Origin of the sequence: Pseudarthrobacter sp. lyk4-40-TYG-27, from assembly GCF_030209295.1 — a bacterium.
Taxonomy (GTDB): Bacteria; Actinomycetota; Actinomycetes; order Actinomycetales; family Micrococcaceae; genus Arthrobacter.
On record NZ_JARVSH010000004.1, the window covers coordinates 114,796 to 171,006 of the forward strand.

Consider the following 56,211-nt stretch of genomic DNA (forward strand, 5'->3'; position numbering starts at 1 on the left):
TGAAAGCTTCAATGAGCTCTTCGTTGCTGAGCTTCGCCATGGTTGGCGTCCTTCCTGTTGTGGTGTCCGAGCGGCGCTGAGCCGGGCCTGACACCGGAGTCTGGTGGGGTAAAGAGAATTAGTTCTCTTCGGCAGCGGCAGCTTCGGCGGGTGCCTCGGCTACTGCTTCAGCTGAAGAGTCAGCAGATTCTTCAGCGGCAGGCGCTTCGGCAGCTGCCGGTGCACCGTTCTCTTCTTCAAGCTTGAGGCGCAGTGCGTCGATGATGCGTGCAGCTGCGGCGGCGGGTGCCTTGAGGACGCCCGCAACCTTGGCGAGCTGCAGCTCACGGGACTCGAGGGCAGCCAGGGCTGCAACCTCGGTGGCGTCCAATGCCTTGCCCTCGAAGTAACCGGTCTTGATGACCAGCTGCTTGTTGGCCTTGGCAAAATCCGTCAGGCTCTTGGCAGCGGCAACTGCGTCACCCTTGATGAACGCGATTGCAGTGGGGCCGGCAAGCTGGCCGTCGAATGCTTCGACGCCGGCTTCCTTGGCTGCAATGGCGGTCAGGGTGTTCTTGACGACCGCGAACTTGGTGTCCTGGCCGAGAGAAACACGCAGCTGCTTGAGCTGTGCAACGGTGAGCCCGCGGTATTCGGTCAGGACAGCGGCGTTCGATTCCTTGAAATCGTTAGTGATCTCAGCTACTGCTGAAACCTTGGTAGGCGTTGCCATAACCCTCCTTCCGGGGATAGTGCCGGTATTCGACGGTCCCCGCTCAAGAGAGCTAAAACTAAAAACGCCCCGCGCAGATGCACGGGGCTTGGCTCAACACGGCTGAGCCGTGGAGCTTTGCTTCGTTCACCTGCGCCGGCCGCCCTGCGTTGAGGGTCCTTCGTCCGGAAACCTACTGTGGCCTCCGGCACACAACTGCAGAGTTGAGCAATGAACAGGAGAGTGGATTTCCAACAACCGACGGTCTTTGGTACTGCCAGCTTACGTGAGGGAGCACCGGTCCGCCAAATCGGGCGTCAGCTGGTGCTGGTCCGCATGGTGGGAAGTTCTTTTTGCCAGATACCCGTCACCCCTGCCGTCTGGAACCCAAGCTGCTTGTTGACCGTAAGCAGGTACCGGTTCTCGGGGGCATTCCAGGTGTAGATGATGCGGGCATCCGGGAACTGCTCGCTGAGCCGCTCCATGTTGGCCACTTTGATCAGCAGGCCCAGCTTGTTGCCGCGGTGCTCCTGCAGGACCAAGGTATCGTCCTGGAAAACGACGTCGGCGCGGTGGGCCAGCACGGTGATGGTGGTCAGTCCCACCAGCGATCCCGTGGCGATGTGCTCGACGGCGGTGACCACCGTCCGCCTTCCCTGCGCGATGGCGACGTCTTCGGCCTCACGCAGGATCCCGCCGTCGAACACCATGTCCTGCTCAACCGGCACGTCCAGGGAGGGGTCGACGTCGGCACCCGCCTGGTTCTCCAAGACCGCCACGGCCTCCAGCCACTGGTCCGGGCAGCGGTCCGTCCAATGGTGCAGCCGGTACCGGCCGCCATTGGCTTCCTCGGCCTCAGCCTGGAGGTCGGCCACCAGCTTCGTGTCGAGGGGAAGCAGGCAGGAACTGAACTGCTCAATGTGCTGGAGTGTGTACCCGGTCCGCTGCGCGAACTCCACCTCCCGGCTTTCCAAGGGAACGAACCCCTGGCCGGTGCCCGGGACCAACTGGGCCTGACCAAATTCGTGGAGTGATGCGCCGGGGTGGTTGGTGTCCACCAGGATCATGGTGCGTCCCTCGCCGCGAGCCAGCTGTTCGGCCGCCTCAAGCAGGCGCCGGCCCACGCCCTGGCGCTGGAACTCGGGCAGGATGTCCAGGGTGAGTTCGGCAAGGTCCAGGTGGTCCGTCAGCGGCAGCGCGATGTCCACAGTGCCCACGATGTCTCCGTCCACCTTGGCGACGAGGATCAGCTGCCGCTCATAGGGATCAGCGAACTCGAGCAGTTTTTCCAGCGGACCGTAGGCGAGATCGTCACTCCCCCAGGTCTGCATCCGCACCTTGCGCCCCACCTCGACGGCGGCCAGGAAGTCGGCTGCGTCCGGGGTGTCCAGGGAATCCGGAATCCACAGCTGTTCGATCTTTACGTCTATCGCCATTCGGGCATCATCCCAGCCGTTTCTGCCACTCACCTTCATAGCCGGCAGGCTTGAATCCAAGTGCGGTATTAATCGCCAGCATATGCTGGTTTTCGCTGGCATTCCATGTCAGGACCGAGCGCGCCGGAAGCCACTTTTCCTGCGCGCGGCGGAGGTTGGCCACCTTGACCAGCATGCCCAGCCGATGCCCGCGATGCTCTGCCGACACCAAGGTGTCTTGCTGGATCAGCGACTCCGGCACCTCGGGGCGCCAGGTGAGGACCGTGTACGCCACCAGCTCGCCAGTGGGCCGGTGCACGGCGGCCGCCACGGAAGACTGGACGCCACTGCGGACAAGGGCCGATTCGTCCCCCCGGACCCGGGCCGCATCCCAGTCCTCGCGTTCCCAGTCCATGCCCGCGGTAGGCGCATCCGTGCTCATCCGCTCCTTGAGCCGGGCAAAGGCGGCAACAAGCTCTTCCGGGCAACGATCATCCCAGGCCGTCAGCGTGTAGCACTCTGCACGCGCGATCCCTTCCGCTTCGAGCCGGGCCAGCCGGTCACCAGCCACGGGCAGGGCCAGCCGGCTGGAGCGTTCCACCTGTTCCAGCTGGTAGCCGGAGGACAGGGCAAAAGCGCTAGCGGGGTGGTCCAGTGGCAAGTGCCCGGCCCCGGACTTCGCGGCCAGCCTGCCGGCGCCATGTCCCGAAGCGTCCAGGGGTATTTCATGGAAGCCGCCAAGGGATGACCGACCCCGGGAGTGGGCCACGGCCTCGACATGGCCCAGCAGCGCACGCCCGATCCCCTGGCGGCGCCAGCGGGGAACCACCAGGACCTCAATGCCCGCCGTGGCCGTGTTGTCCCGCAGCGGGAAGGTGACCGAGCACAGGCCCACCGGTTCGCTGCCGATCCGGGCCAGGAAGAGCTGCCGTTCTTCATAGGGGTTGCCACGCCAGTACTCAAGCGCCTCCTTGTCGGTCAGGCAGCGCTCCAGGCTTCCCCACACAGCCATGTCCTCCGCTGCCCGCATGGACTGGCACTCCCGGAAGTCCACCAACGTACCGGAGGGACCTTGGCCGCTTCCGGCGGCAGGGATCGCGACGGCGGCAACCACCAGTACGTCACGTGCCTGCAGAGGCGGGACGCCAGCGGGGTCCGGATTATCCATGCAGCCAGCTTAGGCAAATACGCCGGACAACAAAGGAGCCCGCCCCGGCGCATGGCGCGTCGGGGCGGGCTCCTGATGCTCCGGGCTCAGCCCGGGGCAGGAACTTTCATCAAGGACTAGGCCTCGGTGAGCACCTTGGTGACGTTGGGGTCGACAGAGATGCCGGGACCGAACGTGGTGGCAACGGTGGCCTTCTGGATGTAGCGGCCCTTGGCAGCGGACGGCTTCAGGCGAAGGACCTCTTCCAGGGCTGCTGCGTAGTTCTCGGCCAGCTTGATGGCGTCGAACGACACCTTGCCGATGATGAAGTGCAGGTTGGAGTGCTTGTCGACGCGGAAGTCGATCTTTCCACCCTTGATGTCGTTGACGGCCTTGGTGACATCGGGGGTCACGGTGCCCGTCTTCGGGTTCGGCATCAGGTTACGCGGACCAAGGACCTTACCGAGGCGGCCAACCTTGCCCATGAGGTCAGGGGTGGCAACGGCTGCGTCGAAGTCGGTCCAGCCGGCGGCGATCTTTTCGATCAGGTCGTCGGAACCAACGAAGTCGGCGCCGGCTGCGATTGCTGCCTCAGCCTTGTCGCCCGTGGCGAAGACCAGGACGCGGGCGGTCTTACCGGTGCCGTGGGGCAGGTTGACCGTACCGCGGACCATCTGGTCAGCCTTGCGGGGGTCAACGCCCAGGCGGAAAGCCACCTCGACGGTTGCGTCGAACTTGGACGGGTTGGTGTCCTTGGCCAGCGTTACTGCCTCGAACGGTGCGTAGTGCTTCTCCGCGTCGATCTTGGCGGCTGCTGCCTCATATGCTTTGCTGCGCTTTGCCATGCTGCTTATTTCTCCTTGTGCAGTTGTGGTCTGCGGACCGCGCTGGGCCCTGCCACAGTCGGTGATCCGGTTCGTTATCCGGCCCGGATGACCGACATTTCAATGTGTTTGGTGCCGGTGTCCCGGCGGTGCCGCCCGTCGTCGTCAATTACCTTGACGCTGGACAGCGGGAAGGGTGGTTAGCCCTCGACGGTGATACCCATGGAGCGGGCGGTGCCGGCGATGATCTTGGCTGCGCCTTCGAGGCTGGTGGCGTTGAGGTCTTCCATCTTGGTGGAGGCGATCTCGTTGACCTGGGCCTGGGTCAGCTTGGCAACCTTGACGGTGTGCGGGGTGGATGAACCCTTGGCAACGCCTGCAGCCTTCTTGATGAGCTCTGCAGCCGGCGGGGTCTTGGTGATGAACGTGAAGGAACGGTCCTCGTAGACCGTGATTTCCACGGGGATGACGTTTCCGCGCTGGGCTTCCGTCGCAGCGTTGTACGCCTTGCAGAATTCCATGATGTTGACACCGTGCTGGCCAAGCGCGGGACCGATCGGCGGGGCCGGGTTGGCGGCACCTGCCTGGATCTGCAGCTTGATGAGGCCGGTGACCTTCTTCTTGGGAGCCAATGTAGGGTCCTTCTCTCAATAACGTCCTGGGGCACAGGAGCGTGCCTCAGGTTTGTGGCCGCCATGGCAAGGCGGCCGGCCGTTCCGGCGCCGCTAAGCGGGCGGTGCCGGAACGAATTCTCGGTTGGTCAGATCTTGGTGACCTGGTTGAACGCCAGGGTGACGGGCGTTTCGCGCTCGAAGATGGAGACCAGCACCACGAGGGTCTGGGACTCGGGCTTGATCTCGGAGATCGTGGCGGGAAGGGTCTCGAACGGGCCTTCCTTGACGATGACGGACTCGCCGACCTCGAAGTCGACGGCCACGGGAGCCTGGTTCTGCTTGTTGACCGGCTTGCCCTTCTCGGCCTGCTCTTCCTCGAAGACCGGGGCGAGCATGGAGAAGACCTCGTCCAGGCGCAGCGGAACCGGGTTGTGGGCGTTGCCCACGAAGCCGGTCACGCCGGGGGTGTGGCGGACGGCGCCCCAGGAGGCGTCGGTCAGGTCCATGCGGACCAGGACGTAGCCGGGGATGCGGACGCGGTTGATCACCTTGCGCTGGGCGTTCTTGATCTCCACGACTTCTTCCATGGGCACCTGGATTTCGAAGATGTAATCTTCCATGTCCAGGGTCTGGATGCGGGTTTCAAGGTTGGCCTTCACGCGGTTCTCGTAACCTGCGTAGGAGTGGATGACGTACCAGTCACCCTCCTGGCGGCGCAGTTTGGCCTTGAACTCCTCGGCGGGATCAGCGGCTGCGGCGGCCGCTGCGGCGGCGAGGGCGTCGGCGGACTCGTCGTCGCCGTCTTCCGTGGCGTCGGCTTCTTCACCGGCGGCACCGTCAGCATCGGAGCCGGCGTCGTCGGATTCGGGCGCGAAGGACTCAACCTCGGACTCTTCACCGGCTTCTGCCGCGACGTCCTGGGACTCTTCCAGCCCAGACTCGGTTACCTCGAGCTCCTGCTCAGACACTTGGTCTCCTGCTTCCTCATTGCCTAACATGCCTATTTAAATGGCTCAATTCCGCACACCGGCGCTTCCCTTCCGGTTTCCCGGACGAAACACGCGGCCTGCGGACCATCCAGCCTTAGCTGTCCGTCGAGCCGGTACCGCCGAAGATCCAGCTGACAGCGGTTCCGAAACCAATGTCCAGCAGGCTGACGATGACCATCATGATGGCCACGAACACCAGCACCACGAGCGTGTAGTTGATCAGTTCCTTGCGGGTGGGGGCCACAACCTTCTTGAGTTCGCCAATGATCTGGCGGACAAAGAGAGCAATGCGGGCGAAGAAGCTTGCCTTGGCTTCCTTCTTAGCTGGGCGGCCCTTGGAGCTGCTGGCAGCTGTTTCGGTCACCTGGTCCTCGCTCATCTTTGCAATGGTGGATTACCCGGCCCTGATCAGAACCATGGTTGCTGCGCCTGCCCCGGGCTTTCGCCCGGAGACAGCTTGCGCAGGGCAGACAGGACTCGAACCTGCAACCTGCGGTTTTGGAGACCGCTGCGCTACCAATTGCGCCACTACCCTATGGAGTGAATGCCACTCTTTGACGACCCAGGCACCAGTTTGAACTGGGGCGCACGCCATCATCCGTGTTTCAACACCGGTGAACCAGTCTACGCAAGAAGTCCGCGTAGGTAAAACCGGCCCGACCCGGCCCATCCGCCGGCCGGTCCGACTTGTGCAGCAGTCAGCAGTCACAAAACCAAACCGGCTCCCCGGAGGGTCCGCTGAACAGCTTAGAGTAGAACTCGTCGAAACCCACATTCCAGCCTTCCGGCTGCAAGCGAAGAACGGACCTGCCATGTCTGCCGCCCGCGTTTCCAAGCGCATATCCGCAATTGCCGAATCCGCAACCCTTGCCGTTGATGCCAAGGCGAAGGCGCTCAAGGCAGCAGGCCGTCCGGTTATTGGCTTCGGCGCGGGCGAACCCGACTTCCCCACCCCGGACTACATTGTCCAGGCCGCCATCGAAGCAGCCGGCCAGCCCAAGTACCACCGCTATTCCCCTGCGGGCGGCTTGCCGGAGCTGAAGAAGGCCATTGCCGAAAAGACCCTCCGGGACTCGGGCTATACCGTTGACCCCTCGCAGGTGCTGGTCACCAACGGCGGCAAGCAGGCTGTGTACAACACGTTCGCCACCTTGGTGGATCCGGGCGACGAAGTGATCGTGCCCACCCCGTTTTGGACCACCTACCCCGAGGCGATCCGCCTGGCCGGCGGCGTGCCCGTGGAAGTTTTCGCCGGCCCCGAGCAGGACTACCTGGTAACCGTGGAGCAGTTGGAAGCGGCTGTCACGGACAAGACGAAGATCCTCTTGTTCGTCTCGCCGTCGAACCCCACCGGCGCTGTCTACTCGCCGGAGCAGGTGGCTGAGATCGGCAAGTGGGCCGCAGCAAAGGGCCTCTGGGTTGTCACGGACGAGATCTACGAGCACCTCACCTACGACGGCGTCCCCTTCACCTCCATCGCCACTGCAGCCCCCGAACTTGGCGACAAGGTGGTCATCCTCAACGGCGTCGCCAAGACGTACGCGATGACCGGCTGGCGCGTGGGCTGGATGATCGGCCCCGCCGACGTCATCAAGGCCGCCACCAACCTGCAGTCGCACGCCACGTCCAACGTCTCCAACATCATGCAGATTGCGGCCCTCGCCGCCGTGTCCGGTCCGCTGACCGCGGTCGATGAGATGAAGGTGGCCTTCGACCGCCGCCGCAAGGCCATCGTCGCCGGCCTGAACGCCATTGACGGCGTGGAATGCCCGACGCCGAAGGGCGCCTTCTACGTCTACGCGGACGTCCGGGGGCTGCTGGGCAAGGAATTCCCCACCGCGTCAGGCACCGCCACGCCTCAGACGTCTGCCGAGCTGGCCGCCCTGATCCTGGATGAGGTAGAGGTGGCTGTGGTCCCCGGCGAGGCGTTCGGCCCGTCCGGATTCGTGCGCCTCTCCTACGCACTGGGCGATGACGACCTCGCCACCGGCGTCCAGCGCCTGCAGGACTTCCTGGGCAAGGCCCAGTAGACGCCCGCTCGCTTCCGGCCGGTTAAACAACGACCCCCGCTCACTTTCCTTGAGGAAGTGAGCGGGCGTCGTTGTTTAAGGCGTCAAAGGTGAGCGGGCGTCGGTGATTAAGGCGTCAAAGGTGAGCTGGCGTTGTTAGAGGAGGCGGCGCTCGGCGGCCCACTTGGTCAGCTCATGCCGGCTGGAAAGCTGCAGCTTCCGGAGCACCGCGGACACATGCGTTTCCACCGTCTTGATGCTGATGAAGAGTTCCTTGGCCACTTCCTTGTAGCTGTAGCCCCGGGCGATGAGCCGCATGACCTCCAGTTCGCGTGCCGAGAGCTTGTCCAGCTCGTCGTCGGCAATGTCCGCGGGAGCGGTTCCGAATGCGTCCAGGACGAACCCGGCCAGGCGCGGAGAGAACACGGCGTCGCCGCCGGCCACCCGGAACACGGCATCAGTGATCTCGGCGCCGGAAATTGTCTTGGTGACATAGCCCCTGGCCCCGGCGCGGATCACCGCCACCACGTCCTCCGCTGCGTCGGAAACGCTCAGGGCCAGGAAGCGGGTGGCGGAGAGGAGGGGTGCGGAGCCGGCGATGACTTCCCGGCCGCCGCCCCCCAGCCCACCGGGCAGGTGCACGTCCAAGAGGACGACGTCGGGCCGCTGCTCGGCGATCACGGCGATGGCCTGTTCCACGGTGGCGGCTTCCCCCACCACGTGGATGCTGGCGTCGAGGTCGGCCTTCAACCCGGAGCGGAAGATCGCGTGATCGTCCACGATCACCACCCGCACGGATTTGGCCGGCCGGGCGGCTGCGCCCCCTGTTCCCTGGATGGTGCTCATGGTTTCCCTTCCGCGTTCTCCGCTGCCGGCAGCCTCAGCCGAACCTCGGTGCCGTCATCCGTACTGAGGATGGCAGCCGAGCCGCCATGCCTTTTCATTCTGCCGATGATCGATTCCCGGACGCCAAGCCTGTCCGAGGGAACGTTCCCCAGCTCAAAACCGGGGCCCCTGTCCTTGATGAAGATCTCGGCTTGCCCGTCCGAAGCCTCAAGATAAACGGACACCGTTCCGCCGCCGTGCCGGGAGGCATTGAGCATCGCCTCACGGCTGGCCTGGACCAAGGCTTCGTGAGCCTCCGTCATGGCGGCGTCACCCACCGTGACCACCTCCACTGCGTTGCCGAGCAGGTCCTCCACCTCGGCGGCTGCGGCCTTGATCCGGTCCGACAATTGGCCGCTTTCCCGTCCGTGGTCCTGAAAGAGCCAGCCACGCAACTCACGCTCCTGCGCGCGGGCCAGGCGGACGACGTCGTGCTCGTTGCCCGCCCGCCGCTGGATCAAGGCGAGCGTCTGCAGCACTGAGTCGTGCAGGTGGGCCGCGATCTCCGCGCGTTCCGTTTCCCGGATGCGGCCCGCACGCTCGGCTTCGAGGTCCCGCCAGAATTTCAAGGCCCACGGCAGCAGGACCAGCACCACGCCGCCCAGGACCGCCACGGAAGCCAGCAGCGCAAGCCACGTCTGTTCCCAGGAACCCGAGCCGGACACCATCACCAGGACACCGGCAACCACCAGCGCCAGCCCCGCTGCGAGCCGGCCCCAGCCGCCGGCCTGGTCCGCCTTGGTCTTGTCCACCAGTCCCGCCCGGCGGGTCTCGTCCAGTTGCATCCAGGCGATCGAGGCGCCACCCAGGACAGCGGCGGCGGGGATGAGGGTGCCCAGGGACACATCAACACCCAGCAACTGGGCGATCATGATCCCGGCGACCAGCAGGAGCCCGCAGCCGAGCAGGATCTCCTTGCCGTAACGCATGCCCCGCACCCGGAACCAGGGAGCGCCGGGGGTTGCGCCCGTGCCGGCCGGGCCGGAGCCCGCGGCACCCGTGGGACTTCCGTCGTCGTCCGTTGTTGCGGCGGCGGGCCGGCTCACCGCCGGGGCAATGGGCGACGCCGGGCGGCGGGTATTGCGCCGGGCAGCCTCATCCGCGGTGGGAACCATGATCCAGAGCCACGCGTAAAACACCAGGCCGGCCCCGCCTGCGAAGGACGCGAGGACCATGCCCCAGCGGACGGTCTTCACGGGCCACCCGAGGTGCAGGGCCAGGCCGGAGCACACGCCGGCGATGACCCGGTCACTGCTCCGGGCCAGGGGCGGCCGCGCGGGGAGGGTTGTCATGGATCAATCCAAGCATGGATCAGGGTAGCCCGGACCGGGTTGTGCGCTTTCCCGGGGGTGGCTCAGGGACCGTTCAGGGTTTCCCCCAGTAGAGCGGCGACGGGCTTGGACGGGAGGATCGAAGTATGAACTCGCAGACCCCTTCCCCCGACGACGAACACCCAACCGGGCCGTTGCCCGGCTCCGGCAACCAGCGGCCCACCGAGCCGCTGCCGGCCTCCGACGCGATTCCTCCGGGCCCGGCGTCGGGCCCCGCCCAGGGCGGCCCCGGCGGTTCGCAGGATGGCCCCACCGCTCCCCCAGCTTCCGACCCGGCACAGGGCTATGCCTTCCACGCCGGCCCCACCCCGCCAGCAGCCTCAAGCGACTTCTTCGGCTGGATCCGCAGCCAGGGCATCTCCCGGGGCAGCGACCGCTGGATCGGCGGCGTCTGCAGCGGCATAGCCCACCGGCTCGGCGTGGACCCCATCATCATCCGCGGCGCCCTTATAGTCCTGACCCTCCTGGCAGGCATCGGCGTACTGCTCTACGGCCTGGCCTGGGCCTTCCTCCCGGAACCGGACGGCCGGATCCACGTCCAGGAAGCCGGCGCGGGCCGCTGGTCCAGTGGCATGACGGGCGCACTGATCGCCACCGTCCTCGGATTCACCGGCCTGGGCGGAGGGTTCTGGGGGTGGAGCCACAACGGCTTGAGCGGCCTCCTCTGGACCGTGTTCTGGGTGGCCGGCGCGATCTTCCTGATCTACCACCTCTCCCAGCGCAACAAAGCACGTCCCACCATGGCGGGCCATGCTCCGGCGGCTCCGGGTGCGCCATACACGGCGGGACGGCCAGGTTCCGAACACACGTCGTCCTTCTCCGCGGCCACCACGTCCGGCCCCGCCCAGGCGTTCCCTCCAGCGCCCGCCTATGGCGGCGGCACCGCCGGCGGGCCCGCAGGGAATGGCCCGGGAGCATTCGGAGGGACCGGCGGCCCGGGCGGTTCCGGCGGGGACGGATACCCGGCGCCGTGGGTTCCGCCGCGGCCGCCCAAGCCCCGGCCGGCCGGCCCGGGTGCCCCCGCCGTCGCCATCGCCACCGGCTCTGCCCTGCTGGTGGGCGGAGGCCTCAAGGCACTGGACGCCGGGCATGTCATCGACCTTGGCGGCTCCGGCAACGCGATTGTCTGGGCCAGCGCCGCGGCAGTCCTTGGCCTGGGCATCCTCGTGGCGGGACTGCGCGGCCGGACCTCGGGGATCCTGAGCCTGTTCGCCGTGATCGCCCTGGTTACCGGCGGCGTCTACAACGTGGCGAACGACGGCAGGATGCGTTTCCAGCAGGTGGACTGGAACCCCGCCAGCATCGAGGAGGCGCGCGGCGGCATCGACATCACCGCCGGACGGGGAACCGTGAACCTCACGGACCTGTCCCCCTTAGCCCCCCTGACCTCCGACGTCGTGGTTCCGCTCGATATCACGGCCAGCAACGTCACCGTGGTGATCCCGCAGAACGTGCCCGTGGATATCAAGGCGGACATGACCATGGGCAACCTGAACGAGGCCACAGGCCAGCGCGGCGGGACCACCACCCGCGAGAGCAGCTACAACGCGGACAAACCCGGCAACCACCTGGTGGTGCGGATCGATGGCACCTTCAGCAACGTCACAATCCAGGAAGGCAACTGACATGGACAGCAACATTCCGACGACGGCGGGCCACGAGCCTGCCGATGCGGCGCCGGCCAGGGTGGGAACCGTGGTGTGGGGCCTGATCGTCCTGGCTTTGGCCGCGCTGATCATCGTGGCGCAACTGGGCATCGTCACCCTCAACGGGACCTACGTCCTGATCGGCCTCATGATCGGCGCCGGAGTGGCCCTGGTGGCCGGCGGCCTGCTCTCTGCCCGCAAACGTGACAACGACCCACTGAAAAGGAAGTCTTGAACCATGGATAAGTTCTTCAGCATTGTCAGGGGCCTTGGCCTGAAGCGCGGCCCGCAGCGCTGGCTCGGCGGGGTGCTGGGCGGCATCGCGGCCAAGCTGAACGTGGACGTGGCCTACGTGCGCATCGCGTTCCTGCTGTTCTGCCTCCTCCCGGGACCCGCCGTCGTCTTCTACCTGCTGGCCTGGGTGGTGCTTCCGGACCAGCGCGACGAGATCCCGCTGCAAACCTTCCTGGAGCGCCGCTCGACCAACGGCCCACGGATGTAGCTACGGAAGGTGCCTCCCCCACTGGGGGACCAGGCCCCCGCCCTCGTGAACGGATCACGGATGCGGGGGCTTTTTCCTGCCCGCGGCCACCCGCCGGGAAAGCGCACCGCATGTAACCGGTTTGTGTCGTACCCCACACACCCCACTACACTTCTAGGTGAGCTCAGCGTGGCGCTCTGCCTGTAAACCTTCTCCCAGGATTTGAGCTGAACATGAAAATTGGAATCCTTACCAGTGGTGGCGACTGCCCCGGCTTGAACGCCGTGATCCGCGGCGCCGTGCTGAAGGGCATCGCCATCCACGGCCACGAATTCGTCGGATTCCTCGATGGCTGGCGCGGCGTGGTGGAGGGCGACATCATCGACATCCCCCGCACCATGGTCCGCGGCATCGCGAAACAGGGTGGCACCATCCTGGGCACCTCCCGCACCAACCCGTTCGAAAACGGCGGCGGCCCCGAGGCCATCAAGGCCCACATGGACCGGCTGGGCATCGACGCCATCATCGCGATCGGCGGTGAGGGAACGCTCGCCGCCGCCAAGCGCCTGACCGACGCCGGGCTGAAGATTGTCGGTGTCCCCAAGACCGTGGACAACGACCTCGACGCCACCGACTACACCTTCGGCTTCGATACCGCCGTCCAGATCGCCACCGAAGCGATTGACCGGCTCCGCACCACCGGCGAGTCCCACCACCGCTGCATGATCGCCGAAGTCATGGGCCGGCACGTGGGCTGGATCGCCCTGCACGCCGGCATGGCCGCGGGTGCGCACGCCATCCTCATCCCGGAGCAGAAAGTCAGCATCGAGCAGATCACCGAGTGGGTCAATGAAGCCCACGCCCGCGGCCGCGCGCCGCTGGTGGTGGTGGCTGAGGGCTTTGTCCCGGAGCACATGGAGAGCCCGCACTCCGAGCGCGGCCTGGACACGTTCGGCCGGCCCCGGCTGGGCGGCATCGCCGACCAGCTCGCGCCCGAGCTGGAGGCCCGGACCGGCATCGAAACCCGGGCAACCATCCTGGGCCACATCCAGCGCGGCGGCGTACCGTCCGCCTTCGACCGCGTCCTGGCCACCCGGCTGGGCATGGCCGCCATCGATTCCGTGGTGGAGGGGTACTGGGGCACCATGGTGGCGCTGAAGGGAACCGATATCCACCACGTCGCGTTCCAGGAAGCCCTCGGCCAGTTGAAGACCGTTCCGCAGAACCGGTACGACGAAGCGGCTGTCCTGTTCGGATAAGCCGCAAGGCCCCCCTAGGCTGGGACCATGACACTCGACCCCGGCTCTGCTGCCATCATCCAGTTGGCGTGGGCACGCCGGCTGGGCCTTGACGACGACGCGTTCGGGACCGGACTCGCCTCGGCCGAACGGATTGTGCGGGCCGACGAGTCAGTCCGGACCGTTGAGTTCGTGCGGCTTTTCGGAAGTTCGGTGCTGGTGGGGCCGCAGAGCGTGATCGACGCCGCCGCCGGCATCCCGGATGAGGAAATGGCCCAGCACGTGACCCTCCTGACCCTAACCAGGGACCGAGGCGGTCACGGCCTCGGTGCCGCGGCACTGTTCTTCGCGGACGACCTGCCCCTGCAGCAGCCCTCCGACGAGCTCACCGTGTCCCACGGCAACCCCGAGGCCATCGAGTTGGAGGGCCGCTGCCCGCCCGATGACGTCAACGAAGTTGGCCTCTCCGAGCTGGAAAACCGGTACACGATCGTCCACGAGCAGGATGGCCGGCGCGTGCCCTTGGCCTGCGGGGCCTACGGCGAGTGGGAAGGCCTGCTGGCGAACATGGGGGTCTTGGTCGACCCGGAGTGGCGCCGGCGCGGCCTTGGTTCCCTGGCGGGCTCCATCGCGGCCCACGAAGCACTCGCAGCGGGACTGACGCTGCAGTGGCGCGCGGACGTCAGCAACACGGGCTGCCTGGCGTTGGCCCGGAAGCTTGGCCTCTCAGCCGGCGGAATCCAGACCAGCGTCCACCTTCGCTGACGGCTGGCCTTGGGCCGGCGCTCCCCAACCCTGGACGGGCTGCGGCTTTGCGAAGAACAACGCTACGGCTGCCCCCACCAGGATCACCCCGGCGGGAAGCAGGATGGACTGGCCCATCGCCGTCGAAAATCCGCCGTGCAGGAATTCGGGCAGCGAGCCGCCCATCGCCAAGCCTTCGCCGGCGGATCCGCCGGGGCCTCCCGCAGGCAGTTCGGCCTCGAGCCGCGACTGGATGAGCACCGCGATGGCGGCACTGCCCAGGACTGCGCCGATCTGGCGGGTGGTGTTGTAAACGCCCGAACCCGCCCCGGCCTGCCGTGGCGGCAGGTTCCTGGTGGCCGTAGTGCTCAACGGAGCCCAGATGCCTGCGTTGGCGAAGCCCAGGACAGCGCTGGGCAGCAGGAACATCAGGATGGGTGTGTCCGGTTGCATCAGGGCTGAGTTCCAGAGCAGCGCCACAGCCATCAGCACGAGCCCGGTGGCGGTGATGTATTTGGGGTTGACGCGGTCCACCAGCTTGCCCACGACGGGCGCGAGTCCGCCGGATATCAGGGCCATGGGCACCATCATCAGGGCGGACTGGGTGGGAGTCAGGCCCCGGACCAGCTGGTAGTAGAAGATCAGCGGCAGGCTGAAGGCGGTCACGGTGAAGCCCACCGTGGTGATCCCGATGTTGGCGAGCGAAAAATTCCGGTCCTTGAACAGCGCCAAGGGAAGCAGCGGTTCACCCTTGTTGAAGCGCTGCCACGCCACGAAGGCCGCCAGCACCACGATGCCGGCGATGATCAGGCCCCATACGCTGATGGGTCCGGTGATGGTGCCCCAGTTGTAGGTCTCGCCTTCCTGGATGCCAAAAACCAGCAGGAACAGGCCGACGGCGCTGAGCAGGACCCCGGGGATATCGAACTTGTGCGGGTGCGTGCTCAGTGCCGGCACGTTGCGCCACGCCAGGATGAACCCGACCAAGCCAACCGGGACGTTGATGAAGAAGATCCATTCCCAGCCGAGCCCGTCCACCAGGACGCCGCCGAGGATGGGCCCGACGAGGGTCGCCATACCGGCGGTTGCGCCCCAGACTGCCATCGCGGAGCCGCGGCGGTCCGGCGGGAAGATCCGGGTGATGACAGCCATGGTCTGGGGAGTCATCATGGCGGCGCCGAGGCCTTGGAGCACGCGGGCCGCGATCAGGACCCGGACGTCGCCGGACAGGCCGCACCACAGCGAGGCCAGCGTAAAGACCACCAGGCCGGAGAGGTACAGCTTCTTGGGCCCGAACCTGTCGCCGAGGCGGCCGGTGATGAGCAGCGGGACAGCGTAGGCCAGCAGGTAGGCGCTGGTCACCCAGATGACCGAGTTGATGTCCGCGTCCAGGCCTTCCATGATCCGGGGGTTGGCCACGGACACGATGGTGGTGTCGATCAGGATCATGAAGAACCCGATCACCAGGGACCACAGGGCCGGCCAGGGCTTCGCTACGTTTTCCACTCGATCATCCTTTGAAATTTTGGTGTTGGTGCCGGGCGGACCCGGCGAAAGCGCTAGCCCAGCAGATCCAGGATCTCTGCGCGGGCGAACATTTGGGCAGCGGCCCGTGCCGACGGCGCTCCGGCATCCGGATCGGCTCCGGCGTCGAGCAGGACACGGGCCACGTCCGGGTAGCCCTTGAAGGCTGCCCCGGCAAGCGGGGTCTGGCCACGGTCGTTGGCAGTGTTGGCGTCGGCGCCGTGCTTAAGGAGCAACTCCACCGTATCGACGTGGCCGTGGTACGCGGCCAGCATCAGCAGGGAGTCTCCTGTGGCGTTGGTCATGGTTGCCGGCGCCCCGGCTTCAAGGTAGGCGCCAAGCAGGGCGTCGTTGCCGTCGCGGGCCGCCTGGAACAGCGAGTGCGCCAGCGCCACCGCGGCATCATTGTCCTCCGTGGCCTCCGGCGCAATACCCGGTGCGGTGTGGTCTGTCATCAGCGGGGCCCTCTCAGGAATCCGGTCTGCCGCCCAACAACCTGGCCGGCGTCCGGGGCGACAATGAGCTCCTGGACGGCCGGATACGGTTCATCGCCGTCCAGGACCGTCAGTATTTCATCCGGCGCCACGGAACGCTTTATGACCGCCAGCGCCACGGGACCCATCTCGTGGTGTTGCGCAACGGAGGTCACCGTGCCCACTTTTCGTTCCCCTGCCATGACCGGGCTGCCGGCCGCGGGCAGTGTGTGCTGCGAACCGTCCAACTGCAGGAACACCAGCCGCCGCGGCGGGTGGCCAAGGTTGTGCACGCGGGCGACGGTTTCCTGTCCCTTGTAGCAGCCCTTGGCCAAGTGCACCGCGGTGCGCAGGAGGTCGAGTTCGTGCGGGATGGTCTTGTCATCGGTTTCTGCGCCGATCCTGGGCCGCCAGGCAGCGACGCGGAGGGCTTCGGCCGCGAGCACTCCGGCCAGCGGGCGGCCGGAGACGGCGGCCTCGAGTTCCTCGGCGGGGATGAGGTATTCGAACCAGGGACGTTCAAGGCCCGGGTGGTTTTCCTCGGACACAGTGGCGTACGAGTACCCGCCCGCCGAGACATGCGGCCAGGGATCCTGCCAGGCAAGGCGTCCGGCCCATTCGGGAACCGCCGTGGTGCTGCCCACCACGGCCCAATCGGCGGAGACGTCGGCGATCTCCACCCGCAGCATGAACTTCATCCGGTTCAAGTACTCGGCCAGCGGTGCAGCCTCGGCGGCCTCCACGATCAGCCAGGTGGTCCCGCCGTCGTCAACAACCCTGGCATCAAAGTCGATGCGCCCCTGGACGCTGAGCAGCAACAGTTCGCTGGACTCACCCGGCGCCAGCGCTGCCACCTGCTGGGACGAGAGGGTGTTGAGCCAGCTCAACCGGTCCGGTCCGGTGACGGTGACCACACCGCGGTGTGACAGGTCGACGACGGCGGTTCCGGCAGCGAGTGCGCGCTGCTCGCGCAACGGCTCGCCGTAGTGGGCGGCGACACCGGCGTCGGGCCCGGCGGCCTCAACGGCGCCGGGACGCGACAACAAAGGGCTGGGCGTACTCATATTGGCGGCAACGTCCTTTAGCAGCGGGGTATTCCGGGTTGTGCAGGTTCAGCCAACGCTAGCGGTATTCCGGGTTCTCAAAATCGAACCGCGTACCGGCCTCCCATTCACCGGGCAGGTTGCCGTAGGCCGGGTAGCCTCCGGCATCCTTGAGGATCCTGGCCAGGTGCAGGAGGTTCCAGGTCATGAACGTCGTGTTCCGGTTGGTGAAGTCTGTCTCCGGGCCGCCGGAGCCCTCGTCCAGGTAGCTGGGGCCGGGCCCTACCGGCCCGATCCACCCGGCGTCGGCCTGCGGCGGGATGCTGAAGCCGATGTGTTGGAGGCTGTAGAGGACGTTCATGGCGCAGTGCTTGATGCCGTCCTCGTTTCCGGTGATGAGGCAGCCGCCGACCTTCGGGTAGAACGCCCACTGGCCCTGGCTGTTGAGCTGGCCGGAGTGGGCGTAGAGGCGCTCGATCAGCTTCTTGGTCTGGGACGAGTTGTCGCCCAGCCAGATGGGGCCGGCCACCACCACGATGTCCGCTTCCTGGACGGCGGGGTAAATCTCCGGCCATTCATCGGTGGCCCAGCCGTGCTCGGTCATGTCCGGGTAGACGCCCGTGGCGATGTCGTGATCGACAGTGCGGATGAGCCTGGTGCTGACGCCCTGCTTCTCCATGATCCGGCGGCTGATGGTAATCAGCCCTTCGGTGTTGGAGGTCTGGGGTGACTTCTTCAGGGTGCCGTTGAAGAAGACGGCCTTGAGGTCGCTGTAGCTGGTGGGCTTGCCTGCGTGTTCCGTTCCGTCTTCCATGGCGGGGCCTTTCCGGGTCAGGACACTCTTTTCAGGAATGCAGAGGCGTGGGCCTCCAGCCCTTTTCCGGCCTCTCCACCCGTTGCCACGTCCCACCGCCACAAAAGGTTCCCGTCCACCAGGCCGAAGATCCGGGTGGCGGCACTGTAGTCCTTGGAATGGCTGCCGCGCATCACCATGTCGGTGGTCAGCTGGATCTGCGGTCCCTTGATCTGGCCGTAGTACAGCTCCGTGATGCCGCCAGGGTGGGCGATGGATACGGAGATGTCGAAGCCGCCGTCCTTGTTGCGCAGCGCCTCCACCTCGTCGGCGCTTTTCAACACCGGAACGATGTCTGCCGGCACCAGCCCCGGGCCGCCGTCGGCGTCCAGCTGTTTGCGCTCCAGCGCCCAGAAGCCGGTCTCGACGGTGAGCGGCCGCAGCCGCGTGCCGTCGTCGTCGGTCAACCAGCTTTCGGCGCGGTACTGGAGGTACGGCAGCCCGTTGTGGGTGAAGGACACGTGCTGCAGGAAATGCTCGGAATCCTCGTCACCGCTGCCCAGCCGGCCGCGTCCTTCCCACTCACCTATGAGCCAGGATAGGGGGACGAGTTCGGGAGTCAGGTCTGTGGGAATCTCAATGGGCACTGTCTATTACCTCGAGATACGGCGGTGGGAAAGGATGTGGCTACTTCTGGCCTTTGAAGAGGCGGTAGACCACGAAACCGGCAAACCAGGCCATGGAAACGCTCGCGATACCGAGCAGGACGAGGAAGAAGATTTCAAATGCAAGTACGGACATGGTGCAATCCTAACCCGTTAGTAGATGAGTAGTTTGTCGATGAAGTACGCCAGGGATCCTACGGCTGAGACCGGGGCCAGGCCCATGCTCAAGGCTGCCGGCATATTCAACGGTGCGCCGCGCAGTGTCGCGAGCCTGCGGAAGCTGGCCAGGACCGCACCGACGATGACGCCGAAGACGGCCGCGGGCAGGACAGCAATGTCCGACAGGACCAGGCCGGCGAGCGGACCGGCCAGGCCGGCCAGCACAACGCCCAGGGGCGCGACGATGCTGTCCGGCCATTGGATGAGTCCGGCAAGGAGCGCTACGGCGGCGCTGATCGCGGCCACCAGGAGCATTTCGCGGACGCCGTTGAACCGGGCGCCGGCTATCCAGCCGGCGCCGAGGCAGGACAGGAGGACACCGACACAGCACCCGAGGGTGGATTCCAGCCGTTGCGCCTGGCCGGTGCCGCGGATGAGCTGCACCACGAAGACGGCCATCATGCCCAGGGCGACGAAGGCGGGCGTCCAGTCGAGGTAGCCGGGGGGCGGGGCCACGGAGGCGCAGACCGCGGCGGCGGCTCCCGGCAGGGCGATCACGGCGGCCAGGGTCTTCTTCGCCGGAATGCGGAGGAAGTGCGGCCACCCGATGCCCACGGCTGCGGCGATCAGGATGCCGACGGCGGCCAGGGCTTCCGGGGAGGAATAGACGCCGGCGATGATGGCAATGAGCCCGGCGATCCCGACGACCCCGATGGTCCAGGAGCCAAGTGACCGCACAGGTGACTGCAGTTCCGCCGTCATCCGGGGCCCGGCCTGTGCTTTGTCGGTGCACTCACTGCGCTGATTTCCCATCCTGGCGTCGGCTGGAAGGCTGGTCCGCCCCCTCGTGGCAGGGCTGGTCCGCCCTGCTCCAATCCTGCCCTATATGAACCGCTTATGTCGCAAAACGTACCTGTCCAGGGCCCCAATCTGTGGCTTGGAAGGGGGTGCCGGGTATACTCAAGGTTCAGCTACGCTCCCTGCTGAGGTGGCTGGCCGGCGGCGCGCTGACGGTCCACAAACCTCCCGCAGGAAGCCCGTACCGGCCGGTGAGAATCCGGTTCAGTCGCCCAAAGATGCGCGGACGGCCCTTGGAGGAACAATGTCGCACATCCTGTTACTGACGAACAGCACCGGTTCTTCGGTGGACATCCTGCCTGCCCTTGAGCTGCTGAACCACCGGGTCCATATCCTGCCCGCGGAACCCACTGCCCTGCTGGAGACTGACCCGTGCGACATCGTCCTGCTGGATGCGCGCAAAGACCTCGTGGGTGCCCGTTCCCTCACCCAGCTGCTGAAGGCCACCGGACTGAGCGCCCCCCTTGTCCTGATCCTCACCGAGGGCGGCATGGCGGCGGTTTCCTCGGCGTGGGCCGTTGACGACATCGTCCTCGATTCTGCCGGACCCGCCGAGGTGGAAGCCCGCATCCGGCTGTCCGTGGCGCGGGCCGTCCCGGAACAGGAGGACGCGCCCAGCGAGATCCGGGCCGCCGGTGTGATCATCGACGAAGCAAGCTACACGGCACGCGTCAACGGCGCACCCTTGAACCTGACCTTCAAGGAGTTCGAGCTCCTGAAGTACCTCGCGCAGCACCCCGGCCGCGTCTTCACCCGCCAGCAGCTGCTCACGGAAGTCTGGGGCTACGACTACTACGGCGGCACCCGCACCGTCGATGTCCACGTCCGCCGGCTTCGCGCCAAGCTTGGCGCGGACCACGAGAACCTGATCAGCACGGTCAGGAACGTGGGCTACCGCCTCACCCTGGTCAGGCAGCAGGAAGACGAACTTACCGAAGCCTGAGCCCTGCACGCCTTCGCCGTATAGCCTTGGCTCATGACTCCAGCGCATCCGCAGAAGTGGCCCGTCCATGTTGTCCGGGGCGGCGTTGACCAGCAGCTCCTGAAAGACTGCCGCGACCTCCTTGCGGCGGCCGAGGAATCGGACGGCAATCCCTCGATCTCCGAACAGACCCTGGTGACCATGCGCGCCGGCGACTCGCCGGAACACACCCTGCTGACGCTGGCCCTGTACGCGCCGGACGAGGACTCCGACCCCGCCACCGGCCAGGACCTGGCCGGGTTCGCCGTGGTGGTGGACGAGCCGGACGGCAACGGTGTCCTGGAGATCGCCGTGCACCCCTCCTACCGCAACCAGGGCGTGGCGGACCGGCTGGTGGGCGCGCTCAAGGAGGTGCGGGGCTTCGACGGGCTGAAAGCCTGGTCCCATGGAAACCATGAAGCAGCCGCGGACCTCGCGGCCCGGTACGGCTACGCGCCGGTGCGCGAATTGTGGAAGATGCGGATGACGACGGCCGGCGCCGAGCTGCCCGACGCCGGCCTGCCGGACGGTGTGGCCATCCGCGCCTTCGTGCCCGGCAAGGATGAGGAGGCCTGGCTGGCAGCGAACCGGGCGGCGTTCGCACACCACCCCGAGCAAGGAAACCTGACCCGCGCGGACCTGGACGCCCGGATGGATGAGGACTGGTTCGATCCGGCCGGGTTCTTCCTGGCCGAGGACCGTGAAGGGCGTTTGCTCGGCTACCACTGGACCAAGGTCCACCCGCGTCACGGAGAGCATCCGGCCATCGGTGAGGTGTACGTGGTTGGTGTTGCGCCGGAGGCGCAGGGCCTGGGCCTGGGCAAGGCCCTGACGATCGCCGGCATCAAGCACCTGCGCGACTCCGGCCTCAGCGGGGTCATGCTGTACGTGGATGCGGACAATACTGCGGCAGTTGCCCTGTACCGGCGGCTGGGGTTCACCCGGTGGGACATGGACGTCATGTACGGCCCGGCTGCAGGCTAGGTTACGGGCCCCGGAACAAAGCCCGGCGGTGCGTTAAACAGGGCCGTGGGGCCGGTGAATGCTTGTAAGGTTGGAATGGAGCCGCGCGGGGCGGAAGCGCCGGCACCACAGCGCCAGCCATAAGGAGAAGCCATGAACCCGGAACCCTCCGGAACAGCCACGTCCCAGGATGTTGCGTTGCCTGCCCGGGCGCGCTTCGGCTCCTCCGAGGTCCCTGCGGCACGGGCCACCCAGGACCGCATCGACATCCCGGAGTTCGCGCCCAACCTGCAGCCTGAGGGCGACATCCGGCCGGACCGATTCCTGGACCGCGAACTGAGCTGGCTCGCATTCAATTCCAGGGTGCTGGAGCTGGCCGAAGACCCCACCCTTCACCTCCTTGAACGCGTCAGCTTCCTGTCCATCTTCGCCTCCAACCTGGACGAATTTTTCATGGTCCGCGTGGCCGGCCTCAAGCGGCGCATCGCCACCGGCCTCGCCGTTCCGTCGCCCGCCGGACTCAGCCCGGTGGAGGTGCTGGAGCGGATCAGCGACGAAGCCCACCGGCTGCAGGAGCGGCACGCCCAGGTTTTCGCCGACCAGATCCGCCCGGCACTGGCGTACGAGCACATCCACGTCATGCAGTGGGGCGAGCTGGACGACGCCGCCCAGCAGCAACTCAGCGTGATGTTTGCCGAGAAGGTCTTCCCCATCCTCACGCCGCTGGCTGTGGACCCGGCGCACCCGTTCCCGTACATCTCCGGGCTGTCACTGAACCTTGCCGTCGTGGTCCGGAACCCGGTCAGCGACAAGGAGCTCTTCGCCCGCGTCAAAGTGCCTGACCAGCTTCCCCGCCTGATTTCCATCGACGGTCCGCGGGCCGGTGCGGTTCCCGGGCGGGTGGCACGGTTCATCGCCCTCGAGGAAGTCATTGCCGTCCACCTGGACAAGCTGTTCCCCGGCATGGAAGTGCTGGAGCACCACACCTTCCGCGTTACCCGCAACGAGGACGTGGAGGTGGAGGAGGACGACGCCGAGAACCTCCTGCAGGCGCTGGAGAAGGAACTGCTGCGCCGCCGCTTCGGCCCTCCGGTGCGGCTTGAGGTGACCACGGACATCAACCCGAACATCCGTGCACTCCTGATCCGCGAACTTGGGGTGGAGGAATCCGAGGTTTATTCCGTCCCCGCGCCGCTGGACATGCGTGGCCTGTCCGTCATTGCCGGAATCGACCGCGCCGACCTGCACTACCCCAAGCACATGCCGCACACGTCGCGGTACCTGAACGAGTCCGAAACCTCCAAGGCCGCCAACGTCTTTGCTGCCATGCGGCGCCGGGACATCCTGCTGCACCACCCGTACGATTCCTTCTCTACCTCGGTGCAGGCGTTCCTGGAGCAGGCGGCGTCGGATCCAAAGGTCCAGGCGATCAAGCAGACCCTTTACCGCACGTCCGGGGACTCCCCCATTGTTGATGCCCTGATCGACGCCGCGGAGGCAGGCAAGCAGGTCCTGGCGCTGGTGGAAATCAAGGCACGCTTCGATGAGCAGGCCAACATTTCCTGGGCCCGGAAGCTGGAGCAGGCAGGTGTCCATGTGGTGTACGGCATCGTCGGCCTGAAGACGCACTGCAAGCTTTCGCTGGTGGTGCGCCAGGAGGTTGACGGGCTGCGCCGCTACTGCCACATCGGTACCGGAAACTACCACCCCCGGACCGCCCGGTACTACGAGGACCTGGGCCTCCTGACCGCGAACGACCAGGTGGGCGAGGACCTTTCCAAGCTGTTCAACCAGCTCTCCGGCTACGCCCCCAAGTCCACCTTCAAGCGTCTGCTCGTGGCGCCCCGGTCCGTCCGCTCGGGACTCATAGACCGGATCGAGACGGAGATCCGCAATGCGCGGGCGGGCGTTCCCGGCCTGGTGCAGATCAAGGTGAACTCGATGGTGGACGAGGCCATCATCGATTCGCTGTACCGTGCTTCGCAGGCCGGCGTAAAAGTGGACGTCATCGTCCGCGGCATCTGCTCGCTGCGCCCGGGCGTCCCGGGCCTGAGCGAGAACATCACCGTGCGCTCCATCCTGGGCAGGTTCCTTGAGCACTCGCGGGTCTTCGCCTTTGCCAATGGCGGCGACCCCGTGGTGTACATCGGTTCGGCGGACATGATGCACCGGAACCTGGACCGCCGGGTGGAGGCACTGGTCCAGTTGAGCAGTGCGGACGACATCACCTATGTCCTTGACCTCCTGCAGCGCTACATGGACCCGGAAACGTCCAGCTGGCACTTGGACAACGAGGGCCGCTGGACCCGGCACCACCTTTCCGACGACGGCAAGCCGCTTGAGGATGTCCAGTCCTGGTTGCTGGCGTCCCGGCCGCGGCAGCGCAGCCTGAGCCGGCGCTAGGCAGCGCATTGTCGAGCGATGCACTCGTAGCCGACCAGACTGACCACCCGGGGGAACCCGTAGCCGTGACGGCTGCGGGTGCCATCCCGTGGCGGGTCAACAAAGACCGGCTGGAAGTCCTGTTGATCCACCGGCCGCGCTATGACGACTGGTCATGGCCCAAGGGAAAGATCGACGACGGCGAGACGGTCCCGGAATGCGCTGTCCGGGAGGTGCGCGAGGAGATCGGCCTCGACGCGCCGCTGGGAATTCCCTTGCCGCCCATCCACTACCACGTCGCCTCCGGCCTCAAGAAGGTCCACTACTGGGCGGTCAAGGTCAACGGAAATGGGCTAGTTCCGGACGGCAAGGAGGTGGACAGCGTGATGTGGTGCGGCCCCGACAAGGCAGCCCGCCTGCTGTCCAACCCGTCCGACGTCGTCCCTTTGGAGTACCTGCGGGACGCGCATGGCCGCGGCAGCCTGGACACGTGGCCCCTGGTGGTACTCCGCCATGCCAAGGCCAAACCCCGTTCGTCCTGGAGCAAGGCCGAGGGCGAGCGGCCGCTGGCTGCCACCGGGACCCGGCAGGCGCAGGCCGTGGGCAGGCTCCTGCAGGCATGGAAGCCGATGCGGGTGGTCACCAGCCCGTGGCTGCGCTGCGTTGCCACCGTTGCTCCGTACGCACGGGCCACCGGGGCGAAGGTGAAGCTCGCCGAAGGCCTCACCGAGCACAGGCACCAGCGGAGCCCGCGCAAAACGGCGGCCGTCATCGAATCGCTCTTCGACAAGCAGCGGCCGGTGGTTGCCTGCACCCACCGGCCGGCCCTGCCGACAGTCCTCAAGCAGCTTGGCGGCCACATGCCTTCGCACCTGGCGAAATTGCTGCCCGCGGACGAGCCCTTCCTCTCCCCCGGCGAGCTGGTGGTGTGCCATGTAACCCATGGCGGGAAGAAGCGGATCGTGGCTGTGGAACAGTTCAAGCCGTTCGACGATTAACCGGGCACCGGCTTGACCGAGGGCTCCAGTCCGTCTTGACTGGGGGACCACGCACTGTTCTGGGGGGGATAACGTGCACGCTGCCACCATCGCTGTTTTCGACGACGTTCCACCGCTGGCCCTGCTGTGGCCCCTTGTCCTGGCCGGTGGAGTGTACTGGCTCCTCTCCAGGGTCATCCGGGGAGCGAGGGAGGGCAGCCCCAGGGCGTCGGCGTCGCGCCACGCCTTCCTGGCGGGGCTGGTCGGGTGGCTTGCCAGTTCCTTGGTACCCGCCGCGAACGCAGGGATCATTCCCCTCCCCCACTCAGCGGCCATCCCGGCAGCCATCCTTCCTGCCCTTGCTTGGCCGGTCCTCGGTTGCTTGGCTGCGCATGTCCTTGGGCAACTGAGTTATCCCCGGCGGCAGTCGCCACCGGACACTCCATGCGGACCCCGGCGGCGGATCCGTGACATCGTTCCGCGCCGCCTTGGATGGACGGTGGCGGCCATTTTCGCGGGAGCCGCCGCGCTCATCGCGTGGATGTCCGCGCTGCCGGGTTTTCCTTCCCGCGCCTACGAGTCACGGCCCGACGGCCATGGGGGTTTCACCACTTTCGGTGGGGAAGGGCGCATCCCGGGCCAGGAGCTGGCACCGTACCTGGGCGGCGCCCTGATCGTCCTGGCGGCAGGGACGTTGTTCGTCCTGGCCTTGGCCGCCCGCCGGCCGCCTCTCACCGGCCTGACTCCGAGGGAGGATCACCTGCTGCGGGTAATCGCCGGCAACCGCCTCCTCCGGACGGTGGCAACTGTGGCGTCCGGGCTGGGGGCGATCGCCGGAAACCACGCAGCGCGTCCCGATCCGGCCACCGGAACCAACAGTTGGGCCAATCCTGCCGGTGCCCTGAACCTGGTGGTCCTGGTGGTGATGCTCCTCTGGCGCCCGCCTGCCCTCCCGGACCAACGGCCACCCCGCAAGTCCGCCCAGGTCACTGCCCGGCCCGAGACGATGCTGGCTGTATCAGTGGGACCGGCCATGGGGCTCGCGGCGTTCGTTTCCGTGCCGGTGGCTATTTTCGTCCCGTGGGCGGTGACAGGGCATGCCGACCTGGTGGCGGCCGTGTCAGCGGCTGCGGTGCTGGCCGTTGTTTCGCTCGGGGAATTGGTGATGCACCGCAATCACGGCTGGGCTGGCGCGCCCCGGCATTGGCCCCGGCAGCCCGTGCATCCCGCCTTGATGGTGGCTCTTGCGGCAGCGGCAGCTCTCCTGACGGCGGTGATCGCCTGTGTCGCAGGCCGGCAGGCTGAACTCGGGGTGCAGGCCGCGTGGGAGGTGACAGTATGGGCCAGCGCAGGCACAGCGCTCCTCTCTGCCGTCCCCCTCGCCCTCGCGAGGCGCCGCCGCAGTGTTGCGCCCGGGGTCCCGGGACTCGACGCAGCCCTCCGGGCCATCACGGTATACCGAGTGGCGCGGACGCTGACAGCCTTCTTCGCTGCCCAAGCGGGGGTGCTCCTGATGAGCGCGGGGCCCACCCTTGGGCGGCCGGCGGCTTCCGGTCCAGGCCCATGGGACGCGGTGTGGCAGGGGGCATCCGGCCTCGGCGCCTTGTTGACCGCCACCGCCGTACTGATCGCAGTGGCCCCGGTCTCCGTCATTGCCCGGGGCCCCGAAGCCAGCCTTTCGTTGGGACCACCCAGTAGACTTGGGGCGTGAGCATCCCTACGCCTTATGAAGACCTCCTGCGCGATGTCCTGGCCACCGGCACCCATAAATCAGACCGTACCGGCACCGGAACCACCAGCGTTTTCGGCCGCCAGATGCGCTTTGACCTCTCCAGGAGCTTCCCGCTGATCACCACCAAGCGGGTCCACTTCAAGTCCGTCGCCGTTGAACTCCTGTGGTTCCTGCGCGGCGAGACCAACATCAAGTGGATGACGGACCAAGGCGTCACCATCTGGAACGAATGGGCCGACGAAGACGGCGACCTGGGCCCGGTGTACGGCGTGCAGTGGCGTTCCTGGCCCACCCCCGACGGCGGCCACATCGACCAGATCGCCGAACTCATCGAGAACCTGAAATCGAACCCGGACTCCCGCCGGCACCTTGTGTCCGCCTGGAACGTCTCCGAGCTCAACGACATGGCGCTCCCGCCCTGCCATGCGTTCTTCCAGTTCTACGTGGCGAACGGCAAGCTCTCCTGCCAGCTCTACCAGCGCTCGGCTGACATGTTCCTGGGCGTGCCGTTCAACATCGCCTCCTACGCATTGCTCACCTGCATGATCGCCCAGCAGGTGGGGCTCGAACCCGGCGAGTTTGTCTGGACCGGAGGAGACGTCCACATCTACGAAAACCACATGGACCAGGTCCTCAAGCAGCTCGAACGCGAGCCCTACGAGTATCCACAGCTGACGATCACCCGGAAGCCCGCGTCGATCTTCGACTACACGCTGGAGGACTTCGACGTGGTGGGCTACCAGCACCACCCCACCATCAAGGCGCCGATCGCGGTATGAGCACCGAAAACTTCACCGATCCGCAGTCCTTCACGGAGGAACTGGCCGCCTCCGTCACCGGCGTGGGCCTGGTCTGGGCCCAGACCTCTGACGGGGTCATCGGGATGGACGGAGACATGCCCTGGCACCTGCCGGAGGACCTCAAGCACTTCAACCGGCTGACCACCGGGCACCCGGTCATCATGGGCCGCAAGACCTGGCTGTCCTTCCCGGACAAGTACCGTCCGCTGCCGGGGCGCACCAACATCGTCATCACCCGGCAGAAAAGCTGGGCCGGCACGCCGGAGGCGGAGGGCGCCGTGGTGGTTCCCTCCCTGGATGACGCGCTCCTTGAGTCGCAGTTCGTCGACGGCGGCGAGACAGTCTGGATCCTGGGCGGCGGCGATGTTTTCCGCCAGTCCACGGACCTCGCCAACGTCGCGGTGGTCACCACCATCGATGTGAAAGCCGACGGCGACACGTTCGCCCCGGAGCTTGGCCCCAGTTGGGAGGCCACGGCCTCCGTCCCGCCGGACGGCTGGCTGACTGCCGCCAACGGCACACGCTACCGATTCACCAAATGGTCACGGACCGAGGGCTAGGAACATGCTGAAGAAACCCGAAACCCTGTTCGTCCTGGGCTACATGCTGCTGCCCCTGCTGGCCTTGCTGTCCGCGATCGTGGGGCTGACCATGATCCTGGGCGGCAACAAGATCGCCGGGGCCATCGTGCTGGTGGTGGTCACTCAGGTGTTCACCTTCGGCGCGTTCTTTGCGCTGCGCGCCCGGAAAGCTGCCGTGCTGGAGCAGTCGGACCAAAGCTAGCGCTTACGGCGGCGGCATGGGGAGGCCACCCCATCGCGGGTAGCCCGGTCCTGGCCTAGGCTGGGTACGCGGCACTCTGGGGGCTGTCGAATAAAATATTGGGGGGAATCCTGGTGGCAGGAACTTTGTGGGGCGCCGACGTCGTGCAACTGCGGGCCCTTGCGCAGCATTTCAGCACGACGGCGGACGTGCTGCAGCAGTGACCTTCGACAGTGACCGTGAGCGTCGCAACGATGCCGTCCACGCCGAACATAAGGCCGCGCTTGCGCGGGGTGAAAAACGGGTGCTGCGGAACACCAGCACTGGCGAACTGCACAGTTACGCCGCAGACGAAATAGGGTTTTCCCCAGGCCGTGGCCACGTACAGGTCCAAACCTGGTGGGGTATGGGGATCCTGACCGGCGTCATGGTGCTCTTGACCCTCCTTTCCCTCGTCATACTGCTCAGGCCCCTGCCGGACGGCGGCCAGCCGTTCTGGGGCGCCCTGGTCCTCACTGCATTCGGCATTTTTGGAGCCTGGTATACCTTCGGCATGGCGAGGGACGAGTACCGGGCCAAGAAACTGCGGAAGGAAAGGCATGCGCCGGAACCCGGAGCAGGACCCCTCAGTGAATGAACCGCATGGCCGCACGAGGCGCCCGCCACCTCGACGGGGAGGGCCCGGCCGGCCGTGACGTAACCGACTGCGCCCGGCTGGTTCCGAAGTCTAAACTGGTCGAATGACTACAGCAGCTACCCCTTCCGTCGGCCTGGTCGGATGGCGCGGCATGGTCGGCTCCGTCCTTATGCAGCGCATGCAGGACGAGGGCGACTTCGCCAACATCAACCCGGTGTTCTTCTCCACCTCCAACGCCGGAGGTGCCGCGCCGTCGATTGCCGGAACAGCAGGAGGCAGCGCCGGCAAGCTCGAGAACGCTTTCGACGTCGACACGCTGGCCAAGCTGCCCATTATCGTCACCGCCCAGGGCGGCGACTACACCAAGCAGGTCCACGGCGAACTGCGCAGCCGCGGCTGGGACGGCCTTTGGATCGACGCCGCTTCCACCCTGCGCATGAGCGACGACTCCATCATCGTCCTGGACCCCATCAACCGCGACGTCATCGACAAGGGCCTGGTCAACGGCACCAAGGACTTCATTGGCGGCAACTGCACCGTGTCCTGCATGCTCATGGGCCTGGGCGGCCTGTTCAAGAACGGGCTGGTGGAGTGGGGCACCTCCATGACCTACCAGGCTGCCTCCGGCGGCGGAGCCCGGCACATGCGTGAATTGCTCAGCCAGTTCGGCACGCTCAACGCCGAGGTGAGCACGGAGCTGGACGACCCCGCATCGGCCATCCTGGACATCGACCGCAAGGTCCTCGCCCACCAGCGCACGGACATCGACGCCACCCAGTTCGGCGTCCCCCTGGCCGGCTCCCTGATCCCCTGGATCGATGCGGACCTGGGCAACGGGCAGTCCAAGGAAGAGTGGAAGGCCGGGGTTGAAACCAACAAGATCCTGGGCACCTCCGAAGAAAACCGGGTGATCATGGACGGTCTGTGCGTCCGTATCGGCGCCATGCGCTCCCACTCCCAGGCACTGACCCTCAAGCTCCGCGAGGACCTGTCCGTGGCCGAGATCGAGAAGCTGCTGGACGAGGACAACCAGTGGGCCAAGGTGGTTCCCAACACCAAGGAAGCCTCCATGGCGGAGCTGACCCCCGTTGCCGCCTCCGGCACCCTGGACATCCCGGTGGGCCGCATCCGCAAGATGGAAATGGGCCCGGAGTACATCAGCGCCTTCACTGTGGGCGACCAGCTGCTCTGGGGGGCTGCCGAGCCGCTGCGCCGCATGCTCAACATCGCCACCGGCAACCTGTAACAGCCGGCCCGGCCGCCACGGAGGCAGATCATGGCATTCCTGGTCCTCGCCTTGATCACCGTGGTTGCCATGGCCGGCCCGTTGCTGGCGCTGCCTGCCAGATGGCGGGTTCCAGTGGTGGCGGGCGAGCTGTTCGCCGGCGTCGCCATTGGACGGAGCGGGCTGAACCTCGTCGATGCCTCCGATCCCACGCTGCGGCTCCTGTCCGACGTCGGCTTTGCGCTGCTGATGTTTGTCGTCGGTACCCATGTGCCCGTCAGGGACGCCAGGATCCGGGCAGCCCTCGGCCACGGTGCGGTGCAGGCCGGGGTGGCTGCGGTCCTGGCTGCCGCCACCGGCGTTGCAGTTGCGGCGGCCTTCGGTACCGGCCATGCCCCGCTCTACGCGGTCCTGCTCGCTTCCTCCTCGGCGGCGATGGTCCTGCCGATCGTTGACTCCCTGGGCCTCAGCGGCCCTCCCGTGCTGGCCATGACGGCACAGGTGGCCATCGCCGATGTCGCCTGCATCGTTGCGCTCCCCCTTGCCCTGGACCCCGTGAACGCCGGCCGGGCCGCGGTAGGCTCCCTCGCCGTCGCGCTTTGCTCAGTGGTGCTGTTCCTGCTGCTGCGGCGCGCCGAGCAGTCAGGCGCCCGGGCCAGGCTGCATAAACTGTCGGAAAACCGGAGGTTCGCCCTGGAACTCCGGATCCAATTGGCAATCCTCTTCGCCCTGGCCGGACTGGCCGTGCTGAACAACGTATCCATCATGTTGGCCGGCTTCGCCTTCGGCCTGGTGGTAGCGGCCGTGGGTGAGCCCCGGCGCCTTGCCCACCAGTTGTTCGCGGTCAGCGACGGGTTCCTGGGCCCTGTCTTCTTTGTGTGCCTGGGCGCCTCACTGAACCTAAGCGAGCTGGCGGCGCACCCTGGCATGATCCTGCTGGGACTGTGCCTCGGTGGCGGATCACTGCTCATTCATGTGGTCCTCCGCCTGCTGGGCGTGCCGGCCATCCTCGGCGTGCTGTCCGCTGCCCAGCTTGGCATCCCGGTGGCCGCGGCCAGCATCGGAACCCGGACGGGGGTCCTGCTGCCCGGGGAGGGCGCCGCAGTGCTGCTCGGGGCCTTGGTCACGATCGCCGCGAGTGCCTTTGCAGGGCAGCGTGCCGCCCGGCGGTGGACGCCGCCGGCAGCTGCGAAGCCGCTTCCGACAACCTAGCGGGCCAGGAACTCCAGATACTCCCGCGCGGCCTTGGCAAGCGCTCTTTGGGCTGCCGGGCCGAACGCCGCGGCTGCGTCGAACATTTCGGGAACGACGACGGCGCTCCGGCCGGTGCCCCGGACCATCCAGGTGCCAGCCACCATTCCCGCGGCCACCAGGGTCTTCTTGAAGACGCCGTTGCCGCCCGGAACGATCAGGTCGAAGTGCTCCGGCGCCAGGACGGGCGTGCGGTCAGTGTAGCCGAGGACGAACTCGTCGAACCCGGGCAGCAGGTGCACGGAGCGGGCGCCCGGCAGGCCGGTATCGATGAGGGACGCTGTCTCGGGCGACATCCAGTATGTGGTCCCCTCCCATTCCAGCTGAGCGAGTTGCGCACTGACCTCCATGAGCGCGGACCTCACCTCGGTCAGCGGCAGCTGCGTCCACCAGGCGAAGTCCCGGAGCGTGGCCGGGCCGTGGCTGCGGAGGTAGCGCAGCAGGAATTCCGCCAGGGCCTCCTCCCGGTCCAGGCGGCGGGACGAGGGTATCCACTGGTCGTACGCGGCGATCAGCTGCTGGTTCCCGGCCAGGGGGCCCAGCACCAGCCAGCCGTGCCGGCAGAGCGAGCCCAGGAGGTGGACGCCCCGCTGCCCTTGGGTCGGCTGGCCGCCGGCGTCGAATTCCCGGAACAATTCCGGGCGGCTGATGGGGCCATCCGCCAGGATCCGGTCAAGGGCGATGTCCCGCGCCTTCTCAACGTCCGCCCACGCAATGTCCAGCTGGCGGTGCCGGGCAGCGATGCTCCGGGTGAGCCGATCGGCCGTTAGGTCGAGCATCCAGCGCAGGTCTTCGGGGGCCACCAGATGAAGCGTTCCGCGCATAGGCCAGGACCGCACCACCGCGCCGGTGTTGATGGCGGCACGCACGTCCGTGAGTCCGGCACCAGGCATCCGCACTCCCACCGCCCACAGGGCTGCGGGCAGGTCCTGCGCCTGCAAGGCAGTCATCCACCGGACCAGTTCCGGCACCGTGCCGCTTCCGCCCGCAAGCCGTTGCGACGCGAGCCGCAGCCTGCCTATCATCCTGCGGTCGCGCAGGGCACCTCGTGCAGCCATGGCCCCATCCTAGGCCGGGGCACGGCTGCCCGGAGCTACACCCGGTCCCTTAGAGTTCCAGTCCGATAAGCAGCGGCTCGGGGTGCAGCAGGATCCCAAAACGGCGTTCGACGCCGGTGCGCACCTCCCGCGCCACGGCCACCATGTCCGCCGCGCTGGCTGAGCCGCGGTTGGTGACGGCGAGCGTGTGCTTGGTGGACAGGGAGGCGCGGCCCGCGGATACGCTTCCCGGTTCCAGCCCGAACCCCTTGCCGAACCCGGCCTGGTCAATCAGCCACGCTGCCGAGAGTTTCACCAGTCCGTCCCCTCCTGCCGGATAGCGGGGAGCCGATTCGGGCAGCGTGTCGGCCACGTCCGCCGGGACGATGGGGTTGGTGAAGAACGACCCGGTGGAATAGGTATCCCTGTCGGAGGCGTCCCACACCATCCCCTTGGAGGCGCGCAGGCGGAGCACTTCCCGGCGGACGTCATTGGCGTAAGCGCGCTTGCCCACCTCGACGCCGAGGGAGCGGGCCAGCTCGGCGTACCGGATGGGCGCGCTCATGCGGCCCAGCGGCAGCTGGAATTCAACAGTAAGGACAACGTACCGGGGGGAACCGTCAACGGTGGTCCGCTTCAGGATGGAGTCACGGTAGCCGAATTCAAGTTCGGAATTGGTAAACGTCTGCACCGCGTTCCGTTCCCGGTCCCAGGTGCGGACGGCGGCGATGGTCTGGGATACCTCGGCACCGTACGCTCCCACATTTTGGACGGGCGTGGCCCCGGTGGAGCCAGGGATACCGGACAAGGCCTCTATCCCCGACCAGGCATGGCGAACGGCGTACTCCACCAACCGGTCCCAATTGTGGCCTGCCTGCACCACGACGGCCACGCCGCCGCACGAGTCCTCCGCATTCACGGTGAAGCCCTCCGAGGCGATCTTGACCACGGTCCCGGGGTACCCGTCGTCGGACACCAGGAGGTTGGAGCCGCCGCTGATGATCAGGACCTGCTCGCCGGCGGCATCCGCCGACCTGACGGCGTCGATAATCTCGCCCTCGGTCCGGGCCTCGATGAAGGTGCCGGCGGGGCCGCCGACGGCGGACGTGGTCAGCTGGGAAAGCTTGGTGGCAGTCACCCGTCAACAATACTAGGGAACGCCCAAGGAGCCCCGGCCAAGCGCCGCCTTGCAAGGAGTAACAGAATCAACAATTAACTAACAAGCTCAGTGTTGGATATTTACAAAGTTGTCATATATGCGTATTTTCGAGCCAGCGGATCACAGACCTGGGTCCGCTTTCCCCGATACCGCATAGGACAGCTATGACCATTACCAGGACTCTGGCCACGAGCCTCATGAGCCTATCGACAGCCGCAGTGTTCGCTTTCTCCTCGGCCGGCGGCGCAACAGCGGCACCCTCCGCCCCCGGGAACGACGCAGTTCCCGGGATCAGCAGCGCCAGGACAACCGGTGAGGCCGCCGACTACTGGACGCCGGAGCGGATGCGGGCAGCCGTCCCGGGCGATGCGCTCGCCAAGAAGGCACTCCAGCGGCAAAAGGGCAATGCTGCCCCGCTGGGGGAAACGCCCACTAATGGCACCGAAACCAAAATCAAGGGATCGGATCCAACGGTCCAGCCGATGGCGAACGCCAGCGAAAGCCCCGTCCCGCATATCGGCAAGGTGTTCTTCACCCTGGGCGGAACCGACTATGTGTGCTCGGCCAACTCGGTGGCCGCCGCGAACCGGAGCACTGTGTCCACTGCGGGCCACTGCATCAACGAGGGCCCCGGCGCCTTCGCCACCCGGTTCACGTTCGTCCCCGCCTACCTCAACGGATCAGCCCCGTACGGCAAGTGGACGGCCCGTGCCCTCTACGCCCCCACCCAGTGGAGCTCCTCGGGCAACATGCAGTACGACACCGGTTTCGCCGTCATGTCGCCGCTGAACGGCCGCAACCTCGCGGACGTCGTGGGCGCCTCCGGGGTCCGGTTCAATGCCGCCCGCGGCCTCGCCCACAAGGCATTCGGCTACCCGGCCGCACCTCCTTTCAACGGCGAATCCCTCAAGAGCTGCTCGGGGACGGCCACCAACGATCCCTATAACCCGCAGTTCAACACCCAAGGCATCCCCTGCAACATGACCGGCGGTTCGTCGGGCGGTCCCTGGTTCATTGGCACCTCCGCGGGCGGTTACCAGAACTCGGTCAACAGCTATGGCTACGGCAGCAACTCCACCACCATGTACGGCCCGTATTGGGGCTCGGTCATCCAGTCGGCCTACAACGCCGCCGCCGCTTCCTGACCCACACGTGCCAAAAAGGTTGAGGGAGGATGCCCGCGGGGCGTCCTCCCTCAACCGCGTTAAACAGCCGCACCCGTAAAAACGGCCAGGCTGGATGCCAGCGCCCGGTCAGGCCAGCTTGACCAGTGCCTGGGCCTTCATCAACACCTTCTGCCCCGCGGCCACAACCGTGAGGTCAATCCGTGCGGTGTTGGCCTCGGCATCGAGCTTTCCGATGATGCCGCTGACCTCCACGGTGGCGCCGGGTTCCGTGGTGCCTGTGGTATCGGCGACCAGGACGGGCTTGGTGAAGCGGGTCTGGAAATCGACGACGGCGGCAGGGTCGCCCGCCCAATCGGTGACCAGCTGGACGGCAGAGCCCATGGTGAACATGCCATGCGCAATGACACCGGGCAGTTCCACGCTGGTGGCAAAAGCCTCGTTCCAGTGGATGGGGTTGAAGTCCCCGGAGGCGCCGGCATATTTGACCAGGTCCGTGCGGGTCACCTCGACGGTGCGGTTGCCGATGTCCTGGCCGGGGCTGAGTTCAGTGAGGCTGGGGCGCATGGTTACTGTCCCTCTCCGCGGACCAGGATGGATGATGTGGTGGTGGTGACCTGCTCGCGGGAATCCCCGTCGCCGAGGGCAAAGATCTCTGAGCGGGTGGTGATCATGGCGCCGCCGCCCATGGCCCGGACACCGTCGACGTGCAGCTCCGCGACGAGGCGGTCTCCGGCCACGATGGCGCGGTGGTGGGTGAACCGCTGGTCGGCGTGGACCACGCGGGAGAAGTCGATTCCGGCTTCCGGATCCTCAATGAGCTGGGCATCGGCCCGCTGGGCGATGATGATGGCGAACGTGGGTGGGGCCACGAGATCGCGGTGGCCCAACGCCTTTGCTGCCTCAACGTCGAAGTGTGCAGCGTGCGTGGCCTTCACGGCGCGGGCGAACTCGCGGATTTTCTCCCGGCCAACGTCGTACACCTCTGCGGCAGGGTAGCTGCGGCCCTGCAGGTCCGGATTGATAGTCATGGATTCCAGCCTATCCTCAGCGCGTTGGCGGCAGGAAACGCGCGCCGAAACGCTACCGGCGGAGGTTCTTCCGGATGGACTGGCCGCGGACCACCATGCCGACGACGTGCAGCACCAGGCCCAGCCCGATCAGCGGCAGGGAAGCCATGGCCAGGCCCTGGTTGCCGCCGGTGTTGCCGATGAGGTTGAGGACAATGCCGACGGCAATCAGTCCCATCGCGCTGAAGACCAGGACTTTGTAGCGGGTTGGCGCGGTGGCCCAGAATTCGTTCAGCACCGTCCAAGTCTACCGAGCCCGGGGGCCCGGCAAACCCGGCGGGTCAGAACAGGGCTTCCTGAAGTGCCGGCACTGGTGAGGCGTACTCCCCCAGCACGATGGTCCTGGCGGCCAGTTGGGACAGGTTGACCACGAACCCGGCGTCCGTGCCGTCCAGCCGGGCCAGGGCGTTCGCTCCGCTCAGGGACGCGACGTCGAAGCCGTGGCACCCCCGGTCCAATGCGTGCGGGTACGCGTGGCGTGGCCCCGCCGCATGGAGGGCCCCGGCATGCACCGGCCGTACCCACTGCTCCGACACGGCATCGAAGCCCTCGACGGCGGTGCGGGCCAGCAGGGCCCGCACCTGACCCGCGGCGCGGGCGTTGACGGCCGTCAATTCGGCGGCCGGAAGGGGGTACAACAGGGCCTCGGCCTTGGCCGCGGACCGGACCTGCTGGGTCAGGCCGGCCTGCTCCGTCACCAGGTCCTCCAGGACACGCACCACCTTTCCGTCCCGTGCCCTGGCGACGTAAGTTGCCGCCGCGGCTCCCTGTTCGGCCAGCCGGTTCCACTTTCGCGGTCCGGAGGCCGTTCCCACCTTCGTGGTGCCGCCTGCGAAGCTGGCCACATACAGCCAGTGTTCCTGCATCAGGTAGTCCCGCAAGCCGGGCGTGACCCGGCCGCCACGATGGAAATCATGCATCAGCCGGGACTCGTCCAGCACGAAGCACCGCTCGCACTGTTTTCCGCGGGCTGCGGCCGCCGCCGAGGCGCAAGGGATGTGGTCCCGCCGCGTTGACGAGTGAACCACCGTATGCCCCAGGCAGGATTTCCCGGGACGGGCCACCTCGAAGCCCAGGCGTGCCCGCGGCGTGAGGCTGAGCTCCCGGAAGTCCCCGTCCGGTGACTGCAGGCGCAAAACCGGGCTGCCGGCGTCGTGCGCTGCTGTGGACGCCTGCGCCGCCGGGGAGGCGGGCACCCCATCCCAAAAGACCCCGTGGACCAGATAGGGGGTATCGGTCAACGGGGTCTGCTGCGGGAACGGGGCGGCGTTAAAGGGCCGGCTGGACCCCGAAGGCTACGGCGAGCTTCATGATCTTCTCGGCGCGGCCCAGGCGGGGCAGGTCGGAGCCGTCACGGATGACGCGGCCGTTGGCTTCGAAGTCGTTCATGAAGTCGGTGGCCCAGGCGACGTCGGACGGGGTGGGGCTGATGACCTCGTTGATCACCGGGGTCTGGTCGATCGCCAGGCAGAGCTTGCCGGTCATGCCCATCATCACCGTGATGCCGGTCTGTTCGCGCAGGATGGGGTGGTTGGTGCCCACGGTGGGGCCGTCAATGGGGCCCGGCAGGTTGCCCACCCGGCTGGCGACCACCAGCTTGGCGCGGGGGTAGGCCATGGCCTCCGGGGTGGCGGCCATGCCGGTATCGCGGCGGAAGTCGCCGGAACCGAACGCCAGCCGGAACGCGCCCTGTGCCTTGGCGATGTTGTTGGCTTCCTCGATGCCGACCGCGGATTCCACCAGCGGGATCACCGGGGTCTTGCCGTCCATGCGGTGGAAGCTCTCGGTCACCTGGTCAGCCGACTCGGTCTTGGCGAGCATGACCCCCAGCAGGCCCGGGGTGCCGCGCAGGCCCGCGAGGTCATCGGCCCAGAACGGGCTGGTGGCGTCGTTGATCCGGACCCAGGCCTGGCCGCCGGCGGTCAGCCAGTCCACCACATTGGCCCTGGCCTGGTCCTTCTGCGACGGGTCCACGGCATCTTCAATATCCAGGATGATCGAATCGGCCCGGGACACGGCCGACTGGTCGAAGAGCTCCGGCTTCATGGCATTGACGAGGAGCCACGAACGGGCGATCTCTGCGGGGATATTGCGTTCCGGCCTTACGGTTTCGGCGGCGATGGTAGACGTCATGGTTTCTACAGTATCCGCCCGGGAAGCGGCACGGCGAAGAAAACGGCCGGCTTGTGAGGATCAATACGAACTAAACGCGTTATGACCGGATACGGAAGCGGCGGGCGCCCTGATGACCATGCATCGGGACGCCCGCCGCCACCCTTGCGGAACGGTCAGGGGATGTTGCTGCCGCGCGCCGTCACCCAGAGCCGGTACCAGTCGGCCCGGGTCATGGCACCGGCCACCCTCTCCGCATCCGCACAGGCGAGGATGCGTTCGGGGTTGGCCGTCCCGATCACCGGCGCGATTCCGGACGGGTGCTTCATCAGCCAGCCCAGCAGGACCGCCTCGCCGGTGGTCCCGTACTGCACCGCGAGTTCCGCCACAAGTTCTGCGGTGGCGGCCTCTGCAGGGGCGGGGCTTTCCAGCTCCGCCCCGGTGTAGGCGCCGCGGGCGAGGGACCCGTACGCCTGCAGGGTGATGTTGTTGCGGGCGCAGTACTCCAGCGTGCCGTGCGGGAAGCTGTACTCCAGGTACTCCGGGTGGTTGACCAGGACCTGGCTTTCCAGCCATGCCCGCTTGAGCAGGCTCATTTCCAGCTGGTTGGCCACCACCGGCGTCTCCAGCCGGTCCTGCAAAGCCTCGATCTGGGCGGCGGACATGTTGGATACGCCCAACTGCCGGACCTTGCCTTCGGCCATCAGCTGCCCGACGGCGGACGCGACCTCCGCCGGGTCCGCCAGCGGATCCGGGCGGTGCAGCAGCAGGACGTCCACGAAGTCCGTCCGAAGCCTCCCGAGGCTGCCGTTGACCCGCTCCAGGATGCCTTCCCGGCTGAGGTCGTAGTGGGTCTGCAGGCCGCGTTCATTGAGCCGGATGCCGCACTTGGTCTGCAGCCGGATCCGCTCCCGCAGGCCCGGGGTGGCCGCCAGCACCTCGCCGAAAACTGCTTCCGACTTGCCCCGCCGGTAGATGTCCGCGTGATCGAACAGGGTGATCCCGGCGTCCATCGCCGCCTGGACGGCGGCAGCGGCCTGGTCCACATGCTTGGCTTCATGCGGCTCGTCAGACCAGCTGCCGCCCAGTCCCATGCACCCGTAGATGAGTTCCTGCATCAGGGGCACCCGGTTCCACGGCTGCCGTGCATCAGCGCAGCCACGCGGTGGTGTTCGCCGGCAGCTTGCCATCCTCCAGCGGCGAGCTGCTGACCAGCACTTCACCGGCGGGAAGGTCCACAGCCGTGGTCCCGAAGTTGGTCACCGACTGCCAGCCGTTGGGGCGCTTGAAGTGCAGCACATCCGGTGCGCCGGACTCGATCCACTCCAACTCTTCACCCGTGAGCAGTTCCCGGCGCAGCTTCAGGGCCTTGCGGTAGAGCTCCAGGGTGGAGCCGTCGGTGCCGTCCTGTGCCTCGACGGCGTACTTGCTGAACCAGTCCGGCTGCGGCAGGTGCGAGCCGCCGTCACCAAAGCCGAACGAGGTTCCCTCAACCTTCCACGGCAGCGGCACGCGGCAGCCGTCGCGGCCGATTTCCACGCCCTTGTTGCGGAAGTAGGACGGATCCTGGCGTTCCGAATCCGGGATGTCAGCCACTTCCTGCAGGCCCAGTTCCTCGCCCTGGTAGAGGTAGGCGGAGCCGGGAACTGCGAGCATCAGCAAGGTGGCGGCACGGGCCCGGCGTTCGCCGAGTTCCACGTCCAACTGGTCCTGTGGTCCGCCGGCGAGCAGCCAGTCCTTGCCGTCCTGGCCCTTGGCACCGGCCTTCTCCTTGGCCACCTGCGGCAGGCCGTAACGGGTGGCGTGCCTGACGACGTCGTGGTTGGAGAACACCCAGGTGGAGGAGGCACCGGTGGCAGCGGCCTCGGCAAGGTTGCGGGTGATGATCTCCTTGTACTCGGCGGCGTCGAAGTCGGCCTGCAGCAGGTCGAAGTTGAACGCCTGGCCCAGTCCCTGCGGACTGGCGTAGCGGGCGCGCCGGGTGGCGTGCACCCAGGCTTCGGCCACGGCGGTGCGCGGCGGGTTGTACTCGTTGAACACCTCACGCCATTCGGCGTAGATTTCGTGGACTTCGTCGCGGTCCCAGAACGGGTGCGAGCCGTCGTCGAATCCGTCCACACCGGTGTTGGCCGCGCTCAGTTCCAGCTTGGACAGCAGGGGCTCGGTGAGGTCCTTGGTCAGCGCGTGCGCCACGTCGACACGGAAGCCGTCCACGCCGCGGTCGGACCAGAAGCGCAGGGTCTTCAGGAAGTCGTCGCGGATCTCGCGGTTGGACCAGTTCAGGTCCGGCTGCTCCTTGGCGAAGATGTGCATGTACCACTGGCCGGGCGTGCCGTCCGGTTCGGTGATCCGCTCCCAGGCCGGTCCGCCGAACACCGAGTCCCAGTCCGACGGCGGGAACTCCCCGTTGGGGCCCTTGCCGTCGCGGAAGATGTAGCGGTCGCGGGCCGGGGATCCCTTGGGTGCGGCCAGCGCCTCCTGGAACCACCGGTGCCGGTTGGAGGAGTGGTTGGGGACGATATCGGCGATCAGCTTGATGCCGGCGTCGTGAAGGGCCTTGGCCATCTCGTCGAAGTCCGCCAGCGTTCCGAGCTTGGGGTCGACGTCGCGGTAGTCGTCCACGTCGTAGCCGCCGTCAGCGAGCGCGGAGGGGTAGAACGGGCTCAGCCAGACGGCGTCGATTCCCAGCGATTTCAGGTACGGCACCTTGGCGGTGATGCCCTTCAGGTCACCGATGCCGTCGCCGTTGGAATCCGCGAAGCTGCGCGGGTAGATCTGGTAGACGGAAGCCTGGCGCCACCAGTTGGGGTCGGCAAGGCGGTCGGAGTCGGACAGGGTTGCCAGCGTGGCGGTGGTGGACAAGGAACGGTCCTTTTCGTCGGTGCGGGTATATTTATATTGGATCTAAATTTACTTCCCCAAGTATTATCTGGTGCATTGTGCAGGAAGGTCAACAGCATGCCTGAGCTGGTTCCGGCGACTCCCCAACTGCTGCGGCGGGTCAGCGCCGGCGCGGTCCTTGAGTTCATGCGCTCCGCTGCGGCAGTGACCGTCACGGACGTCATGGCAGCCACCGGCCTGACCCGCGCCACCACCATTGCCGTCTGCGAGGATTTGGTCCGGCGGGGCTGGATCCTGGAGCGGGAGAACCAGCGCGAGTTCGGGGGCTACCAGAAGGGCCGGCCTGCCCGCCGGTTCGAACTCAACGACCGCGCCGGCGTAGTGCTGGGCATCGACATCGGATACGCCAAGGTCACCGTGGCGGTCTCGGACCTTCGGGGCACAACCGTTGGACGCGCCAGCCAGCCGTTCCAGGCCGGCGAGGTGGGATCCGCGGAACGCATTGCGTTCATTGATGGCGTTGCCATGGCCGCACTGCGCTCCGCCGGAGCGGCACCGGACCAGGTCCTGGCGGTCTGCGCCGGCGTGGCCGCGCCGGTGGACCGGCACGGGGAGGTGCTGGCAACGCAGGAATTCTGGGGCCTGTTCGATCTGGGACTGCGGCCGGCTTTGAAGGAGGCCCGGGGGTGGACTGTCCTGCTCGAGAACGACGCCAACCTGGCCGCCCTGGGCGAGCGGTGGCTGGGCTCGGCCGCCGGGATCGATGACGTCGTGGTGATCCTTGCGAGCGAACGGTTGGGATCCGGAATCGTGGAAGGGGGCCGGCTGGTGCACGGCAACCGCGGCAGCGCCGGCGAGCTCGCCTACCTGGATCTGGTGGACGGGGTGGGCGACACCTACGGGATCGCCCACCTGGCCCGGACATGGGCCGCGGAAGCCCTGGCCGGGTCCGCCCCCACCGCGCTCAGGGCCTTCCAGCCGGGCCGGGTCGAGGCCGAGCAGGTGTTCTCGGCCGCCGCGGACGGTGACGCCGTGGCCCGGGACATCCTGGACCGGCTGGCGGACAGGATGGCCCGGGTGGTGGGGACCGTGGCCACCTTGCTCAATCCGGAGCTGGTGGTGATCGGCGGCGGCGTGGCCAATTCCGCGGACGTGCTGCTGGGCCCCATCACCGCACGGCTAAAGGACTTTACCGCCACCCCCGCGCGGGTGTCCGTCTCCCCGCTGGGGGACTCGATCGTGACAGTGGGTGCGGTGCGCTGCGCCCTGGACTACGTGGAGAAGCATTCGCTCGACCTTGAGTTGGTTCTGCCGGCGCAGGCGTAGCTATTCCGGCATGATCATGGTGCGCAGGTCCAGTTGCCGCAGCACCCGGTCCGCCACCTCCGGATCCATGTCCGGTTCGTTGCGGGCCGCCACCACTTCCTGCCGCGCGGCATCCAACGCAATCGTCTGGACCGCGACGGCCAGTTCCCGCCCGCGCTTCCGTTTATCCGCCAAGGGCTCATCCGGCAGGTTGCCGCCCGCCAGCTCGACCTGCAGGCGGCGCATCCGCTCCTTGACCAGGGCCACCTTTTCCTGCGGCAGGTCCTTCATCAGGTGGTGCTGCTTCAGGGCCGCGACGGCGGCGGCCTGGGCGCGAGCGGCGAGTACCCGGACGGCGTCGCGTTCGGCCGTCCCGTCCTCGGAGGCTTTCAGGACGCGCATCAGCCACGGCAGCGTCAGGCCCGGAAGGACCAGCGTGGCCAGCAGCACCGCACAGGCAATCACCAGCAGGTAGTCCCGGCCGGGGAACGGCGCACCGTCTGCCAGGGTCAGGGGCAGTGCCAGGGCCAGTGCCAGGGTGGCGAGCCCGCGCATCCCGCACCACGTCAGGATGAGGACTTCCTTCCACGACGTGGGCTGGAGGACGTTCTTGCGCTTCCGGGCACCCGCGGCGAGGATGGCCAGCCACAGGAACCGGACAGCGAAGACCAGGATGCACACCACGGCGGCCACACCGGTCATGCCAAAAATATCGGCACCCTCATCCCGGATGACGTGCCGGATCTCCAGCCCCACCAGGCCGAAGGCCAGCCCCGTGACCAGCAGTTCCACGACGTCCCAGAAGGCGTTCCGAGTGACGCGCTCGGCTGCGTCCTGGGGGCGGGCGTGGCGCTGCATCTCGAGTGCGGTGACCACGACGGCAATTACACCGGATGCGTGCACCTCCTCCGCCAGGATGTAGGCGGCGAACGGCACCACCAGGGTCACTGCGCTCCGGGCGACCATGGACGTGACCAGCCTGGTGACCAGGGCGATGACCCACCCCATGGCGACACCGACCACCATGGCAAGCGCGGCGCCCAGGAGGAAGTTCAGGACGACGTCGGACCCCACCTTGGTGCCGCCCACGGCGGCGGCGACGGCCGCCTGGAAAATGACGATGGCGGCCGCGTCATTGAACAGGCCTTCGCTCTGCAGCACGGTAATCAGGCGCCGCGGCATGTGCACCCGGCCGGCCACGGACTCCACCGCCACGGGATCCGGAGGGGCCACCATGGCGCCGAGCGCGATGGCGGCTGGAACTCCGATGCCGGGAATCATCAGCCAGGCTGCTCCGGCCACCGCAGCGGTACTGATCACCACCAGGGCCACGGCCAGCATGATCAACGTGCGCCAGCGGACCCGGAACACCGCCCACGAGCTGCGCTGGGCGGTCGCGAACAGCAGCGGCGGCAGGAAGATGGGAAGAATCAGCTCGGGTGGAATCTCGAGATCCGGAAAACCTGGAATGAACGTCAACGCCACGGCCAGGAGCAGCATCAGGACCGGGTATGGCAGCCTCAACCGGTCGCCCAATCCGACGGCCACCACCGTGGCAAGCAGCAGGCCAATGATGAGGGCGAGCTGATCCATCCGGCTTCTGCCCGGCGCCTAGGCGCGCGGTCCCAGGGCGGCGGAGACCGGAAGGGTGCCGTCGCGGAACTCGATGGTCCGCCCAGCGGTCTGGGGCAGGTCCAGCACCGCCGCCGCAACGATCGCCGTGTTGGACCGCGATGTGTCGCGGTCCCCGTCAGGTGACGGGTCGACGTCGATCAGGCCGGTTCCGGGCTTGTCAGTCAAGGCACCCGGGCCCAGGATGGTCCACTCCAGCGCGGCACCGCGCAGGTACTCGTCCGCGGCGGCCTTGGCCTCCGCATAGGCGAAGAAGCTGTTGCTCTCGGGGACCCCGTGGTCCTTGCCTGCGCCGAAGTAGGACACCATGACGTAGCGGTTGACGCCCGCCTGGCCGGCGGCGTCGATGGAGCGGATGGCAGCGTCCCGGTCAACGGCGTAGGTCCGGTCAGGGTTGCCGCCGCCGGCACCCGCGGACCAGACCACGGCGTCATGGCCCTGGAGTGCGCCGGCGATGTCCGCCGTGGTGGCATTCTCGACGTCCAGGACCACCGGCGTGGCGCCAGTCTCCTGAACGTCCGCTGCATGGTCGGGATTCCTGATGAACGAGGTGACGCTGTGGCCCTCCCCGGTCAGGAGGGCGGACAGGAGGAGGGCCACTTTCCCGTGGCCGCCAATGATGGCGATGCGTGTCATGCCCCCATTCTGCCTGCTAGGCCAGACATCTGTAACGCAGGTACACCGTGCCCGCCTCGAAGCGGCGCTCATCGACGAGCTCCAGCCCGGACTGCAGGCCGTCCGGCAGGAAACGCAGGCCGCCACCGACGGCCACCGGGGTGATGAACAGCCGGTACTCGTCCACGAGGCCGGCATTGAGGGCGTGCGCGGCGAGCGTGGGCCCGCCAATGGCGATGTCCTTGCCGCCGGCGGACTTCAGGCTGCGCACATCCTCCGGCCGGAACTGGCGTTCCACCCGGGTCCTGGGTGTCGCCGCGGCGTCAAGAGTCGTCGAGTACACCACCTTGTCCGCCCCCTTCCAGATCCGCGCATAGTCCTGGATCACGGCCGGTTCATCCGATGTGTCCCACGTTTCCCAGGCCGACATGACCTCATACATCCTGCGGCCGAAAAGGTACGTACCCACCTCCCGTTCGAGGTCGTTAATGAAGGCATGGACTTCCTCGTCGGGGGCGGACCAGGAAAAGTTGCCGTCCCGGCCCGCGGTGTAGCCGTCGAGGGACATGATTCCGGAATAGATCAGCTGCGCCATGGGCCCATTCTGCACGTGGAACTCATGCAGGCCCAGGACTTCGTGCCACCAGGTACTGCTGCCCCAAAGTCCAGAGGTTGGAGACGGTCCAGTAGGCCAGCACGCCGATGGGGAAGAAAATGCCGCCCACGCCAAAAACCAGCGGCAGCACATACAGCAGGATCTTCTGCTGCCGGACCAGCGGGCTCCCCGGGTCCTGCGTGCCCATGGCCCGTGCAGCCACGAGTCTTTGGGTCAGGAACTGGCATCCGATCATCAACAGGATCATGGCGACAGCGAGCACGGCCACGGTGGCGGGATCGCCCCCGCCGTGAACCAGGGACGCGGACAGGGGTGCCCCGAAAATGCTGGCCGAGTCGAATTGGGCCACCTGCGCCGGGCCCATGGCGCCGATGCCGGTCCCCTGCTGCGAGGCGTTTGAGACCCCTGACAGGACCTGGAACAGGGCCAGGAAGAACGGCGCCTGGATCAGCAGGGGCAGGCACGCGGAGAAGGGATTGGTGCCGTGCTTCCGGTACAGGGCCATCTGCTCCTGGGCCATGGCCTGCCGTGAAGCCTGGTCTGTCCTGCCCTTGTACCTGTCCTGCAGTTCCTTCAGGTCCGGCTGCAGGCGGTTCATCCTGCGCTGGGCCCGGACCTGGGCCAGGAACACCGGAATAAGGGCGGCACGGATCACCAGGACCAGGCCCACGATGGCCAGGGTCCACGTTAGGCCGGCCGCCGGAGGCATTCCCGCCGAACTGAGCCCGTCGTGGAAAGCCACCATGATGACGGACACCAGCCACCGGAACGGCTCCAGGACCGCAGCAACAACATCCACCGAATCACCCATCCGCCAGTTGCTGCAAAGCTACTGCCGATCCGGGAAACAGAAAAGCCCCCGGATCCTTGCGGATTCCGGGGACTTAGCCTGTAGCGGTGGGGAGGCTCGATCTCCCGACCTCACGATTATGAGTCGTGCGCTCTAACCAACTGAGCTACACCGCCACGAATGAGAAAAACCTGCGTCAAGCCGGTCAAAACCGCCTTGACGCAGGCCCTCATTCAGAGCCCCCCACCGGAATCGATCCGGTGACCTCGTTCTTACCAAGAACGCGCTCTACCACTGAGCTAGGGGGGCAACGAGTAAATACTCTACCGGAAGATTTCCGCACCAACAAATCGGCGCCTGGAGCCCCTCCCGGACGGTTGGACAGGCTCTTTGGAGGTCCGCGAAAGGTTGTTTTTCCCCGGATTTCCGGGGCTGCAGGGGCAAAGGGCAGCAAGGAGGACGACGGCGGCAGCGGTCTTTTCGGGCCCTCTGCCCAGCGCTCCGGGGCACGAATGTGGCGAGTCCCACACCCGTGCGCTTAAACGCCGATGGGCCGGCTCGAAAGCCGGCCCATCGCCGTCGTCAATTCCTCAACGCGGGGCGTTTACCACTTGCCCTTGCGGTTGAAGTCGCGGTGTCCGCTGTCGCCGCCGTGGCGGGGCTTGCGGGAGCCGTCGCCGTGGCCACCGAAGCGCGAGTCGCCGGCCTGGCCCCGGTCGCTGAAGGACCGCTCCGACCGCTCGGTGTAAGAACGTCCGCCGCGCTCAGCAGAGGACCGTTCGCCGTCGTTCTTCCGGAATTCCTTCTTGAACCCGCCGTTGCCCTTGAAGTTGCCTCCGCGGTTGCCCTGGTAGCTGGGACGGTCGCCGGAAGGCCTGCGGCCGTTGTCCAGCTCGAGGTGGATCAGCTCGCCACCGATCCGGGTACGGGACAAGGCGCGCAGCTGCTCGGGGCTCAGGTCTGCGGGCAGCTCCACCAGGGAGTGGTCCGAGCGAATGTCGATCCCGCCGATCTGCGCGGACGAGATGCCGCCTTCGTTGGCAATGGCGCCCACGATGGAGCCGGGCATGACGCGCTGGCGGCGTCCCACGGCGATCCGGTAGGTGGCATTGCCCTCGGTCAGCGCGCGGGTGGGCCCGCGGGAACCGAAGCCGTCCTTGGAGCGCTCGCGCTTCTGGAATTCAGGAGCGGCGGGCAGCTCCTTGACCAGGAGCGGCTGGCCGCCCTGCGCCATCACGGCAAGGGCCGCAGCGATCTCTGCTGCCGGGACGTTGTGCTCTTCCTCGTAGGAGGCGATGAGGTCGCGGAACGCCGCGACGTCCTCGGAGGCGAGGGTCTCGGTGATGCGCTCGGCGAACTTGCCCAGGCGCAGCGTGTTCACGGTCTCGGCCGTGGGCAGGTGCATCTGTTCCACCGGCTGGCGGGTGGCCTTTTCGATGGAACGCAGCAGGTACTTCTCCCGCGGCGTCATGAACAGGATCGCTTCGCCGGAACGGCCGGCACGGCCCGTGCGGCCGATGCGGTGCACGTAGGACTCGGTGTCATGCGGGATGTCGTAGTTGATGACGTGGCTGATCCGCTCGACGTCAAGGCCACGGGCGGCGACGTCGGTGGCCACCAGGATGTCGATCCGGCCTTCCTTCAGCGCGTCAACGGTGCGCTCGCGCTGCTGCTGCGGGATGTCGCCGTTGATGGCGGCAGCCTGGAATCCGCGGGACTTCAGCTTGTCGGCCAGGTCCTCGGTGGCCATCTTGGTCCGCACGAAGGCGATGACGCCGTCGAAGTCTTCGACCTCAAGGATGCGGGTCAGCGCGTCCAGCTTCTGCGGGCCCATGATCTGCAGGTAGCGCTGCCGGGTGTTGGCACCGGTGGTGGTCTTGGACTTGACCTGGACCTCGGCCGGATTGTTGAGGTACTGCTTGGACATCCGGCGGATCTGGCCCGGCATGGTGGCGGAGAACAGCGCCACCTGGCGGTCCTCCGGGGTCTGCTGGAAGATCTGCTCCACGTCTTCGGCGAAGCCCATCCGCAGCATCTCGTCGGCCTCGTCCAGCACCAGGTACTGGAGTTCGGACAGGTCCAGGGAACCCTTGGAGATGTGGTCGATCACGCGGCCGGGGGTACCCACAACCACCTGGGCGCCGCGGCGGAGGCCGGCGAGCTGGGGGCCGTAGGCGGACCCGCCGTAGACCGGCAGCACGGTGAAGTCATCGATGTGCTTGGCGTAGGAGGTGAACGCTTCGGCGACCTGGAGCGCCAGCTCGCGGGTGGGAGCCAGGACCAGGGCCTGGGTCTTCCGGGAGGGGCCGTTGAGGTCGTGGAGTTCGGCCAGGCGGGACAGTGCCGGTACTGCGAATGCTGCAGTCTTACCGGTGCCGGTCTGGGCCAGGCCTACGACGTCGCGGCCTTCAAGCAGCAGCGGGATGGTGGCTGCCTGGATGGGGGACGGCTTTTCGTACCCGACGTCCTGCAGGGCGGCCAGGACGCGGCCATCGATGCCAAGATCGGCGAACTTGACGGTGTTTTCATCTTCGTCCGCAGCAGGGGTGGCCGTGGCGGGGACCTCAGCAGCAGGGGCTTCCGCGGCGGGCGCCTCAGCAGCAGGGGCTTCAACAGCGGGAGCTGCAGCGGGAGCGGTTACGGGAGCCTCGGCAGCAGGCGCTTCAACAGCGGGGGCTGCGGCGGGAGCGGTTACGGGAGCCTCGGCGGCGTCCTCGACAACAGCGGTGGTTTCGTTCTGATTTTCGGGCATAGGGAGATATTCCTCATCCATAGGGGGCCAGGCGGCACAACCCGAGGTGAGCGGAGCCGCAGTACACGTGCCGATGGTGCCGGGCAGACGTTGACCGGCCGGTCACAGAAGTCCGGCGCTTTCGCAATCCCGTGGCAGGACTTCGCGCTGCATCTCTTGGCTGCTATCCCAGCAGTCTGTACAGCGTTTTCTTTAGCCGGCTCTCCCTATGAAAATGCCCGCATCGCTTGCGCGGGCCCCAACACTTGCCAGTCCTGCCTCAAAAATTGGGCAGGAATAAGGGATTTCCGGAGTGGGGGATATTTCAAGTGTAAGGGACGGACACCGCCTGCGGGAAATCAAGGGCCCGACGACGGCGGTGAGCTTGCGCACACGGCCCGGGAACAGCGCGCAACGGGGCTTGTGGCGGCTACTCCCCCAGCCTCCGCATCAGTGCCTCGAACCTGGTGTGGTATTCCTCCTGGAGCCTGATTTCGCCGTCGGCCTCGGCATCGCGGAGGGCCTCGACGGCCTCCGCGTCGGGCGCACTGAACCACCGGCCGATGGTGACTCCATGGCGCGGCACGAATGTTTGGTGGATGTAATCGCCCGCCTGGATGGTGCCGGTGCGGATGACGCGCAGGTAGGCGCCCACCCGCCCTTCCTCGGTGAAGCGCTTCACCCATTGGGGTTCCTTCATCCGGCGTTGGAAGGTGGCGCAAGGGACGCGCGGAGAGGTGACCTCAAGGACGACGTCGGCGCCCACCTGCCAGCGCTCCCCGATCACCGCGTTGGTTGGTTCGATGCCGGAGACCCGCAGGTTCTCCCCAAAGATTCCCGGCGGCAGCTCACGTCCGAGCGTCCCGGCCCAGAAGTCCGCGTCCGACTGCGAGTAGGCATAGATGGCCTGGTCCTCGCCGCCGTGGTGGACCCGGTTGGCCTGGATGTCCCCGTGCACGCCCAACTTGTGCACCTTCACGGGACCTTCGGACGGGCGTTTGTCGATCGCGGTGACACCAACGTTTCCCTGGTCTCCCAGGAGCTGGTGGACGCGGCAGACGGCGAGGACAGAAGCTGGTTCCATGGCTTCAGTCTAGGGTTCCTCCCGGTGGTGCCAATCTCGTCAACTCACTGTTGCAGGGACTACGCTGGGTCGAGACTTGCAGGTGGGGGTGCAGCGCTGCGCCCAAATAGTGTTGACAACCGAGGGGGACGGCCGTGGACTCGAACGAAAAAGACCCGAAAGAGGACCCGGAGAAGGCACCTCCGGAGGGAGGCGGAAGCGTCAAGCCGCCGCCTTGGCAGGTCCCCAAGCCGGAGCTGCGCCCCGACCTCCTCAACGAGCCCGTCCCCCTGGTGGATCCGTTTGCCCGCGAGCGCGAAAAGCAGCTCAACGCCGCTGCGGCGCGGAAGAAGCGTTCCCAGCGACGCACGGTAGTGGTGGGCCTGGGCGTCACGGCCCTCCTGGCGGGAACCATCACGGCGGTGGTGGCCAGCAACGAGGATGACCCCGAATACGCGCAGGTCTGCTTCAACGACGACACCGGCGAGCGCGTCGAGGACACCAACTGCGACAGCTCCGCCGGCCGCAGCGGCGGCGTCTACGCCTGGTATTTCTACTCCCGCGGGGCCAGCGTTCCGCCGGTGGGCCAGAACAGGTCCACGGCGCCGGGTTACACGCGGACCATTCCCGGCGGGGCAAAGGCGTCCACGGGGTACAGCAGCAAGGGCGGCACGGTCAGCCGCGGCGGGTTTGGTTCCAGCGCCAAGAGCGGCTCGAGTGGCGGCGGCGGCAAGGTCTCGGGAGGCTGAGCGGTGAAGAGACTGACATCCCAACCACGGCCCGGCTGGAAGCAGAAGATCGAAGAGCAGGGCCTGGTCTTCTCCACCACCACCATGGACGACGGACGCCGGATCGAGTACTGGAACGAATCGGCGTATTACGAGTTCAGCATGGACGAGGTGGAGACTCTTGAGGTCGCGGCCGAGGACATGCACCGGATGTGCCTGGAGGCGGCGAAGTTCCTGGCCACCGGGGCCATGGGGAGCATCGGCATCGGCCCCCAGGCCTTGGAGCTGGCGGCTGAATCCCTGCAGGCCGCCGACGTGGACGTCTACGGCCGGTTCGACTTCATCTACGACGGCCGGGGCGGCCCGGCCAAGATGCTCGAATACAACGCCGACACCCCCACCGGACTCATCGAGGCCTCCGTGGCGCAGTGGTTCTGGCTGCAGGACGTGTTCCCGGAGAAGGACCAGTGGAACGGCATCCACGAGGCCCTGATCCGGCAGTGGAAGAAGTTCCAGTACCGCACCGGCATGAGCACCCTCCACGTGGCCCACTCCGAGGTGGAGGAATCCGGCGAGGACTGGATGACCGCCGCGTACATGCGCGACGTCGCCAGCCAGGCGGGATGGACCACCATCGGGATCAACATGTCGGATATCGGCTGGGACCCCAACCTGAACCGGTTCGTGGACCTGGACAACTTCATGATCAGCACCATCTTCAAGCTGTACCCGTGGGAGCTGATGATGAAGGAAGAGTTCGGTCCCCGCCTCCTGGAACGTGCCCATAATCCGCGATGGGTTGAGCCGGCCTGGAAAATGCTGCTCTCCAACAAAGCCCTGCTGGCCGCCTTGTGGCACCTCTACCCGGACCACCCCAACCTGCTGCCCGCGTACCTCACGGACCCGGGGCCGCTGAAGGAATGGGTGGCCAAGCCCCTGCACGGCCGCGAAGGCGATAACATCCGGATCCACGCGGACGGCCTCACCGTGGAACAGCCCGGCGGTTACGGCCGCGAGGGCTGGTGCTACCAGCAGTACCATGCCCTTCCCGACTTCGACGGCAACCGTCCCGTGCTGGGCCTTTGGGTGGTGGACGGCGAATCCGTGGGCTGCGGCATCCGGGAATCCGACGGGCCGGTCACGGACTACTTCTGCCGCTTCGTGCCCAACACCATCGACGCACCGGCACCGCTTTCGGCCGTGGCCAACTCCAGCAAGGCAGGTATCGTCCTATGAACCCGGAGACAGCATGAGCACGGATATCACGACGACGGGAGGCCCCGGCAGCGGGCCCGGCGCCCCGGTGCCGGGCAAGGGATTGCGGGCCGGGATCCTGGACCTCGGCGACTCGGTAATGCTGGGGCTGGCCTCCACTGCCCCGGTGTACTCGCTGGCCGCCACCTTGGGCCTGATCGTTGCCGTGAACGGCAACTACACTCCCCTGATCCTGCTGTTGGGATTCGTCCCGGTCCTGTTCATCGCCTACGCCTTCCGCGAGCTCAACAGTGCAATCCCGGACTGCGGCACCACTTTCACCTGGTCCCGCCAGGCTTTCGGCCCGTGGGCGGGCTGGTTGGGCGGCTGGGGAGTGGCACTGGCCGGGATCGTGGTCCTGGCCAACCTTGCCCAGGTGGCCGGCCAGTATGTGTGGCTGCTGGTGGGTGACGGATCGCTTGCGCAGAACAAGGTGGTGGTCACCGCCACGGGCCTGCTGTTCATCGTCCTGATGACCCTGGTGAACTACCGCGGTATCCGGTTGGGTGAGCACGTCCAGCGGGTGCTGACCTATGTCCAGTACATCGCCCTGGGCGTCTTCGCCCTTGCCCTGGTGGCGCGGATCGTGGGCGGCGCCCCGGAGGGCCAGGCCTTCGACTTCGAGTGGTTCAACCCGGCGGGAGCCTTCGCCGATCCCGGAGCCGTGGTGCATGGAACCCTCCTTGCCCTGTTCATCTACTGGGGCTGGGACACCTGCCTTGCCGTGAACGAGGAGACCGAGAACCCCGCCAGTACGCCCGGCCGCGGGGCCGTGATCTCGGCGTTCGTCCTGATGGCGATCTACGTTTCGGTGGCACTGCTGGTGATGATGTACGCCACCGTGGGCTCCGAGGGCATCGGCCTGGGCAACGAGGCAAACAAGGACGATGTCTTCCTCGCCATGAAGGACGTGGTCCTGGGACCCTGGGGCTGGCTGATCGTCGTCGCGGTCCTGGCTTCCGTCCTGTCCTCCACCCAGACCACCATCCTGCCAACGGCCCGCGGCACCCTGTCCATGGGTGTCCACGGGGCCCTTCCGGCGAAATTCGCGGAGGTCCACGAGCGGAACCAGACGCCCGGTTTCTCCACCCAGGTGATGGGCGGGGCGGCTGCTGCCTACTACGTGGCCATGAGCTTCCTGAGCGAGAACCTGCTGGCTGACTCCATCAGCGCCATCAGCCTGTTCATCGCGTTCTACTACGCCCTCACCGGGTACGCCTGCTTCTGGTACTTCCGGACCACCTTGCGGGACTCAGCACGGAACCTCTGGTTCCGCGGCATCCTTCCCCTCCTCGGGGCGGTGCTGCTGACTGCTGCGTTCTTCGTCTCCGCCGTGCAGATGTGGGACCCGGCGTACGGGAATACCCGGATCCTCGGCGTCGGCGGTGCCTTTGTCAGCGGCGTGGCGCTGCTGGCGCTGGGCGTGGTCCTGGCAGCCGTGTGCAGGTTCCTGCCGGCCACCCGCGGCTACTTCGAGGTGAAGCGTTGAGCGCCGGCCCGTCCGATGTCCTGGACCTCGACTCCCTGCTGTCAGCAGACGAGCTGGAGCTCCGCGAGCACATCCGGGACTACACCCGCCAACGGATCAAACCGGATATCGCCCGCTGGTACGAGGACGCGGTGTTCCCGCTGGAGCTGGCCACCGAACTCGGCGAGCTGGGCGTCCTGGGGATGCACCTGGAAGGCTATGGCTGCCCGGGCCGGACCGCCGTCGAATACGGACTCGCGGCCATGGAACTGGAAGCGGGCGACTCCGGAATCCGCACGTTCGTGTCCGTCCAGGGTTCGCTGGCCATGACCGCCATCCACACCTGGGGCTCGGAGGAGCAGAAGCAGGAGTGGCTGCCGCGGATGGCCGCCGGCGAGGTGATCGGCTGCTTCGCCCTGACCGAACCCAGCGCTGGTTCAGATCCTGCCGCCATGGCCACCTTCGCCGAGCGGGACGGCAGCGGGGATGACGCCGGGTGGGTGCTGAACGGCGCCAAGCGGTGGATCGGCCTGGCCTCGGTGGCCGGGGTGATGGTGGTCTGGGCCATGACGGACGACGGCGTGCACGGTTTCCTGGTGCCGGCGGGAACCCCCGGCGTGACGGCAACGCCCATCCGGCAGAAGCTCTCCATCCGCGCGTCCATCCAGTGCGACGTGGTGTTCGACGACGTCCGGCTGGGCCCGGAGGCGCTGTTGCCTGCGGCCCGCGGGCTGCGTGGCCCGTTCACCTGCCTGAACGAGGCCCGGTACGGCATTGCGTGGGGCGCCATGGGCGCGGCCCGTGACTCCTACGAGGCCGCGCTGGCCTATTCGCTGGACCGCCTGCAGTTCGGCAAACCGCTGGCCGGGTACCAGCTCACGCAGGAGAAGCTGGTGAACATGCTGCTGGAGATCCAGAAAGGCACTCTCCTGGCGCTGCACCTGGGCCGCCTGAAGGACGCCGGGGCCCTCCGGCCGGAGCAGGTTTCGCTGGCCAAGCTGAACAACGTCCGCGAAGCCATCGCCGTGGCGCGCGAAGCCCGGACCATCCTGGGTGGCAACGGCATTACCGGCGACTACTCACCGCTCCGGCACGCCGCGAACCTCGAGTCGGTCCGGACCTACGAAGGCACCGACGAGGTCCACACCCTGATCCTGGGCAGGCATATCACCGGGTTGGGCGCCTTCCACTGACCCTTCTTCCCAACCAGGTCCGAGTTGTTGTCGTTTTGGCGGTCCAAAACGACATCTAGTGCGAGCCAGTTGGGAGGGCGCGGGGCGAACGGGGCCGCAGGGAGCTCAGGCGGAGAAGCCGCCGTCGGCCTTGATCAGCTGCCCGGAGACCCAGCGCCCGGCGGGCGAGAGCAGGAACGCCACCGTTCCGGCGACGTCTGCAGGGGTGCCGAGGCGGCCGGTGGGCTGCTGGGAGGTGAGCGCTTCCTTTAGGTCGGGAGTCATCCATCCCGTATCGATGGGCCCCGGGTTCAGGACGTTCGCCGAGATGCGCTGTGGACCCAGCTCGCGTGCGGCGGCAATGACGATCCGGTCCAGGGCACCCTTGGAGGCGCCGTAGGGAAGGTTGAACGCGGTGTGGTCGCTGGTCAGTGCCACGATCGCGCCGCCGTCGTCCGGGGCCTGGCGGGCGAACGCGGCGATCAGCTGCCAGCTGGCGCGCGTGTTCACCGCGAAGTGCCGGTCGAAGGACTCCACGCTGGTGTCCAGCACCCCCGAATCCACCGATTCGGCATGGCTGAGCACGAGGCCCCGCAGCGGACCGGCCAGCTCCACGGCCTCGGCCACCAGCCTGTCCGGCACACCGGGGTCCTGCAGGTCTGCGGGTACGGCGTGGACCGTGGCGCCGATGGCTTCGAGCTCGGCGGTAAGGCGGAGGACATCGTCCGGCTCACTCCCCCACGGCATCCGGGCGTCATAGCCCGCCCAGTACGAGAGGACGAGGTCCCAGCCATCGGCGGCCAGCTGCCGGGTGATGCCGGCACCGATGTTCCCGGTGCGCCCGGCGCCGGTGACCAGGGCAACGGGGCGGGCAGCTGCGGGTGCGTCTGATTCCATCCGACCAGCCTAGCGCCGCCTTGTGGGGCGCTGGTTCAGGCCGCAGCCGGCTCCGCTGCCCGCGAACTCCGGTCCCGGCGGATGGTGGCGCTGATGACCGCAGCGATGGTGCACATGGCCGCCGCACCCAGCCAGGCGTAGGTGTAGTGCCCGGTGGCATCGCGCAGGGCTCCGGCGGCGATGGCCGCCGCGGCGGCGCCGAGCTGGTGGGCCGCGAACACCCAGCCGAAGACCACGCTGCCGTCGGCACCAAACGTTTCGCGGCAGATGGCGGCCGTGGGGGGAACGGTGGCTACCCAGTCCAGGCCGTAGATCACCACGAAGACGATCATGCTGGGCTGGACCTCGGCGTTCAGCAGCAATGGCAGCACCAGCAGGCCGATGCCTCGGAACTGGTAGTAGACGGCCAGCAGGACGCGGGGATTGAACCTGTCGGTCAGCCAGCCGGAGGCGATGGTGCCGATGATGTCGAAGATCCCGACGACGGCGAGCAGTCCTGCGGCCGTGGTTTCGGGCATGCCGTGGTCGTGCGCGGAGGGGATGAAGTGGGTGCCGATCAGCCCGTTGGTGGTGGCTCCGCAGATGGCGAAACCTGCCGCCAGCGCCCAGAACGTCCGGACTTTGATGGCCCGGCGGAGGACCTGGAGGGCGCGGACGGCGGCGTTGGCGCGGGGCCCGTCCGCGGCTGCGGGGACTTTGGCTCCGTCCGGCATCACGGTGTCCGCGGGCACCGGGGGCAGGGCGCCGTACGGCAACACCCCGACGTCGGCGGGCGAGTTTTTGAGGAACTTCAGCACCAGCGGGACCACGGCGAGGGCGCCCGCGGCGATCAGCAGGGATGCCTGCCGCCAGCCGGGGTCCTGTGCCAGGAGGGCGATGAACGGCAGGAAGACGAGCTGGCCGGCGGCGCTGCCGGCGGTCAGGATGCCGATGACCAGCCCCCGGTTTTTGGTGAACCAGGTGTTGGCGATGGTGGCCGCGAAGACCAAGGCCATGGAACCGGTGCCGAGGCCGATCAGCAGGCCCCAGGTCAGCAGGATCTGCCAGGACTGGTTCACCAGCACCGTCAAGGCGCTGCCGAGGCCGATCAGGACCAGGGCTGTTGCCGTGATGGCGCGGATGCCGAACCGTTCCATCAAGGCGGCGGCGAACGGTGCGGTCAGGCCGAACAGGACAAGGTTGATGCTGACCGCAGCCGACAGGACCGTGGTGGACCAGCCGAACTCCTGCTGGAGCGGGACCATGAGCACCCCGGGGGCCGCCCGGAATCCAGCCGCCCCGACCAGCGCAAGGAACGCCACGGCGGCGACGATCCATGCCGGGTGCAGCCGGCGGCGCCGGACCGTGTCCGGCCCGGCGGCGGCTTCGGCGGGTAATT

At 67.0% G+C, this 56,211-nt stretch carries 56 protein-coding genes and 3 tRNA genes (2 of these 59 cut by a window edge); 23 read left to right on the forward strand and 36 right to left on the reverse strand.

Features of this window, described 5'->3' with window-relative positions:
• The 9 genes from rplL to QRM96_RS08180 all read right to left on the reverse strand — a co-directional run.
• On the reverse strand, window positions 1-40 hold the 5' end (the start) of the coding sequence (rplL, locus tag QRM96_RS08140; RefSeq protein ID WP_018760467.1) for a 50S ribosomal protein L7/L12. It extends 338 nt beyond the left edge of the window; the window shows 40 of its 378 coding nt (coding positions 1-40); its start codon is at window positions 38-40; its stop codon lies beyond the left edge, outside the window.
• 78 nt (window positions 41-118) lie between these two features.
• Window positions 119-712 carry a 50S ribosomal protein L10 gene (gene rplJ, locus QRM96_RS08145; protein WP_018760468.1) on the reverse strand — a complete coding sequence of 198 codons (594 nt, stop codon included), beginning with the start codon at window positions 710-712 and terminating at the stop codon, window positions 119-121.
• Between the two features lie 296 nt (window positions 713-1,008).
• Window positions 1,009-2,127, reverse strand: a complete 1,119-nt coding sequence (locus QRM96_RS08150) for a GNAT family N-acetyltransferase (protein ID WP_285319148.1) — start codon at window positions 2,125-2,127, stop codon at window positions 1,009-1,011.
• A gap of 7 nt (window positions 2,128-2,134) precedes the next feature.
• Entirely contained in the window at window positions 2,135-3,274 is a 1,140-nt protein-coding gene (locus tag QRM96_RS08155) for a GNAT family N-acetyltransferase (RefSeq protein ID WP_285319150.1), read from the reverse strand.
• 116 nt (window positions 3,275-3,390) lie between these two features.
• Window positions 3,391-4,098: a 50S ribosomal protein L1 gene (gene rplA, locus QRM96_RS08160; RefSeq protein WP_018760471.1), complete on the reverse strand. Its 708-nt coding sequence runs from the start codon at window positions 4,096-4,098 to the stop codon at window positions 3,391-3,393.
• 179 nt (window positions 4,099-4,277) lie between these two features.
• Window positions 4,278-4,709 carry a 50S ribosomal protein L11 gene (gene rplK, locus QRM96_RS08165; RefSeq protein ID WP_018760472.1) on the reverse strand — a complete coding sequence of 144 codons (432 nt, stop codon included), beginning with the start codon at window positions 4,707-4,709 and terminating at the stop codon, window positions 4,278-4,280.
• Window positions 4,710-4,837: 128 nt separating this feature from the next.
• Window positions 4,838-5,659: a transcription termination/antitermination protein NusG gene (gene nusG, locus QRM96_RS08170; RefSeq protein ID WP_285248630.1), complete on the reverse strand. Its 822-nt coding sequence runs from the start codon at window positions 5,657-5,659 to the stop codon at window positions 4,838-4,840.
• 115 nt (window positions 5,660-5,774) lie between these two features.
• Window positions 5,775-6,059: a preprotein translocase subunit SecE gene (gene secE, locus QRM96_RS08175; protein ID WP_018760474.1), complete on the reverse strand. Its 285-nt coding sequence runs from the start codon at window positions 6,057-6,059 to the stop codon at window positions 5,775-5,777.
• 83 nt (window positions 6,060-6,142) lie between these two features.
• Window positions 6,143-6,215 (reverse strand) — tRNA-Trp (locus QRM96_RS08180).
• A 277-nt stretch (window positions 6,216-6,492) separates the two neighbouring features.
• Here QRM96_RS08180 and QRM96_RS08185 point away from each other — a divergent pair.
• Entirely contained in the window at window positions 6,493-7,710 is a 1,218-nt protein-coding gene (locus QRM96_RS08185; protein ID WP_285319152.1) for a pyridoxal phosphate-dependent aminotransferase, read from the forward strand.
• A 135-nt stretch (window positions 7,711-7,845) separates the two neighbouring features.
• Here QRM96_RS08185 and QRM96_RS08190 read toward each other — a convergent pair whose 3' ends face one another.
• On the reverse strand, window positions 7,846-8,535 hold the full coding sequence (locus tag QRM96_RS08190; protein WP_208294350.1) for a LuxR C-terminal-related transcriptional regulator: 690 nt from the start codon (window positions 8,533-8,535) through the stop codon (window positions 7,846-7,848).
• The gene (locus QRM96_RS08195) at window positions 8,532-9,866 is read right to left on the reverse strand and encodes an ATP-binding protein (protein ID WP_018760477.1); all 1,335 of its coding nucleotides are present in this window, start codon (window positions 9,864-9,866) and stop codon (window positions 8,532-8,534) included. The genes QRM96_RS08190 and QRM96_RS08195 overlap by 4 nt, the downstream gene beginning before the upstream one ends.
• A gap of 125 nt (window positions 9,867-9,991) precedes the next feature.
• Here QRM96_RS08195 and QRM96_RS08200 point away from each other — a divergent pair, with 125 nt between their 5' ends.
• The 5 genes from QRM96_RS08200 to QRM96_RS08220 all read left to right on the forward strand — a co-directional run bounded on the left by QRM96_RS08200 (window position 9,992) and on the right by QRM96_RS08220 (window position 14,035).
• A complete protein-coding gene (locus QRM96_RS08200) occupies window positions 9,992-11,530 on the forward strand; it encodes a PspC domain-containing protein (protein ID WP_109044350.1) in 1,539 nt (512 codons plus the stop codon).
• Between the two features lies 1 nt (window position 11,531).
• Window positions 11,532-11,786, forward strand: coding sequence for a hypothetical protein (locus tag QRM96_RS08205; RefSeq protein WP_018760479.1), 255 nt, complete (start codon window positions 11,532-11,534; stop codon window positions 11,784-11,786).
• 3 nt (window positions 11,787-11,789) lie between these two features.
• Window positions 11,790-12,053: a PspC domain-containing protein gene (locus QRM96_RS08210; RefSeq protein ID WP_018760480.1), complete on the forward strand. Its 264-nt coding sequence runs from the start codon at window positions 11,790-11,792 to the stop codon at window positions 12,051-12,053.
• Window positions 12,054-12,265: 212 nt separating this feature from the next.
• A complete protein-coding gene (locus QRM96_RS08215; RefSeq protein WP_018760481.1) occupies window positions 12,266-13,291 on the forward strand; it encodes an ATP-dependent 6-phosphofructokinase in 1,026 nt (341 codons plus the stop codon).
• A gap of 27 nt (window positions 13,292-13,318) precedes the next feature.
• Entirely contained in the window at window positions 13,319-14,035 is a 717-nt protein-coding gene (locus QRM96_RS08220; protein WP_133830332.1) for a GNAT family N-acetyltransferase, read from the forward strand.
• Here QRM96_RS08220 and QRM96_RS08225 read toward each other — a convergent pair.
• The 6 genes from QRM96_RS08225 to QRM96_RS08250 all read right to left on the reverse strand — a co-directional run bounded on the left by QRM96_RS08225 (window position 13,997) and on the right by QRM96_RS08250 (window position 19,433).
• Complete coding sequence (locus QRM96_RS08225; RefSeq protein WP_285319154.1) at window positions 13,997-15,520, reverse strand: DHA2 family efflux MFS transporter permease subunit; 1,524 nt, start codon at window positions 15,518-15,520, stop codon at window positions 13,997-13,999. The two genes, QRM96_RS08220 and QRM96_RS08225, sit on opposite strands and share 39 nt — an antisense overlap.
• Window positions 15,521-15,573: 53 nt before the next feature.
• Window positions 15,574-15,993, reverse strand: a complete 420-nt coding sequence (locus QRM96_RS08230; RefSeq protein ID WP_285319156.1) for an ankyrin repeat domain-containing protein — start codon at window positions 15,991-15,993, stop codon at window positions 15,574-15,576.
• Window positions 15,993-17,075 carry a CAF17-like 4Fe-4S cluster assembly/insertion protein YgfZ gene (gene ygfZ, locus QRM96_RS08235; RefSeq protein ID WP_165837970.1) on the reverse strand — a complete coding sequence of 361 codons (1,083 nt, stop codon included), beginning with the start codon at window positions 17,073-17,075 and terminating at the stop codon, window positions 15,993-15,995. Before ygfZ ends, QRM96_RS08230 begins: the two co-directional genes overlap by 1 nt.
• 58 nt (window positions 17,076-17,133) lie before the next feature.
• On the reverse strand, window positions 17,134-17,868 hold the full coding sequence (locus QRM96_RS08240) for a flavodoxin family protein (RefSeq protein WP_109044346.1): 735 nt from the start codon (window positions 17,866-17,868) through the stop codon (window positions 17,134-17,136).
• 17 nt (window positions 17,869-17,885) lie between these two features.
• Window positions 17,886-18,494, reverse strand: coding sequence for a nitrobindin family protein (locus QRM96_RS08245; protein ID WP_018760487.1), 609 nt, complete (start codon window positions 18,492-18,494; stop codon window positions 17,886-17,888).
• A 171-nt stretch (window positions 18,495-18,665) separates the two neighbouring features.
• Window positions 18,666-19,433, reverse strand: a complete 768-nt coding sequence (locus QRM96_RS08250; RefSeq protein ID WP_018760489.1) for a hypothetical protein — start codon at window positions 19,431-19,433, stop codon at window positions 18,666-18,668.
• 340 nt (window positions 19,434-19,773) lie between these two features.
• Between QRM96_RS08250 and QRM96_RS08255 the strand changes: the two genes are divergently transcribed.
• The 11 genes from QRM96_RS08255 to QRM96_RS08305 all read left to right on the forward strand — a co-directional run bounded on the left by QRM96_RS08255 (window position 19,774) and on the right by QRM96_RS08305 (window position 31,180).
• Window positions 19,774-20,472, forward strand: a complete 699-nt coding sequence (locus QRM96_RS08255; protein ID WP_018769102.1) for a winged helix-turn-helix transcriptional regulator — start codon at window positions 19,774-19,776, stop codon at window positions 20,470-20,472.
• A 33-nt stretch (window positions 20,473-20,505) separates the two neighbouring features.
• The gene (gene mshD / locus QRM96_RS08260; RefSeq protein ID WP_285319159.1) at window positions 20,506-21,474 is read left to right on the forward strand and encodes a mycothiol synthase; all 969 of its coding nucleotides are present in this window, start codon (window positions 20,506-20,508) and stop codon (window positions 21,472-21,474) included.
• Between the two features lie 132 nt (window positions 21,475-21,606).
• Window positions 21,607-23,856 (forward strand): RNA degradosome polyphosphate kinase, encoded by a 2,250-nt coding sequence (locus tag QRM96_RS08265; RefSeq protein ID WP_018760491.1) that lies wholly within the window; start codon window positions 21,607-21,609, stop codon window positions 23,854-23,856.
• 8 nt (window positions 23,857-23,864) lie between these two features.
• Window positions 23,865-24,833, forward strand: coding sequence for an NUDIX hydrolase (locus QRM96_RS08270; RefSeq protein WP_285319162.1), 969 nt, complete (start codon window positions 23,865-23,867; stop codon window positions 24,831-24,833).
• A 73-nt stretch (window positions 24,834-24,906) separates the two neighbouring features.
• Window positions 24,907-26,523 carry a hypothetical protein gene (locus QRM96_RS08275; protein ID WP_285319164.1) on the forward strand — a complete coding sequence of 539 codons (1,617 nt, stop codon included), beginning with the start codon at window positions 24,907-24,909 and terminating at the stop codon, window positions 26,521-26,523.
• Entirely contained in the window at window positions 26,520-27,323 is an 804-nt protein-coding gene (locus QRM96_RS08280; protein WP_109044344.1) for a thymidylate synthase, read from the forward strand. The genes QRM96_RS08275 and QRM96_RS08280 overlap by 4 nt, the downstream gene beginning before the upstream one ends.
• Entirely contained in the window at window positions 27,320-27,904 is a 585-nt protein-coding gene (locus tag QRM96_RS08285) for a dihydrofolate reductase (RefSeq protein WP_285319167.1), read from the forward strand. The genes QRM96_RS08280 and QRM96_RS08285 overlap by 4 nt, the downstream gene beginning before the upstream one ends.
• A 4-nt stretch (window positions 27,905-27,908) precedes the next feature.
• The gene (locus QRM96_RS08290) at window positions 27,909-28,127 is read left to right on the forward strand and encodes an NF038396 family protein (protein WP_018760496.1); all 219 of its coding nucleotides are present in this window, start codon (window positions 27,909-27,911) and stop codon (window positions 28,125-28,127) included.
• Window positions 28,128-28,512: 385 nt separating this feature from the next.
• Window positions 28,513-28,743: a hypothetical protein gene (locus tag QRM96_RS08295; RefSeq protein WP_285319169.1), complete on the forward strand. Its 231-nt coding sequence runs from the start codon at window positions 28,513-28,515 to the stop codon at window positions 28,741-28,743.
• Window positions 28,744-28,846: 103 nt separating this feature from the next.
• A complete protein-coding gene (asd, locus tag QRM96_RS08300) occupies window positions 28,847-29,989 on the forward strand; it encodes an aspartate-semialdehyde dehydrogenase (RefSeq protein WP_285319171.1) in 1,143 nt (380 codons plus the stop codon).
• Window positions 29,990-30,019: 30 nt separating this feature from the next.
• Complete coding sequence (locus QRM96_RS08305) at window positions 30,020-31,180, forward strand: cation:proton antiporter (protein WP_285319173.1); 1,161 nt, start codon at window positions 30,020-30,022, stop codon at window positions 31,178-31,180.
• Here the strand turns inward: QRM96_RS08305 and QRM96_RS08310 are convergent.
• Together QRM96_RS08310 and QRM96_RS08315 are read right to left on the reverse strand one after the other, a co-directional pair.
• Window positions 31,177-32,277: a winged helix DNA-binding domain-containing protein gene (locus tag QRM96_RS08310; protein ID WP_285319175.1), complete on the reverse strand. Its 1,101-nt coding sequence runs from the start codon at window positions 32,275-32,277 to the stop codon at window positions 31,177-31,179. The genes QRM96_RS08305 and QRM96_RS08310 overlap by 4 nt on opposite strands.
• A 49-nt stretch (window positions 32,278-32,326) precedes the next feature.
• Window positions 32,327-33,394, reverse strand: a complete 1,068-nt coding sequence (locus QRM96_RS08315) for a UDP-N-acetylmuramate dehydrogenase (protein ID WP_285319177.1) — start codon at window positions 33,392-33,394, stop codon at window positions 32,327-32,329.
• Between the two features lie 185 nt (window positions 33,395-33,579).
• Here QRM96_RS08315 and QRM96_RS08320 point away from each other — a divergent pair, with 185 nt between their 5' ends.
• Window positions 33,580-34,560, forward strand: a complete 981-nt coding sequence (locus QRM96_RS08320) for a trypsin-like serine peptidase (RefSeq protein WP_285319178.1) — start codon at window positions 33,580-33,582, stop codon at window positions 34,558-34,560.
• Window positions 34,561-34,668: 108 nt separating this feature from the next.
• Here the strand turns inward: QRM96_RS08320 and QRM96_RS08325 are convergent, their stop codons facing one another.
• The 7 genes from QRM96_RS08325 to QRM96_RS08355 form a co-directional block, all read right to left on the reverse strand.
• A complete protein-coding gene (locus QRM96_RS08325; RefSeq protein ID WP_133830344.1) occupies window positions 34,669-35,106 on the reverse strand; it encodes a MaoC family dehydratase in 438 nt (145 codons plus the stop codon).
• Between the two features lie 2 nt (window positions 35,107-35,108).
• Window positions 35,109-35,570 carry an FAS1-like dehydratase domain-containing protein gene (locus QRM96_RS08330; RefSeq protein ID WP_018760506.1) on the reverse strand — a complete coding sequence of 154 codons (462 nt, stop codon included), beginning with the start codon at window positions 35,568-35,570 and terminating at the stop codon, window positions 35,109-35,111.
• A gap of 52 nt (window positions 35,571-35,622) precedes the next feature.
• Entirely contained in the window at window positions 35,623-35,847 is a 225-nt protein-coding gene (locus tag QRM96_RS08335) for a DUF3188 domain-containing protein (RefSeq protein ID WP_018760507.1), read from the reverse strand.
• 43 nt (window positions 35,848-35,890) lie between these two features.
• On the reverse strand, window positions 35,891-36,850 hold the full coding sequence (locus QRM96_RS08340) for a DUF2797 domain-containing protein (protein ID WP_285319179.1): 960 nt from the start codon (window positions 36,848-36,850) through the stop codon (window positions 35,891-35,893).
• A 28-nt stretch (window positions 36,851-36,878) separates the two neighbouring features.
• Window positions 36,879-37,742: an HpcH/HpaI aldolase/citrate lyase family protein gene (locus QRM96_RS08345; protein ID WP_018760509.1), complete on the reverse strand. Its 864-nt coding sequence runs from the start codon at window positions 37,740-37,742 to the stop codon at window positions 36,879-36,881.
• Between the two features lie 155 nt (window positions 37,743-37,897).
• The gene (locus tag QRM96_RS08350; RefSeq protein WP_285319181.1) at window positions 37,898-38,839 is read right to left on the reverse strand and encodes an aldo/keto reductase; all 942 of its coding nucleotides are present in this window, start codon (window positions 38,837-38,839) and stop codon (window positions 37,898-37,900) included.
• A gap of 31 nt (window positions 38,840-38,870) precedes the next feature.
• Window positions 38,871-40,583: a glycoside hydrolase family 13 protein gene (locus tag QRM96_RS08355; protein ID WP_285319183.1), complete on the reverse strand. Its 1,713-nt coding sequence runs from the start codon at window positions 40,581-40,583 to the stop codon at window positions 38,871-38,873.
• Window positions 40,584-40,679: 96 nt separating this feature from the next.
• Here QRM96_RS08355 and QRM96_RS08360 point away from each other — a divergent pair, with 96 nt between their 5' ends.
• Window positions 40,680-41,888, forward strand: coding sequence for an ROK family transcriptional regulator (locus tag QRM96_RS08360; protein WP_285319185.1), 1,209 nt, complete (start codon window positions 40,680-40,682; stop codon window positions 41,886-41,888).
• On the opposite strand, the gene QRM96_RS08365 is transcribed toward QRM96_RS08360, so the two are convergent.
• From QRM96_RS08365 to QRM96_RS08400, 8 genes are all read right to left on the reverse strand, one after another.
• Complete coding sequence (locus tag QRM96_RS08365) at window positions 41,889-43,460, reverse strand: Na+/H+ antiporter (protein ID WP_285319186.1); 1,572 nt, start codon at window positions 43,458-43,460, stop codon at window positions 41,889-41,891.
• Between the two features lie 18 nt (window positions 43,461-43,478).
• A complete protein-coding gene (locus tag QRM96_RS08370; RefSeq protein WP_285319187.1) occupies window positions 43,479-44,135 on the reverse strand; it encodes an SDR family oxidoreductase in 657 nt (218 codons plus the stop codon).
• Window positions 44,136-44,151: 16 nt separating this feature from the next.
• Entirely contained in the window at window positions 44,152-44,709 is a 558-nt protein-coding gene (locus QRM96_RS08375; RefSeq protein ID WP_285319188.1) for a dihydrofolate reductase family protein, read from the reverse strand.
• Between the two features lie 22 nt (window positions 44,710-44,731).
• Entirely contained in the window at window positions 44,732-45,541 is an 810-nt protein-coding gene (gene yidC / locus QRM96_RS08380) for a membrane protein insertase YidC (RefSeq protein WP_285319190.1), read from the reverse strand.
• An 81-nt stretch (window positions 45,542-45,622) separates the two neighbouring features.
• Window positions 45,623-45,696 (reverse strand) — tRNA-Met (locus QRM96_RS08385).
• Window positions 45,697-45,757: 61 nt separating this feature from the next.
• Window positions 45,758-45,829 (reverse strand) — tRNA-Thr (locus tag QRM96_RS08390).
• A gap of 295 nt (window positions 45,830-46,124) precedes the next feature.
• Entirely contained in the window at window positions 46,125-48,272 is a 2,148-nt protein-coding gene (locus QRM96_RS08395; protein ID WP_285319191.1) for a DEAD/DEAH box helicase, read from the reverse strand.
• Between the two features lie 409 nt (window positions 48,273-48,681).
• Window positions 48,682-49,335, reverse strand: a complete 654-nt coding sequence (locus QRM96_RS08400) for an MOSC domain-containing protein (RefSeq protein WP_285319192.1) — start codon at window positions 49,333-49,335, stop codon at window positions 48,682-48,684.
• Window positions 49,336-49,469: 134 nt separating this feature from the next.
• On the opposite strand from QRM96_RS08400, the gene QRM96_RS08405 reads away from it, so the two are divergent.
• From QRM96_RS08405 to QRM96_RS08420, 4 genes are read left to right on the forward strand one after another with little or no spacing between them, the layout of a single operon-like run.
• Entirely contained in the window at window positions 49,470-50,063 is a 594-nt protein-coding gene (locus QRM96_RS08405) for a Tat pathway signal protein (RefSeq protein WP_285319193.1), read from the forward strand.
• 3 nt (window positions 50,064-50,066) lie between these two features.
• Window positions 50,067-51,278, forward strand: coding sequence for a glutathionylspermidine synthase family protein (locus tag QRM96_RS08410; protein WP_109044328.1), 1,212 nt, complete (start codon window positions 50,067-50,069; stop codon window positions 51,276-51,278).
• A 13-nt stretch (window positions 51,279-51,291) separates the two neighbouring features.
• Window positions 51,292-52,785: an APC family permease gene (locus QRM96_RS08415; protein WP_285319195.1), complete on the forward strand. Its 1,494-nt coding sequence runs from the start codon at window positions 51,292-51,294 to the stop codon at window positions 52,783-52,785.
• Window positions 52,782-53,957 carry an acyl-CoA dehydrogenase family protein gene (locus tag QRM96_RS08420; RefSeq protein ID WP_285319196.1) on the forward strand — a complete coding sequence of 392 codons (1,176 nt, stop codon included), beginning with the start codon at window positions 52,782-52,784 and terminating at the stop codon, window positions 53,955-53,957. The genes QRM96_RS08415 and QRM96_RS08420 overlap by 4 nt, the downstream gene beginning before the upstream one ends.
• 105 nt (window positions 53,958-54,062) lie before the next feature.
• On the opposite strand, the gene QRM96_RS08425 is transcribed toward QRM96_RS08420, so the two are convergent.
• Window positions 54,063-54,833 (reverse strand): SDR family oxidoreductase, encoded by a 771-nt coding sequence (locus QRM96_RS08425; protein WP_018760523.1) that lies wholly within the window; start codon window positions 54,831-54,833, stop codon window positions 54,063-54,065.
• A gap of 35 nt (window positions 54,834-54,868) precedes the next feature.
• A protein-coding gene (locus QRM96_RS08430; protein WP_285319603.1) for an MFS transporter crosses the window boundary here: on the reverse strand, window positions 54,869-56,211 show its 3' portion. It continues 19 nt past the right edge of the window; 1,343 of the gene's 1,362 nt are visible here — the last part of the coding sequence; its start codon lies beyond the right edge, outside the window; it ends in the stop codon at window positions 54,869-54,871.

Excerpts from the sequence above, each read along its gene's own strand:
- rplJ (WP_018760468.1), bottom strand. The coding sequence starts at position 712 with ATGGCAACGCCTACCAAGGTTTCAGCAGTAGCTGAGATCACTAACGAT.
- QRM96_RS08150 (WP_285319148.1), bottom strand. The coding sequence starts at position 2,127 with ATGGCGATAGACGTAAAGATCGAACAGCTGTGGATTCCGGATTCCCTG.
- QRM96_RS08155 (WP_285319150.1), bottom strand. The coding sequence starts at position 3,274 with ATGGATAATCCGGACCCCGCTGGCGTCCCGCCTCTGCAGGCACGTGAC.
- rplA (WP_018760471.1), bottom strand. The coding sequence starts at position 4,098 with ATGGCAAAGCGCAGCAAAGCATATGAGGCAGCAGCCGCCAAGATCGAC.
- secE (WP_018760474.1), bottom strand. The coding sequence starts at position 6,059 with ATGAGCGAGGACCAGGTGACCGAAACAGCTGCCAGCAGCTCCAAGGGC.
- QRM96_RS08185 (WP_285319152.1), top strand. The coding sequence starts at position 6,493 with ATGTCTGCCGCCCGCGTTTCCAAGCGCATATCCGCAATTGCCGAATCC.
- QRM96_RS08190 (WP_208294350.1), bottom strand. The coding sequence starts at position 8,535 with ATGAGCACCATCCAGGGAACAGGGGGCGCAGCCGCCCGGCCGGCCAAA.
- QRM96_RS08195 (WP_018760477.1), bottom strand. The coding sequence starts at position 9,866 with ATGACAACCCTCCCCGCGCGGCCGCCCCTGGCCCGGAGCAGTGACCGG.
- QRM96_RS08200 (WP_109044350.1), top strand. The coding sequence starts at position 9,992 with ATGAACTCGCAGACCCCTTCCCCCGACGACGAACACCCAACCGGGCCG.
- QRM96_RS08205 (WP_018760479.1), top strand. The coding sequence starts at position 11,532 with ATGGACAGCAACATTCCGACGACGGCGGGCCACGAGCCTGCCGATGCG.
- QRM96_RS08210 (WP_018760480.1), top strand. The coding sequence starts at position 11,790 with ATGGATAAGTTCTTCAGCATTGTCAGGGGCCTTGGCCTGAAGCGCGGC.
- QRM96_RS08215 (WP_018760481.1), top strand. The coding sequence starts at position 12,266 with ATGAAAATTGGAATCCTTACCAGTGGTGGCGACTGCCCCGGCTTGAAC.
- QRM96_RS08220 (WP_133830332.1), top strand. The coding sequence starts at position 13,319 with ATGACACTCGACCCCGGCTCTGCTGCCATCATCCAGTTGGCGTGGGCA.
- QRM96_RS08230 (WP_285319156.1), bottom strand. The coding sequence starts at position 15,993 with ATGACAGACCACACCGCACCGGGTATTGCGCCGGAGGCCACGGAGGAC.
- ygfZ (WP_165837970.1), bottom strand. The coding sequence starts at position 17,075 with ATGAGTACGCCCAGCCCTTTGTTGTCGCGTCCCGGCGCCGTTGAGGCC.
- QRM96_RS08240 (WP_109044346.1), bottom strand. The coding sequence starts at position 17,868 with ATGGAAGACGGAACGGAACACGCAGGCAAGCCCACCAGCTACAGCGAC.
- QRM96_RS08250 (WP_018760489.1), bottom strand. The coding sequence starts at position 19,433 with ATGACGGCGGAACTGCAGTCACCTGTGCGGTCACTTGGCTCCTGGACC.
- QRM96_RS08255 (WP_018769102.1), top strand. The coding sequence starts at position 19,774 with ATGTCGCACATCCTGTTACTGACGAACAGCACCGGTTCTTCGGTGGAC.
- mshD (WP_285319159.1), top strand. The coding sequence starts at position 20,506 with ATGACTCCAGCGCATCCGCAGAAGTGGCCCGTCCATGTTGTCCGGGGC.
- QRM96_RS08265 (WP_018760491.1), top strand. The coding sequence starts at position 21,607 with ATGAACCCGGAACCCTCCGGAACAGCCACGTCCCAGGATGTTGCGTTG.
- QRM96_RS08285 (WP_285319167.1), top strand. The coding sequence starts at position 27,320 with ATGAGCACCGAAAACTTCACCGATCCGCAGTCCTTCACGGAGGAACTG.
- QRM96_RS08290 (WP_018760496.1), top strand. The coding sequence starts at position 27,909 with ATGCTGAAGAAACCCGAAACCCTGTTCGTCCTGGGCTACATGCTGCTG.
- QRM96_RS08295 (WP_285319169.1), top strand. The coding sequence starts at position 28,513 with ATGGGGATCCTGACCGGCGTCATGGTGCTCTTGACCCTCCTTTCCCTC.
- asd (WP_285319171.1), top strand. The coding sequence starts at position 28,847 with ATGACTACAGCAGCTACCCCTTCCGTCGGCCTGGTCGGATGGCGCGGC.
- QRM96_RS08305 (WP_285319173.1), top strand. The coding sequence starts at position 30,020 with ATGGCATTCCTGGTCCTCGCCTTGATCACCGTGGTTGCCATGGCCGGC.
- QRM96_RS08310 (WP_285319175.1), bottom strand. The coding sequence starts at position 32,277 with ATGGCTGCACGAGGTGCCCTGCGCGACCGCAGGATGATAGGCAGGCTG.
- QRM96_RS08320 (WP_285319178.1), top strand. The coding sequence starts at position 33,580 with ATGACCATTACCAGGACTCTGGCCACGAGCCTCATGAGCCTATCGACA.
- QRM96_RS08325 (WP_133830344.1), bottom strand. The coding sequence starts at position 35,106 with ATGCGCCCCAGCCTCACTGAACTCAGCCCCGGCCAGGACATCGGCAAC.
- QRM96_RS08330 (WP_018760506.1), bottom strand. The coding sequence starts at position 35,570 with ATGACTATCAATCCGGACCTGCAGGGCCGCAGCTACCCTGCCGCAGAG.
- QRM96_RS08345 (WP_018760509.1), bottom strand. The coding sequence starts at position 37,742 with ATGACGTCTACCATCGCCGCCGAAACCGTAAGGCCGGAACGCAATATC.
- QRM96_RS08350 (WP_285319181.1), bottom strand. The coding sequence starts at position 38,839 with ATGCAGGAACTCATCTACGGGTGCATGGGACTGGGCGGCAGCTGGTCT.
- QRM96_RS08360 (WP_285319185.1), top strand. The coding sequence starts at position 40,680 with ATGCCTGAGCTGGTTCCGGCGACTCCCCAACTGCTGCGGCGGGTCAGC.
- QRM96_RS08365 (WP_285319186.1), bottom strand. The coding sequence starts at position 43,460 with ATGGATCAGCTCGCCCTCATCATTGGCCTGCTGCTTGCCACGGTGGTG.
- QRM96_RS08370 (WP_285319187.1), bottom strand. The coding sequence starts at position 44,135 with ATGACACGCATCGCCATCATTGGCGGCCACGGGAAAGTGGCCCTCCTC.
- QRM96_RS08375 (WP_285319188.1), bottom strand. The coding sequence starts at position 44,709 with ATGGCGCAGCTGATCTATTCCGGAATCATGTCCCTCGACGGCTACACC.
- yidC (WP_285319190.1), bottom strand. The coding sequence starts at position 45,541 with ATGGGTGATTCGGTGGATGTTGTTGCTGCGGTCCTGGAGCCGTTCCGG.
- QRM96_RS08395 (WP_285319191.1), bottom strand. The coding sequence starts at position 48,272 with ATGCCCGAAAATCAGAACGAAACCACCGCTGTTGTCGAGGACGCCGCC.
- QRM96_RS08400 (WP_285319192.1), bottom strand. The coding sequence starts at position 49,335 with ATGGAACCAGCTTCTGTCCTCGCCGTCTGCCGCGTCCACCAGCTCCTG.
- QRM96_RS08415 (WP_285319195.1), top strand. The coding sequence starts at position 51,292 with ATGAGCACGGATATCACGACGACGGGAGGCCCCGGCAGCGGGCCCGGC.
- QRM96_RS08425 (WP_018760523.1), bottom strand. The coding sequence starts at position 54,833 with ATGGAATCAGACGCACCCGCAGCTGCCCGCCCCGTTGCCCTGGTCACC.